General features: G+C 62.4%; 43 protein-coding genes (1 of these 43 cut by a window edge). 23 read left to right on the top strand and 20 right to left on the bottom strand.

Annotation, left to right across the window (positions count from 1 at the left end):
* Positions 1-91: 91 nt before the first annotated feature.
* Positions 92-1492 carry a dihydrolipoyl dehydrogenase gene (gene lpdA / locus B2790_RS02690; RefSeq protein ID WP_286918187.1) on the bottom strand — a complete coding sequence of 467 codons (1401 nt, stop codon included), beginning with the start codon at positions 1490-1492 and terminating at the stop codon, positions 92-94.
* 208 nt (positions 1493-1700) lie between these two features.
* On the opposite strand from lpdA, the gene cfaB reads away from it, so the two are divergent.
* A complete protein-coding gene (gene cfaB / locus B2790_RS02685) occupies positions 1701-2885 on the top strand; it encodes a C17 cyclopropane fatty acid synthase CfaB (RefSeq protein WP_025341157.1) in 1185 nt (394 codons plus the stop codon).
* A gap of 141 nt (positions 2886-3026) precedes the next feature.
* Here the strand turns inward: cfaB and cls are convergent, their stop codons facing one another.
* A complete protein-coding gene (gene cls, locus B2790_RS02680; protein ID WP_286918186.1) occupies positions 3027-4466 on the bottom strand; it encodes a cardiolipin synthase in 1440 nt (479 codons plus the stop codon).
* 131 nt (positions 4467-4597) lie between these two features.
* Here cls and B2790_RS02675 point away from each other — a divergent pair, with 131 nt between their 5' ends.
* Complete coding sequence (locus B2790_RS02675; protein WP_286918185.1) at positions 4598-5125, top strand: DUF3617 domain-containing protein; 528 nt, start codon at positions 4598-4600, stop codon at positions 5123-5125.
* Here B2790_RS02675 and folE2 read toward each other — a convergent pair.
* Positions 5109-6014, bottom strand: coding sequence for a GTP cyclohydrolase FolE2 (gene folE2 / locus B2790_RS02670; protein ID WP_286918184.1), 906 nt, complete (start codon positions 6012-6014; stop codon positions 5109-5111). The two genes, B2790_RS02675 and folE2, sit on opposite strands and share 17 nt — an antisense overlap.
* A gap of 201 nt (positions 6015-6215) precedes the next feature.
* Between folE2 and zigA the strand changes: the two genes are divergently transcribed.
* The 3 genes from zigA to B2790_RS02655 are packed head-to-tail and all read left to right on the top strand — an operon-like array spanning position 6216 to position 9059.
* The gene (gene zigA, locus B2790_RS02665) at positions 6216-7424 is read left to right on the top strand and encodes a zinc metallochaperone GTPase ZigA (protein WP_286918183.1); all 1209 of its coding nucleotides are present in this window, start codon (positions 6216-6218) and stop codon (positions 7422-7424) included.
* On the top strand, positions 7421-8047 hold the full coding sequence (locus B2790_RS02660; RefSeq protein WP_286918182.1) for a DUF1826 domain-containing protein: 627 nt from the start codon (positions 7421-7423) through the stop codon (positions 8045-8047). The genes zigA and B2790_RS02660 overlap by 4 nt, the downstream gene beginning before the upstream one ends.
* A gap of 40 nt (positions 8048-8087) precedes the next feature.
* Entirely contained in the window at positions 8088-9059 is a 972-nt protein-coding gene (locus tag B2790_RS02655) for a CobW family GTP-binding protein (protein ID WP_286918181.1), read from the top strand.
* Here the strand turns inward: B2790_RS02655 and B2790_RS02650 are convergent, their stop codons facing one another.
* The gene (locus B2790_RS02650; RefSeq protein WP_015272369.1) at positions 9060-9452 is read right to left on the bottom strand and encodes a DUF3301 domain-containing protein; all 393 of its coding nucleotides are present in this window, start codon (positions 9450-9452) and stop codon (positions 9060-9062) included. It abuts the gene before it with no gap.
* A 120-nt stretch (positions 9453-9572) separates the two neighbouring features.
* Here B2790_RS02650 and pdxY point away from each other — a divergent pair, with 120 nt between their 5' ends.
* Entirely contained in the window at positions 9573-10445 is an 873-nt protein-coding gene (gene pdxY / locus B2790_RS02645) for a pyridoxal kinase PdxY (RefSeq protein ID WP_085664245.1), read from the top strand.
* Here the strand turns inward: pdxY and B2790_RS02640 are convergent.
* Positions 10442-10927, bottom strand: coding sequence for an acyl-CoA thioesterase (locus tag B2790_RS02640; RefSeq protein WP_003260046.1), 486 nt, complete (start codon positions 10925-10927; stop codon positions 10442-10444). The two genes, pdxY and B2790_RS02640, sit on opposite strands and share 4 nt — an antisense overlap.
* Positions 10928-11270: 343 nt before the next feature.
* Between B2790_RS02640 and B2790_RS02635 the strand changes: the two genes are divergently transcribed.
* Positions 11271-13031 carry a cation:proton antiporter gene (locus B2790_RS02635; protein ID WP_274079281.1) on the top strand — a complete coding sequence of 587 codons (1761 nt, stop codon included), beginning with the start codon at positions 11271-11273 and terminating at the stop codon, positions 13029-13031.
* A gap of 294 nt (positions 13032-13325) precedes the next feature.
* Here B2790_RS02635 and B2790_RS02630 read toward each other — a convergent pair whose 3' ends face one another.
* From B2790_RS02630 to zwf, 5 genes are all read right to left on the bottom strand, one after another.
* Positions 13326-13733 carry an SMI1/KNR4 family protein gene (locus B2790_RS02630; protein ID WP_144169953.1) on the bottom strand — a complete coding sequence of 136 codons (408 nt, stop codon included), beginning with the start codon at positions 13731-13733 and terminating at the stop codon, positions 13326-13328.
* A 114-nt stretch (positions 13734-13847) separates the two neighbouring features.
* Positions 13848-14702 carry a Tim44 domain-containing protein gene (locus B2790_RS02625; protein WP_286918180.1) on the bottom strand — a complete coding sequence of 285 codons (855 nt, stop codon included), beginning with the start codon at positions 14700-14702 and terminating at the stop codon, positions 13848-13850.
* Between the two features lie 287 nt (positions 14703-14989).
* Positions 14990-17176, bottom strand: coding sequence for a DNA helicase II (gene uvrD, locus B2790_RS02620; protein ID WP_075046788.1), 2187 nt, complete (start codon positions 17174-17176; stop codon positions 14990-14992).
* A 130-nt stretch (positions 17177-17306) separates the two neighbouring features.
* A complete protein-coding gene (locus B2790_RS02615; RefSeq protein WP_274119884.1) occupies positions 17307-17621 on the bottom strand; it encodes a hypothetical protein in 315 nt (104 codons plus the stop codon).
* Between the two features lie 88 nt (positions 17622-17709).
* On the bottom strand, positions 17710-19152 hold the full coding sequence (gene zwf, locus B2790_RS02610; RefSeq protein WP_085588862.1) for a glucose-6-phosphate dehydrogenase: 1443 nt from the start codon (positions 19150-19152) through the stop codon (positions 17710-17712).
* 103 nt (positions 19153-19255) lie between these two features.
* Here zwf and hexR point away from each other — a divergent pair, with 103 nt between their 5' ends.
* Both hexR and B2790_RS02600 read left to right on the top strand, forming a co-directional pair.
* Positions 19256-20122, top strand: a complete 867-nt coding sequence (hexR, locus tag B2790_RS02605; protein WP_011536461.1) for a transcriptional regulator HexR — start codon at positions 19256-19258, stop codon at positions 20120-20122.
* A gap of 216 nt (positions 20123-20338) precedes the next feature.
* Positions 20339-20557 (top strand): PA3496 family putative envelope integrity protein, encoded by a 219-nt coding sequence (locus B2790_RS02600; protein ID WP_075046785.1) that lies wholly within the window; start codon positions 20339-20341, stop codon positions 20555-20557.
* On the opposite strand, the gene B2790_RS02595 is transcribed toward B2790_RS02600, so the two are convergent.
* Positions 20499-21461 (bottom strand): LysR family transcriptional regulator, encoded by a 963-nt coding sequence (locus B2790_RS02595; RefSeq protein WP_046615347.1) that lies wholly within the window; start codon positions 21459-21461, stop codon positions 20499-20501. The genes B2790_RS02600 and B2790_RS02595 overlap by 59 nt on opposite strands.
* Positions 21462-21650: 189 nt before the next feature.
* On the opposite strand from B2790_RS02595, the gene B2790_RS02590 reads away from it, so the two are divergent.
* Positions 21651-23066, top strand: a complete 1416-nt coding sequence (locus B2790_RS02590) for an acetyl-CoA carboxylase biotin carboxylase subunit (protein ID WP_286918178.1) — start codon at positions 21651-21653, stop codon at positions 23064-23066.
* Between the two features lie 11 nt (positions 23067-23077).
* Entirely contained in the window at positions 23078-24886 is a 1809-nt protein-coding gene (oadA, locus tag B2790_RS02585; protein WP_025341144.1) for a sodium-extruding oxaloacetate decarboxylase subunit alpha, read from the top strand.
* Positions 24887-25070: 184 nt separating this feature from the next.
* Here the strand turns inward: oadA and B2790_RS02580 are convergent, their stop codons facing one another.
* Genes B2790_RS02580 through B2790_RS02570 form a run of 3 tightly spaced genes read right to left on the bottom strand, consistent with a single transcriptional unit; the run spans position 25071 to position 26837 of the window.
* Positions 25071-25742, bottom strand: a complete 672-nt coding sequence (locus tag B2790_RS02580; RefSeq protein ID WP_286918175.1) for a GNAT family N-acetyltransferase — start codon at positions 25740-25742, stop codon at positions 25071-25073.
* Positions 25743-25749: 7 nt separating this feature from the next.
* On the bottom strand, positions 25750-26196 hold the full coding sequence (locus tag B2790_RS02575; RefSeq protein WP_286918174.1) for a GNAT family N-acetyltransferase: 447 nt from the start codon (positions 26194-26196) through the stop codon (positions 25750-25752).
* Between the two features lie 11 nt (positions 26197-26207).
* Positions 26208-26837: an FMN-binding negative transcriptional regulator gene (locus B2790_RS02570; RefSeq protein WP_286918173.1), complete on the bottom strand. Its 630-nt coding sequence runs from the start codon at positions 26835-26837 to the stop codon at positions 26208-26210.
* A 90-nt stretch (positions 26838-26927) separates the two neighbouring features.
* Here B2790_RS02570 and B2790_RS02565 point away from each other — a divergent pair, with 90 nt between their 5' ends.
* Complete coding sequence (locus B2790_RS02565; RefSeq protein WP_286918172.1) at positions 26928-28472, top strand: PLP-dependent aminotransferase family protein; 1545 nt, start codon at positions 26928-26930, stop codon at positions 28470-28472.
* A gap of 175 nt (positions 28473-28647) precedes the next feature.
* Here B2790_RS02565 and B2790_RS02560 read toward each other — a convergent pair whose 3' ends face one another.
* From B2790_RS02560 to aspA, 4 genes are all read right to left on the bottom strand, one after another.
* A complete protein-coding gene (locus B2790_RS02560) occupies positions 28648-29751 on the bottom strand; it encodes a polyamine ABC transporter substrate-binding protein (protein ID WP_137162679.1) in 1104 nt (367 codons plus the stop codon).
* Entirely contained in the window at positions 29751-30794 is a 1044-nt protein-coding gene (locus tag B2790_RS02555; RefSeq protein WP_286918171.1) for a histone deacetylase family protein, read from the bottom strand. The genes B2790_RS02560 and B2790_RS02555 overlap by 1 nt, the downstream gene beginning before the upstream one ends.
* A 225-nt stretch (positions 30795-31019) precedes the next feature.
* On the bottom strand, positions 31020-32012 hold the full coding sequence (locus B2790_RS02550) for an AraC family transcriptional regulator (RefSeq protein WP_025341135.1): 993 nt from the start codon (positions 32010-32012) through the stop codon (positions 31020-31022).
* A gap of 244 nt (positions 32013-32256) precedes the next feature.
* Positions 32257-33681, bottom strand: coding sequence for an aspartate ammonia-lyase (gene aspA, locus B2790_RS02545; RefSeq protein ID WP_003260072.1), 1425 nt, complete (start codon positions 33679-33681; stop codon positions 32257-32259).
* 182 nt (positions 33682-33863) lie between these two features.
* On the opposite strand from aspA, the gene B2790_RS02540 reads away from it, so the two are divergent.
* The 5 genes from B2790_RS02540 (at position 33864) to B2790_RS02520 (ending at position 37476) form a co-directional block, all read left to right on the top strand.
* A complete protein-coding gene (locus B2790_RS02540; RefSeq protein WP_161797629.1) occupies positions 33864-34796 on the top strand; it encodes a LysR substrate-binding domain-containing protein in 933 nt (310 codons plus the stop codon).
* 171 nt (positions 34797-34967) lie between these two features.
* The gene (gene purE, locus B2790_RS02535) at positions 34968-35459 is read left to right on the top strand and encodes a 5-(carboxyamino)imidazole ribonucleotide mutase (protein WP_003253304.1); all 492 of its coding nucleotides are present in this window, start codon (positions 34968-34970) and stop codon (positions 35457-35459) included.
* Between the two features lie 10 nt (positions 35460-35469).
* The gene (locus B2790_RS02530; RefSeq protein WP_075046776.1) at positions 35470-36552 is read left to right on the top strand and encodes a 5-(carboxyamino)imidazole ribonucleotide synthase; all 1083 of its coding nucleotides are present in this window, start codon (positions 35470-35472) and stop codon (positions 36550-36552) included.
* A gap of 96 nt (positions 36553-36648) precedes the next feature.
* Positions 36649-36894: a GlsB/YeaQ/YmgE family stress response membrane protein gene (locus B2790_RS02525; protein WP_012274863.1), complete on the top strand. Its 246-nt coding sequence runs from the start codon at positions 36649-36651 to the stop codon at positions 36892-36894.
* 48 nt (positions 36895-36942) lie between these two features.
* Positions 36943-37476, top strand: coding sequence for a DUF3299 domain-containing protein (locus tag B2790_RS02520; RefSeq protein WP_161797630.1), 534 nt, complete (start codon positions 36943-36945; stop codon positions 37474-37476).
* 124 nt (positions 37477-37600) lie between these two features.
* Here the strand turns inward: B2790_RS02520 and B2790_RS02515 are convergent, their stop codons facing one another.
* Complete coding sequence (locus tag B2790_RS02515) at positions 37601-38497, bottom strand: D-hexose-6-phosphate mutarotase (RefSeq protein WP_286918170.1); 897 nt, start codon at positions 38495-38497, stop codon at positions 37601-37603.
* A gap of 71 nt (positions 38498-38568) precedes the next feature.
* Positions 38569-38967: an acyl-CoA thioesterase gene (locus tag B2790_RS02510; protein WP_003253317.1), complete on the bottom strand. Its 399-nt coding sequence runs from the start codon at positions 38965-38967 to the stop codon at positions 38569-38571.
* 360 nt (positions 38968-39327) lie between these two features.
* On the opposite strand from B2790_RS02510, the gene B2790_RS02505 reads away from it, so the two are divergent.
* The 6 genes from B2790_RS02505 to phoU form a co-directional block, all read left to right on the top strand.
* Positions 39328-40617 (top strand): MFS transporter, encoded by a 1290-nt coding sequence (locus B2790_RS02505; protein WP_003258167.1) that lies wholly within the window; start codon positions 39328-39330, stop codon positions 40615-40617.
* Between the two features lie 217 nt (positions 40618-40834).
* Entirely contained in the window at positions 40835-41833 is a 999-nt protein-coding gene (locus B2790_RS02500; RefSeq protein WP_013974822.1) for a phosphate ABC transporter substrate-binding protein PstS, read from the top strand.
* Between the two features lie 139 nt (positions 41834-41972).
* On the top strand, positions 41973-44261 hold the full coding sequence (locus tag B2790_RS02495) for an ABC transporter permease subunit (protein ID WP_085588835.1): 2289 nt from the start codon (positions 41973-41975) through the stop codon (positions 44259-44261).
* 71 nt (positions 44262-44332) lie between these two features.
* Entirely contained in the window at positions 44333-45949 is a 1617-nt protein-coding gene (gene pstA / locus B2790_RS02490) for a phosphate ABC transporter permease PstA (RefSeq protein ID WP_170978884.1), read from the top strand.
* 72 nt (positions 45950-46021) lie between these two features.
* Positions 46022-46855 carry a phosphate ABC transporter ATP-binding protein PstB gene (gene pstB / locus B2790_RS02485; protein ID WP_003258171.1) on the top strand — a complete coding sequence of 278 codons (834 nt, stop codon included), beginning with the start codon at positions 46022-46024 and terminating at the stop codon, positions 46853-46855.
* 150 nt (positions 46856-47005) lie between these two features.
* Positions 47006-47551, top strand: the 5' portion of a protein-coding gene (phoU, locus tag B2790_RS02480; RefSeq protein WP_013974818.1) for a phosphate signaling complex protein PhoU. Its footprint extends 225 nt past the window's final position; the window shows 546 of its 771 coding nt (coding positions 1-546); it begins with the start codon at positions 47006-47008; its stop codon lies beyond the right edge, outside the window.

Raw genomic sequence — 47551 nt, 5'->3', positions numbered from 1 at the left:
GGTCAAGACGGTATCTACAGGAGAACTCAATTTCCTGTAGGAGCGGCCTTGTGTCGCGATGGGCTGCAAAGCAGCCCCCGGCTATCTCACATCAAATCTGCATCGCCATCCCGTCAACATTCATCGCTGCCTGGCGCAAGGCCTCGGAGCGGGTCGGGTGGGGGTGGCAGGTGAGGGCGATGTCTTCCGCCGAGGCCGAGAACTCCATGGCCACGCAGAACTCACCGATCATCTCGCTGACACTTGGGCCTACCAGGTGCACACCCAGCACTTCGTCGGTCTCGGCATCGGCGATGACCTTGGCGAAGCCTTCGGTCTCGTGGTTGATCTTGGCCCGGCTGTTGGCCGTGAACGGGAACTTGCCGACTTTATAGGCACGCCCTTCGGCCTTGAGCTGCTCTTCGGTCTTGCCCACGGTAGCCAGCTCCGGGCGGGTGTAGATCACGCCAGGGATAAGGTTGTAGTTGACCTCGTGGGGCTTGCCGGCGATGCGTTCGATGCAGGCCACCGCTTCGTCTTCGGCTTTGTGCGCCAGCATCGGGCCGGAGGTGACGTCGCCAATCACCCAGATACCCGGCACGGAAGTGCGATGGTGGTCGTTGCCGAGCATGCCGCGCTTGTCGGTTTCCAGGCCCACGCTTTCCAGGTTCAGCCCTTTGGTATAGGGGCGGCGGCCAATGGCGACCAGTACGTAGTCGGCCTGCAGCGTTTCTGCGGTGCCACCGGCGGCCGGCTCCAGGGTCAGGCTCACGCCTTCGGCGCTGGCGCTGGCCTGGGTCACCTTGCTGCCCAGCTTGAACACCATGCCTTGCTTGGCTAGGGCCTTCTGCAGGGTCTTGGCGGTTTCTTCGTCGGTGCCCGGGCAGATGCGGTCGAGGTATTCGATGACCGTGACCTGGCTGCCCAGGCGGCGCCATACCGAACCCAGCTCAAGGCCGATCACGCCGGCGCCGATGACGACCAGGTGCTTGGGCACCTGTGGCAGCGACAGCGCGCCGGTCGAGTCGATGATGCGCTGGTTGTCGATGGTCACGCCTGGCAGGGGCGTAGGTTCGGAGCCGGTGGCAATTACAATGTCCTTGGCCTGCAGTGCGGTTTCGCTACCGTCCTCAGCCTTGACCACGACCTTGCCGACGCCGTCCAGGCGGCCCCAGCCCTTGATCCAGTCGACCTTGTTCTTGCGGAACAGGTACTCGATGCCCTTGGTCAGGCCGGTCACGCTCTCGTCCTTCTGTTTCATCATCTGGGCGAGGTTGAGGGTAGGTTTGACTTCGATACCGAGGTGGGCGAACTCGTCACCACTGGCGGCTTCGTACAGCTCGGAAGCATGCAGCAATGCCTTGGAGGGCATGCAGCCCACGTTCAGGCAGGTGCCGCCCAAGGTCTGGCGGCCTTCCACGCAGGCTACGCTCAGGCCCAGTTGGCCGGCGCGGATGGCTGCGTTGTAGCCGCCAGGGCCACCGCCGATGATCACCACGTCATAGGATTTCATGGGTTCAACTCCAGGATGAAGAAGCGCAAGAGGGGCACAAGGTTAAGCTGAGATGCAAGAATTGTATACAATCTGCTGCTTGGATAAGATCAGTTGGTTCTAGACCATGGTCTCGTTTAGAGGAAACATCCCACGAATGAACTACTCTGATCCGGCGACGTTCGAAATATCAGGCGTCGTGGCCAAAATACGGACAGGAGGGTCGTTCATGCTTGCGCAACTTCCACCGGCATTGCAGAGCCTGCATCTGCCGCTGCGGCTGAAACTGTGGGACGGTAACCAGTTCGATCTGGGGCCTAGCCCGCAGGTCACTATCCTGGTCAAGGAGCCACAGCTGATCAGCCAGTTGAGCCACCCGAGCATGGACCAGCTGGGCACAGCTTTCGTCGAAGGCAAGCTGGAGCTGGAGGGCGATATTGGTGAGGCCATCCGCGTATGCGATGAGCTGAGCGAAGCGCTACTGACCGATGAGGACGACGCCCCACCGGAGCGCCGGGCCCATGACAAGAGCACCGACGCCGAAGCCATTTCCTACCATTACGATGTTTCCAACGCGTTCTACCAGCTATGGCTGGATCAGGACATGGCCTACTCGTGCGCCTACTTCCGCGAGCCGGACAACACCCTGGATCAGGCACAGCAGGACAAATTCGATCATCTGTGCCGCAAGCTGCGCCTGGACGCAGGTGAGTACCTGCTCGACGTCGGCTGCGGCTGGGGCGGGCTGGCGCGTTTCGCTGCTCGTGAATATGGCGCCAAGGTGTTTGGTATCACCTTGAGCAAGGAGCAACTCAAGCTCGGTCGCGAGCGGGTGAAGGCTGAGGGGTTGGCCGACAAGGTCGACCTGCAGATTCTCGACTACCGCGACCTGCCTCAGGATGGCCGCTTCGACAAGGTTGTCAGCGTTGGCATGTTCGAGCATGTGGGGCATGCCAACCTGGCGCTGTATAGCCAGAAGCTGTTCGGTGCCGTGAGGGAAGGGGGGCTGGTGATGAATCACGGTATCACCGCCAAGCATGTGGATGGCCGCCCGGTCGGGCGTGGCGCTGGCGAGTTCATCGATCGCTACGTCTTCCCCCATGGCGAGCTGCCGCATCTGTCGATGATCAGTGCCAGCATCTGTGAAGCGGGGCTGGAGGTGGTAGATGTGGAAAGCCTGCGTTTGCACTACGCCAAGACCTTGCACCACTGGAGCGAGAACCTGGAGAATCAGCTGCACAAGGCGGCGGCGCTGGTGCCCGAGAAGACTTTGCGCATCTGGCGCCTGTACCTGGCCGGGTGTGCCTATGCCTTCCAGAAGGGCTGGATCAACCTGCATCAGATTCTGGCCGTGAAGCCGTACGCCGATGGGCACCATGACCTGCCTTGGACGCGTGAAGACCTGTATCGCTAATAACGCAACCGCTGTGGGAGATTCTGTCTGGCTCAGTTTTTGTGGGAGCGGGCGAGCCCGCGAACACCGGCAAAGCCGGTGCCATCTACTGCGCCGCCTGTTTCGCGGGCACGCCCGCTCCCACAGTGACCGCATCCAGCTTCACAGAATCGGCGAAATCAGCCGAGCAATCCGCATCCCCAGTTGCTGCAGCCGATGAGTATCGCGGCTGTCCTCCGCAGTAATTTCCCGTGCCTGTTCAAAGTCATTGTTCAGCATGTTCTCGACCTGGTCAGCGAAGCCGCGGTCGACCGTCAACAGGGTGATTTCGAAGTTCAGGCGGAACGAGCGGTTGTCCAGGTTGGCACTGCCGATCGCGCTGACATCGTCATCCACCAGCACCACCTTCTGATGCAGGAAGCCCGGTTGGTAGCGGAACATGCGCACACCCGCACGTACCGCTTCGAAGGCGAAAAGGCTGGAGGCTGCATAGACGATGCGATGGTCTGGGCGTGACGGAATCAGCACTCGCACATCGACCCCACGCAGTACCGCCAAACGCAACGCGGCGAACACCGCCTCGTCGGGGATGAAGTACGGACTGGTGATCCACACGCGCCGGGTGGCTGAATGGATCGCCTCAAGGAAGAACAGCGAGCAGGTTTCCTGTGGGTCGGCCGGGCCGCTGGCCAAGGCTTGGCACAGCACGCCGTTGTCCGGATAGGTGTCCGGCAGAATCAGCGGCGGTAGCTGGCGCGTGGCCCAGTACCAGTCTTCGGCGAACGATTCCTGCAGGCAGGCCAGCACTGGCCCGCTGACCTGCACATGGGTGTCGCGCCAGGGTGAGAGCTGCGGGTGGCCACCGAGGTACTCATCGCCCACGTTGTGCCCGCCGATGAAACCGAGCAAGCCATCCACCACCACGATCTTGCGGTGGTTACGGAAGTTCACCTGGAAACGGTTGAACCAGCCACGACGGGTTGCGAAGGCATGAATCTGTACACCACCGTCGCGCAGCAACTGGCTGTAGCTTGCTGGCAAGGCATGGCTGCCGACACGGTCATACAGCACGAACACCCGCACCCCCTCGGCGGCCTTGCGCAGCAGCAGTTGCTGCAGCGCTTTGCCAAGGTTGTCGTCATGGATGATGAAGAACTGCACCAACACCACGTCACGGGCGTTTTCGATGGCGGCGAATATTGCATCGAATGTTGCCTTGCCATCGATCAGCAGCTTCACCTCGTTATTGGCAAGGCAGGGCATGCGCCCGAGCTTGGGCATGGCGCGCAACGCCGCATAGCTTTCCGACTCGCGGGCGGTAAGGGCTTCTTCTACCCAAGGCCGCCAATTGAGGTTAGCCATGGCCACATGCATTTCCTGGTTGGCCTGGCGCCGGGCCTTGATGTAGGCATAGAACGAGCGCGCACCGAAGATCAGGTAAGGGATCAGGGTGAGGTAGGGGATGAAGAACAACGGCATGGCCCAGGCGATTGCGCCTTGGGCAGTGCGCACGGTGAATAGTGCGTGTAGTGCGGCGACGATACCCAGCAGGTGAACCAGGCCGAGTAGGTAACCGAAGAAGTAGGGGCTGTGGTAGTCCATATGCATCCTGCTTGCCGAGTACACTTGAGTAACAGAACACGTTCCCGGTCCGCCTTGCAACCTGCAGGTGGATTTGGCGTCTAAGGCTCAGCCCGGCCCGCTTGGCCGGCTTTTTTCAGGAGCGTTCGTCCATGAAGATTCGTCTGCCACTGTTGGCGTTGGCCCTAGGTGTGAGCAGCCCGCTGGTGCATGCTCAGATGCTACAGCCAGGTTTGTGGGAGCTGACCACCAGCAACATGCAGGTCGATGGCAAGCCGTTACCCGACATGGAGTTCATGCTCGGTCAGTTGAAGAACCTGCCGCCAGAGCAGCGCGCGATGATGGAAGGGGTGCTGGCCAAGCAGGGAGTGACTGTTGGGGGTAAGGGGGTGCGCTCTTGCCTGACGCCAGAACAGGTGGCAACCAACGATATCCCACTGCAGGACCCGAAGTCAGGGTGTACCCAGAAGATCACCGACCGCATCGGCAATGTGTGGAAATTTCAGTTCAGCTGCCCCAAAGCGCAGGGCAGTGGCCAGGCGACTTTCCTCAGTGACCGGGAATTCACCACCCAGGTCAACGGTACGTTCAACGCTTCGGGTGTACAGCAGCAAGGCAGCATGAACACCCGTGCCGTGTGGTTGGGTAATGACTGCGGCTCGGTCAGGCCGCGCAGCTGACATCCCATTGCCACTGGCTGGTCGCGACAGCATCGTGGGCATGCAGGCTTTCTGCATGTTCCACGCGCAGCTTGAAGGCCGTGCTCCATTCCATTTGCCGTAGCGCCTTGTGCAGGCGTCGTGCGGCGTCTTCGCAGAACATCAGGTTCTGGCCGTTGGCCAACGCAAAGGCTTGTTCGTCTGCGCGCTTCACTGCGGTCTGCACCGCTGTCCCCAGGCTTGCCTCTATGCGGTCGATCAACTCGGTGATTGGTAGAACCTGCTGATTGCTGCGCAGTCTTACCTGGATTTGCGCGCTACTACGTTGGCTATGGGGCGTTGCTACGATGCCTTCGGCGCTGCCAAGCCACTGCAGCACTGCAGATTTGTCGACCTGCTCGGCGCTGAAATGCGCCTGGAACTGCTGCTGAATCAGCTGCCGTGCAAGTGCAGCCGAGCATGGGCAGGTCGAGGAGTAAGGGACGGAAACGGATAGTTCCACGTGGAACATTTCATTTTCGATCCTTGCATCGACTGTGACGGCATAGCTTTTCCAACCTTCCAGCGGGCTGATCAATGCAGGCCTTTTTAGCAGATGCTCGAAACGCAAACGCAGATAGGCGGCGGAAGAAAGGCCTTCGTGGCTGGTGAGGAAGTCAGCCAGCAGCTGGCGGATGGTGAGCGGCGTCAGAGGCTGATGCTCCAACGACTCCAGGGCGAGATAAAGCCGCGACATATGGATTCCGCGTGAGCTGCCGTCTACCAGGCTAACGCCGGCATCGACAGTGGCAGCTGCTGTGCGCCCCTCGAACTGCACAGGTTGGGCGATCCCGCACATACCCACCCAGTTCAAAGGCAAGGTGTATTCCTGGGTTTGTGCGGCAATGTCGGGGAGCTTGAGCTGAGTCATCGGGTATTCCAAACAAAAGGGAGATCAGCGGCCACCACCGATCAAGCTGCAATGCCGGGAGGGGCACCCTGGCACGTGGCGGGTTCATTTCTCCTCCCGGGGGCACTCGTTCGTTACGAACGGCTTGGCGAAATTGTATTGTTACTTTATAACATTGTGCAATGCATCGTTTCGAATGCGCTCGCCTGAAGAGGTTTCGCCATGTCCAACCGTCTCCCTGTCACCGTGCTGTCCGGCTTCCTTGGCGCCGGCAAGAGCACCTTGCTCAACCATGTGCTGCGTAATCGCGACAACCTGCGGGTTGCGGTCATCGTCAATGACATGAGCGAAATCAACATCGATGCCAGCGAGGTGCAGCGCAACGTAAGCCTCAACCGTGCCGAGGAGAAGCTGGTGGAGATGAGCAATGGCTGCATCTGCTGCACGTTGCGTGAAGACCTGCTCGAGGAAGTGGCGCGGCTGGCCGAAGAAGGGCGTTTCGATTATTTGCTGATCGAGTCCACGGGGATCTCGGAGCCACTGCCGGTGGCCGAGACCTTCACCTTCCGCGACGAACAGGGCCGTAGCCTGTCCGACATGGCGCGCCTGGACACCATGGTCACTGTGGTCGATGGCCTGAACTTCCTGCGTGATTACCAGGCAGCAGACAGCCTGGCCAGCCGTGGCGAAACCCTGGGTGAGGAGGACGAGCGCTCGATCAGTGACTTGCTGATCGAGCAGGTCGAGTTCGCCGATGTACTGTTGCTGAGCAAGATCGACCTGATCAGCCAGCACGAGCGCGAAGAGCTCATGGCCATTCTGCGCAGCCTCAATGCCCGGGCGCAGATCGTGCCCATGGTCATGGGCCAGGTACCGCTGGAACGTATCCTCGACACCGGTCTGTTCGACTTCGACCAGGCCGCTCAGGCACCGGGCTGGCTGCAAGAGTTGCGCGGCGAGCATGTGCCGGAAACCGAAGAGTACGGCATTGCCGCCACTACCTGGCAGGCCCGGCGCCCCCTCCATCCACAGCGCTTTTTCGATTTTATCCACACGCCCTGGAGCAATGGCCGACTGCTGCGTTCGAAAGGCTTTTTCTGGCTGGCCAGCAAATACCAGGAGGCCGGCAGCTGGTCGCAGGCAGGCGGCATGATGCGCCATGGCCTGGCGGGCCGCTGGTGGCGCTTCGTGCCGCGCGAGCAGTGGCCACAGGATGTGGATAACACCGCCGCGATCTTGAAGAACTGGGTTGCCGAGAGCGGTGACTGCCGCCAGGAACTGGTGTTCATCGGGCAGAATATCGACTTCGAAAAATTATCCACAGCACTCGATGCATGTCTTTTGACCGATCAGGAAATGGAATTGAGGCACATGGGCTGGTTGCGCCTGCCCGATCCGTTCGGTCCATGGCATGAGGAGGCGGCAGCATGAAACCTGCACGCAAGCCTGTGGATATTTTTCAGGTATTTGGCGAGACACCGCAGGTGCTGACCGATGTGCTGCAGGATGGCGTGAACCTGGCGGTATGGCGCCGACGCTTGCCGCCACAACTGGAGGACTTTGCCGCGCTGGTGGTCAGCCTCGGCCAGCCCTTGGCAGACCAGCGCGTCATCGATGTGGACGAGCAGCACATGCCGGTATTCACCGAACTCTTGCGCGAAGCGGCCGACTTGCACGGCTATGAGGCATTCGTGGCAGATGTGGCCTGGCTGGTGGCGGCCTATACCTGCCTGGTGGGTGCGCAGCGGGTAGGTTTGCGCCTGCGGGTACTGACAGGCCCCATGTGCCCGCGCTTCCATGTGGATAACGTTCCGCTGCGTCTGCTCACTACCTACGCAGGCCCAGGTAGCGAGTGGTTGAAAGAGGACGCGAGCCCTCGTGGCAACTTACACGCAGCAATACTGCCTGTGGATAACGTTCAGCACCTGCAAGCTGGCGATGTGGCTGTGCTCAAAGGTGAGAAGTGGCAGGGCAACGAAGGGGCGGGCCTGGTGCATCGTTCGCCGTCGGGGCAGCTGGGGCGCCTGCTGCTCAGCCTTGACTGGCTGGCCTGACAGCGCATAGTGAGGCATCACCATTGCCCGAAGCCGCCCCATGCTGCAGAACATTTCCACCCACGTGATTGCCGGCCCGTTGGGGGCCGGCAAGACCACCCTGATCCGTCACCTGCTGGCCCAACGCCCGGCCAATGAGCGTTGGGCAGTATTGATCAACGAATTCGGCATGGTAGGCCTGGATGCGGCCTTGCTCAGCCGTGACGAAGACGGCATCGCCATCGGCGAAGTCGCAGGTGGCTGCCTGTGCTGCGTCAATGGCATGCCGTTCCAGGTGGGCCTGGGCCGACTGCTGCGCAAATCCCGCCCTGACCGGCTGTTCATCGAGCCGTCCGGGCTGGGTCATCCCTTGCAGTTGCTCACTCAGTTGCAAAAAGTCCCTTGGGCTGGAGTGCTGACAATACAGCCATTGCTGATGGTCGTGGACGCGCAGTCGATGGTCCGGAACGAGCAGCTTCCGGAGGCTCAACAGCAGGCGTTCGATGCTGCTGAAAGCGTTGTCTTGAACAAATCAGAGGCTGTGGATGAAAGCACTAAGTTATTAATAAATAATAATTTTTATGGAAAGAAAATATTCTGGACCGTCCAAGGTAGGCTGCCCTTGTCGGACCTTCCGGCTGTACCCCATGGCATTGTCGACAGCTCGCTTGTGGATAACAGGATTGTCGACAATCTTGTAAATCCACCGGCAGCGCTATGGGCAGACCCCGGCCAGCCTATCTGTCTTGCCCAGCAGGGAGAGGGAGGTTGGAGCATCGGCTGGCGCTGGCATCCTGGCCAGCAGTTTTATCCACAGCGGCTGCAGGCGTTCTTGCGGGCTTGGCCGTGGCGGCGCGCGAAGGGGGTTATCCACAGCGTGGAGGGCTGGCAATCGTTCAATGGCCTGAATGGGGACATGCCTTCCTGGCAGCCCAGCGACTGGCGCAGGGATACGCGTATCGAGCTGATTTTCGACCAGCCGCAATCGCAATCCGCGCTGCAGGCCGGGTTGAGCGAATGTCGTGTCAGCTGATCAGTTGCGCCAGCGGTTGTGCTCCTGGCGCCACTGCTGCATCTCGATGACATTGTCGGTGCGCGGTGGGGTCTTGATCTCGAACGGGTAGGGCGCCAGTTCAATCTGTACGCTGTGGGCGCCGAACTGGGTCACGGTACCGGGGTGGCGCTGTTCGCCCGTGACGGTGAACTCGAAGGCATAGACGCGCGCCAGGCGCTTGCGGCCGTTGGCGTCACGGACAAAGGCGATACGCTTGAGTGCGACCGCGTCGTCGAGCAGTTCGAGGTCGAGCTTGGCGCAATGCTGTTTGACCCGTTCCAGGGCTTTCTCGCGCAACCCGTGGTTGTGCCACAACCAGGCGCCTGCCGTGGCGACCAGCATCAGGACGAAGAGGTTTTCCAGGGTCAACATTTGCGTATGCTCCAAACAGGTCGATCCAGCTTAACTGCGTCCCTGGCCTGTCGTACAGGTGGCAATCGAGTTCATACTGCGTTGCGCACAATCCCTGAAACAGCTTTGGAAACCTCCCGCATGAAACGTACCCCGCACCTGCTCGCCATCCAGTCCCACGTGGTGTTCGGCCACGCCGGCAACAGCGCCGCGGTGTTTCCCATGCAGCGTATCGGGGTCAATGTGTGGCCGCTCAATACCGTGCAGTTCTCCAATCACACACAGTATGGCCAGTGGGCGGGTGAAGTGCTTGCCCCCGCGCAAATTCCTGCGTTGGTGGAAGGCATTTCCAACATCGGCGAGCTGGGCCATTGCGACGCGGTGCTGTCCGGTTACCTGGGCAGCGCCGAACAAGGTCGGGCGATTCTGGCCGGCGTCGAGCGGATCAAGGCAGTCAACCCAAAGGCTTTGTACCTTTGCGACCCGGTCATGGGGCACCCTGAGAAGGGCTGCATCGTGCCAGCGGAAGTCAGCGAGTTCCTGCTCGACGAGGCGGCTGCCAGAGCTGACATCCTGTGCCCCAACCAGCTGGAACTGGACAGCTTCTGTGGCCGCCGAGCGCAGTCGCTGGAGGACTGCGTGAACATGGCGCGCAGCCTGTTGCAGCGCGGGCCGCAGGTGGTGCTGGTCAAGCACCTGGCCTACCCCGGGCGCGCCGAGGACCAGTTCGAGATGCTGCTGGTGACCGCCGAGCAAAGCTGGCACCTGCGCCGCCCGCTGCTGGCGTTCCCGCGGCAGCCGGTAGGGGTGGGTGACCTGACTTCAGGCCTGTTCCTGGCCCGCGTGCTGCTCGGCGACAGCTGGGTGCAGGCGTTCGAATTCACCGCTGCGGCCGTACACGAAGTGCTGCTCGAAACCCAGGCCTGCTCCAGCTATGAACTGCAGCTGGTGCGGGCCCAGGACCGCATTGCGCACCCGAGGGTGCGCTTCGAGGCACAGCTGCTGGCGCTTTAAATCGCGTCGGTTTTCAGGTCCTGGTAGCGCTTTTCCAGCTCCTGACGGATCTGTCGGCGCTGCTGGCCCTGCAGGAAGCGGCGCTTTTCTTCACTGCTTTGCGGCTGGCGCGGCGGCACCTGCACCGGGCGACGGTTGTCGTCGACCGCGACCATGGTGAAGAAGCAGCTGTTGGAATGGCGCACCGAGCGCTCGCGGATGTTCTCGGTCACCACCTTGATGCCCACCTCCATCGAGGTGTTGCCGGTGTAATTGACCGACGCCAGGAAGGTCACAAGTTCACCCACGTGCACCGGCTCACGAAAGATCACCTGGTCAACCGACAGGGTGACTACATAGCTGCCGGCATAGCGGCTGGCGCACGCATAGGCCACTTCGTCGAGGTACTTGAGCAGGGTGCCGCCATGTACGTTGCCAGAAAAGTTGGCCATGTCCGGGGTCATCAGGACGGTCATGCTCAGCTGGGCGTTTCCAGGTTCCATAGTGTGCTCACGGTGAGGTTGCGCTGAATCGGGCGAATGGGGGGCATTATCTGCAGACACTTCTGTTCCCCTCTTTTGAATTTGCCTTCCTGGTACGGGACGTTGGCTGACGCTCCATCGTCACGCCGATCATGCCATCAGCGGCGCTTTTCCAGCCGATCTGTTTCTGCATATTGCACCGCCTTTTTGCGGCGGGGTGCGATGTTAACCTGACTACACCCATGCAACATGGGCTTTTCCTGCATTCAAAACAGTATGTACTTGCTGCTCGCTCGGGGTTGCCTTGGCAGAGGAGCGGTCTGCCCAGGCATCCAGCAACGGACGAGAAAAGGAGTATCACGCCATGCATGCCATCAGCTTCATCCAGGACCTGGCAGTCATCATGCTGGTGGCTGGCGTGGTCACCATTCTCTTTCACCGCCTCAAGCAGCCTGTGGTGCTGGGCTACATCGTCGCCGGCTTCATCATCGGCCCGCACACCCCACCGTTCGGCCTGATCCACGACGAAGACACCATCAAGACCCTCGCCGAGCTGGGGGTGATCTTCCTGATGTTCTGCCTGGGGCTCGAATTCAGCTTGCGCAAGCTGTTCAGGGTAGGCGCCACGGCGTTCATCGCGGCGTTCCTGGAAATCGTGCTGATGATCTGGATCGGCTTCGAGATCGGCCGCTGGTTCGGCTGGAACACCATGGATTCGCTGTTCCTCGGCGCCATCCTGGCGATTTCCTCGACCACCATCATCGTCAAGGCGCTCAACGACCTGAAGATGAAGAACGAGCGTTTCGCCCAGCTGATATTCGGCGTGCTGATAGTCGAGGACATCCTCGGTATCGGCATCATCGCCCTGCTGTCGGGCATCGCCGTCAGCGGCACGGTCAGCTCGGGCGAGGTGTTCTCCACTGTCGGCAAGCTGTCGCTGTTCATGATCGTTGCGCTGGTCATCGGCATCCTGCTGGTGCCGCGCCTGCTGGCCTACGTGGCCAGGTTCGAAAGCAACGAGATGCTGCTGATAACCGTATTGGGCCTGTGCTTCGGCTTCTGCCTGCTGGTGGTGAAGCTCGAGTACAGCATGGTGCTTGGCGCCTTCCTGATTGGCGCGATCATGGCCGAATCGCGCCAGTTGCTGAAAATCGAGAGCCTGATCGAACCGGTACGCGACCTGTTCAGCGCCATCTTCTTCGTCGCCATCGGCCTGATGATCGACCCCCAGGTGCTGATCGACTACGCCTGGCCGATCGTGGTCATTACCCTGGCGGTGGTGTTGGGCAAGATGTTGTCGTGTGGCATGGGCGCGTTCATTGCCGGAAATGACGGGCGCACATCGCTGCGGGTGGGCATGGGGCTTTCGCAGATTGGCGAGTTTTCCTTCATCATCGCCGCGCTGGGCATGACCCTGCAGGTGACCAGCGACTTCCTGTACCCGGTGGCTGTGGCGGTATCGGCAATCACCACGCTGCTGACACCCTACCTGATCCGTGCCGCCGACCCGCTGTCGCTCAAGCTGGGCAAGGTGGTGCCCAGCCGCCTGGCGCGGGTGTTGTCGTTGTATGGCGAATGGTTGCGCAGCATCCAGCCGCAGGGCGAGGGCGCCATGCTCGCGGCGATGATCCGGCGCATCCTGTTGCAGGTTGGGGTGAACCTGGCGCTGGTGATCGCCATCTTCTTCAGTGGTGGCTATTTCGCCGGGCGGATCGGCAACTGGCTCAGCGAGTGGGTCAGCGATGCCAGCCAACAGAAAGCGCTGATCTGGGGCGCAGCGCTATTGCTGTCGCTGCCATTCCTGATTGCCGCCTATCGAAAGCTCAAGGCGCTGTCGATGCTGTTGGCAGAGATGGGCGTCAAGCCAGAAACGGCCGGGCGGCATACCCAGCGCGTGCGCCGTGTGATTGCCGAGGTGATCCCGCTGTTGTCGCTGCTGGTGATTTTCCTGCTGCTGTCGGCGCTGTCGGCGAGCATTCTGCCAACCAGCGAACTGCTGCTGGTGATTGCCGTGGTGGCTGCGGTGGTGGTGGCCTTGCTGTGGCGCTGGTTTATCCGCGTGCATACGCGCATGCAGATTGCCTTGCTGGAGACGCTGGAGAACAGCCGCGAGAATACGCACTGAAGGGGCAATGCTCCCTGCGCAAGATTTCACCGTCGTCCGAGGGGATGGAGCGGTAGCGATGTCGCCAGGCGCAGAAAGCCTGGCGATCTTAACTGCATGGATGGCACTAGGCCATAATTCTCTGTCTCAGATCGGAGAACTCAATTCGTAAGCGCGACGCGGCCACTGTGGGAGCGGGCGCGCCCGCGAAGAATTCAGCGCGATGGTTGGCACCGGCTGCGCCGGTGTTCGCGGGCACGCCCGCTCCCACAGGACCCTGCTAAATCAATCAGGGCCTGGGCAATGGAATAGAGATCAGCTCTCCAGCCAGACATCCCGCGCCCAGTGCCACACCGATTCCCAGCTGTCTTCACCGACGATTTCCTCTTCGGCATCCCACAGCACCACGGTCCCATCCTCTTCGACGCAGTAGTAGTTGTCGCCGTCCTGGCACAGTGGAATCAGGTCACGTGGTACGCCGGCATCCCAGGCGTTGGCGGCGACATCGGGCAGGTAGGTATGCGACTGTGGGTCAGTAACGGTCACTGGCTCCAGTGAGCCATACACCACGTCACTGACGGTCAGCAGGAACTCTTTGAACACGAACGGAATGTTGATGAACAGCTCTTCTTCGATCTCGACCAGTTGGTCCTCGTCGGGAAGCTCAAGGGGCACCGGCACTGGCTCGTTGGCTTCACGGAGTTGTTCGATCACTTCTTCCACGGTTCACTTCCTCTGACCTAGATGACAACGCTGCGCGTTATACCCTAGTAGGCCACTCTGGCAAAAGCAAAAACCCCGGGACAGGCCCGGGGTTTTTTGTGCAGCACGCAGCGGTTAGCCGTTTTGACGGATACCGGCCACCAGCCAAGGCTGGTTTTCGCCCTGGGCGCGAACCATGTGCCAGCTTTCGCTGAACACTTCGCCCTGGTCGAAGCGCGAGTTCTTCGACACGCCACGGAAGGTCAGGGTGGCGTCGGTACGGTCGGCGCGGTCGTCGACACCGTCCAGCTGTACCTCGAGGTTGTCGATGTAGGTGGACTGGAAGCCATCACCCAGTTCGGCGCGCTCGCGCTTGAGGAACTCGAGCATCTGCGGGGTGACGAACTCGGCGATCTTGTCCATCTCGTTGGCGTCCCAGTGCTGCTGCAGCGCCTGGAAGTGGTTACGGGCAGCAGCCAGGAAGTTCTGCTCGTTGAACCAGGCAGGGGCGTTGATCACCGGGGCGGCTGCGGCAGCAGGTGCGGCCGAACCACCGAAGATCGACGGCTGGGCAGGCTGCGCGTGAGATTCACGCTGCATCGACGCATGGCCCGGCATGGCCATTTGCGGCTGCTGCTGGCGACGGCGCGCGGCGATGAAGCGGAACACCAGGAAGGCGATGAGCGCCACGATCAGGAAGTCCATGATCTGGAAGCCTTCGAAACCGTCGCCCATGAACATGGAAGCCAGCAGGCCACCGGCGGCGAGGCCGGCCAGAGGGCCCAACCAGCGCGAAGCACCGCTGGCGGCCGGGGCGGCACGGCCAGGTGCGGTCGGCGCGGCGGCAGGCGTGGTTGGCGTGGCCTGGCGGGTCTGGTGAATAGGCGCGGAGCCCGAGCTCTTGCCGCCGCCAAAACGCTTGGCGTTGGCGTCCAGGCTCAGCGTCAGGCCGACGCAGAGCGCCAGAGCGATGCTAAGAAAACGTTGCATAAGTGGGATATCCCCTGTTGTGGATTGCACGCGCGTCATGGTGCACAGGTTCCCGGGCACATGACCAGCGACATAATGTTTCGAGCTTTTGCCTGAATGTTACAAACCCGGCACGACCTGGCCTCGGAATGCTGGCGCAATACCTGTAGGAGCGGGCATGCCCGCGAACACCGGCGAAGCCGGTGCCATACACTGAGTTGCCGGCTTCGCGGGCATGCCCGCTCCCACAGGTATTGCGCAGGCTTTGAAAACTTCGAGCAAGCCTCCACCAAGGCCGGTGCAGGCTTTTAGATGGCCTCGAGCTTGGCATACCCCAGCATCAGCCACTTGCTGCCTTCGGCAAAATTCACCTGCACCCGCGCCTGGGCGCCGGAGCCTTCGAAATTGAGGATCACACCCTCGCCAAACACCGCATGTTGAACACGCTGGCCCAGGTTGAACGCGGTCTGCGGAATGCTGGCATTGGCGAACAGGTTGCTGTTCGTGGCCGTCTTGGCCCCGCCGAACGGGCGGCTGACGCTGTTGGACAGGCGCACTTCCTGAACCAGGCCTGCCGGAATTTCGCGTACGAAACGTGACACCTTGTTGTAGGTCTCGCTGCCATACAGGCGACGCGTTTCGGCGTAGGTCATGACCAGCTGGCGCATGGCGCGGGTGATGCCCACGTAAGCCAGGCGGCGTTCCTCTTCCAGGCGGCCAGGCTCTTCCAGGCTCATCTTGTGCGGGAACAGGCCTTCTTCCATGCCTACCAGGAACACATACGGGAACTCCAAGCCCTTGGCGCTGTGCAAGGTCATCAGCTGGACGCTGTCTTCATGCTCGTCGGCCTGGGCATCGCCTGCCTCGAGCGAAGCGTGGCCGAGGAACGCCGAGAGTGGCGAGAGGTCGGCGTCTTCTTCGGTGGACTCGAAGTTGCGCGCTGCGCTGACCAGTTCCTCAAGGTTTTCTACCCGTGCCTGGCCCTTCTCACCCTTTTCTTCCTGGTGATAGATGATCAGCCCGGACTGCTCGATGGTTGTCTGGGTCATGGTATGCAGTGGCATGTCCAAGACCTTTGTCGCCAACCCCTCGATCAGCTCGATGAACGCACCCAGGGCACTGGCCGCGCGGCCTTTCAGGGCTTTGGCAGCGAGCAGCTGGCACATGGCCTCCCACATCGACAGCTGGCTGTGGCGGGCGTGCTCGCGGATGGCTTCGACGGTTTTTTCGCCAATGCCACGTGGCGGCACGTTGATCACCCGCTCCAGGGCTGCATCGTTGCCACGACCTTCGATCAGCCGCAGGTAAGCCATGGCATTCTTGATTTCGGCGCGCTCGAAGAAGCGCTGGCCACCGTAGATGCGGTAGGGGATGCGTTCGCGCAGCAGGGCTTCTTCCAGCACCCGCGACTGGGCGTTGGAGCGGTACAGAATGGCGATCTCGTTGCGCGCATTGCCCTGCTTGACCAGGCTCTCGATGGTTTCCACCACGTAGCGGGCTTCGTCGTGCTCGTTGTAGGCCGCATACAGGGTCAGCGGTTCGCCTTCGCCCATGTCGGTCCACAGCTCCTTGCCCAGGCGCCCGCTGTTGTTGGCGATCAGCGCGTTGGCCGCCTTGAGGATGCCGCCGGTGGAGCGGTAGTTCTGCTCCAGGCGGATCATCTCGGCGTCGGGGAAGTCGGCAGTGTACTGGTGAATGTTCTCGATCTTGGCACCGCGCCAGCCGTAGATCGACTGGTCGTCATCGCCCACCGCCATCAGGCTGTCACCGCCGCGCGCCAGCAGGCGCAGCCAGGCGTACTGCACGGCGTTGGTATCCTGGAACTCGTCCACCAGCACGTGGCGGAAGCGCCGCTGGTAGTGCTCCAGCAGGCCCGGGTGGTCGCGCCACAGGTCCAGGGCGCGCAGCAGCAGCTCGGAGAAGTCGATGACCCCGGCGCGCTCGCAGGCCTGCTCATAGGCGGTATAGACGTCGCGCATGGTCGACAGGAACAGGTCGCCCCCGGCCTGGATATGCTGTGGGCGCAGGCCTTCGTCCTTCTGCCCGTTGATGAACCACTGGGCCTGGCGTGCCGGCCATTTCTGCTCGTCCAGGCCCAGCTCGCGCATCACCCGCTTGATCAGGCGCTGCTGGTCGTCGCTGTCGAGGATCTGGAAGTTCTGCACCAGCCGTGCTTCCTGCCAGTGGGCCCGCAGCAGGCGATGGGCCAGGCCGTGGAAGGTGCCGACCCACATGCCCGCCGGGTTGATGCCCAGCAGTTGCTCGATCCGCTGGCGCATTTCTGCCGCGGCCTTGTTGGTGAAAGTCACCGACAGGATCGAGTGCGGCGATGCCTGCTCCACCTGGATCAGCCAGGCAATGCGGTGCACCAGCACGCGGGTTTTACCGGAACCGGCGCCAGCAAGCACCAGTTGACGCCCGAGCGTGGCCGCTACGGCCTGGCGTTGGGCATCGTTGAGGGAATTCAGCAGGAGGGAGAGGTCGTCTGTGCGCATCGGGCCATTCTAGGGCGCGGCAGGAAATGGGGCAAACCTCTACTGTATAAATATTCACCTGCCGCATGCCCGTTCATCGAGCCGATGGCAGGTGCCAGGCCACCGCTCGGGCGGCCTGGCAGGTAGCTGTTCAGTCAATCGCCTCGATGGTGCGAATTTCGCAGCGCTGCGAACCGCCGGCATGGATGATCTCCACTGTTTTCCAGCCAGTGCCGCCTGCACGTTCGAAAACCACGGTTTTTTCGGTCAGCACCTGCGGGGTGATTGCGCCGCTATCCAGCAGCTGAAGCTCCAGCACTTCCCAGCCACCCCGGTGGCGCAGCTTGGGTTCGACCAGCACCGGTTCGATGGCCGGGGAGGCGACCGTAACAGTGCCGTGAACCCTGAAAACCTGATTGCCGTGAGCGATGTCGTTGATTGCAACGAGGTTGGTGATAGTAGCCATTGTCTGCTCCTGTCTCGGGTTGAAAGTAGCGCCAGCGCGCCGGGGCTACTTTCTGCCCTTTCGCCTGCCGCAGGAGCAGGGCAGTGCTTCAGCTATGCCAGTGCCTGCCGTGCCTGGCCAGCAGGCTGTTGGCTTGCTCCGGCCCGTTACTGCCTGCCGGGTACGGTCGCGGTGCCTGGAAGTGCTCTTCACAGCCCTTGATGATCGGGTCGATCCAGGCCCAGGCCGCTTCCACTTCATCGCGGCGCATGAACAGCGTCGAGTCGCCCTCCAGCACATCCAGCAGCAGGCGCTCGTAGGCGTCCCAGCGGCGGGTCTGGCTGAACACCTGGGCCAGGTTCAGGTCCAGGTCCACAGGTTCCAGGCGCATGCCCTTGCCCGGGCTCTTGGTCATCATGCGCAGGCTGATACGTTCGTCCGGTTGCAGCTGGATCAGCAGCTGGTTGACCTGGCCGCCATTGAAAAGCTCGTGGGGCACCGGCTTGAACTGGATGACGATCTGCGATGAGCGCCGTGCCATGCGCTTGCCGGTACGCAGGTAGAAGGGCACGCCCGCCCAGCGCCAATTGTCGATGTGCGCCTCGATGGCGATGAAGGTTTCGGTATCGCTGTCGTTGTCGACGTCCTTTTCGAAGTAATAGGCCGGCACTTCCTGGCCGCCGATGCGCCCGGCGCCATACTGGCCACGTACGGTCTTGTCCTGCACGTCCTGGCCAGTGATGGGCTTGAGGGCTCGCAAGATCTTCACCTTCTCGTCACGCACCGCTTCGGCCTCGAACTGCGCGGGGGGCTCCATGGCCACCAGGCATAGCAGCTGTAGCAGGTGGTTCTGCAACATGTCGCGGGTCGCCCCGGCGCGGTCGTAGTAGGCGCCTCGATTCTCTACACCCAGGGTCTCGCAAACGCTGATCTGCACGTGGTCGACCTGGTTGTTGCGCCACACCGGCTCCAGCAGGGCGTTGGCAAAACGCAGGGCCATCAGGTTCTGCACGGTTTCCTTGCCCAGGTAGTGGTCGATGCGAAATACCTGGTTTTCCTCCAGCACTGCGCCAATCGCTTCGTTGATGGCGGTAGCCGATTCCAGCGAGTGGCCGATCGGCTTTTCCAGCACGATGCGCGCTTCGGCGTCGGCCAGGCCGGCGTTATGCAGGTGCTTGGCAATCGGCACGAACAGGTTGGGGGCGGTAGCCAGGTAGAAGATGCGCGTCAAGCCGCCGGGTTCGCCCAGGTAGCGCGCCAGGCGGCCGAAGTCGGCGCTTTGCGAAGCATCCATGGCGAAATAGTCGACCCGCGCGGAAAACCGCTGCCAGACCTCTTCGTCGAAGTCGTTGCGGGCAATTTGTGCCCGGCAATGGCGCTCGGCGAGCTTGAGATAATCGTTACGTGGCAAGTTGCGTCGTGCCAGCGCGATGATGCGCACGGCGTTGTTCAGGCGGGCCTCGCGAAACAGGTGGTAGAGCGCCGGAAGCAGTTTGTGCAGGGCCAGATCGCCGGTGCCGCCGAAGACCAGAATGTCGCAAGGAATAGTCAAACCACCACTCTCCACGTTCGTTTAACTGGGCGGGTTGGCGTCCATGTAGTATAACTACAAGATAGCTACAACCCGGCCAGCCGATCATAACCGAGTCCAGCCTGTGAATCTGTTGCAACATATCGCCCAATCGCGCCACCTGCTGCGCAAATCGGAACTCAAAGTAGCCGACCACGTGCTACTCGACCCGGCTGCCGTCATGCACAGCTCCATGGCCGACCTGGCGCACAGCGTGGGTATCAGCGAACCGACCATCGTGCGTTTCTGCCGCGCGATCGGTTGCTCGGGCTTCCAGGACCTGAAGCTGAAGCTGGCGCAGAGCCTGGCTGCGGGGGCCAGTTTCGGCCAGTTCGCCATCCATGAAGACGACTCGGTCGCCGACTACAGCCTGAAGATCTTCGACACCACGCTGCACACCCTGATGGAAGTGCGTGAGCACCTCGACCCGCAGGCGCTGCAGCAGGCGGTGACCGCCATGGCCCAGGCGCAGCGTGTGGAGTTCTATGGCTTTGGCGCCTCCGGTGCGGTGGCGGCCGACGCCCAGCACAAGTTCTTCCGCCTGCTGCTCAGCGCGGCAGCCTATTCCGACCCGCACATGCAGGCGATGTCTGCGGTGACCCTGAAGCCGGGTGATGTGGCGGTATGCATTTCCCAGTCGGGCCGTTCCAAGGACCTGCTGATCACCGCCAACCTGGTCCGTGAGAGCGGCGCCAACCTGATTACCCTGTGCCCCAGCCAGACACCACTGGCGGAGCTGTCGACGGTCAACCTGGCGATCGACGTGCATGAAGACACCGAAATCTACACCCCGCTGACCTCGCGTATCGCTCACCTGGTGGTGATCGACGTGCTGGCCATGGGCGTGGCCATGGCGCGCGGGCCGAGCCTGGTCAACCACCTGAAGAGCGTGAAGCGCAGCTTGCGCAGCCTGCGCTTGTCGCCCAAGTCGATCAAGGCTACCGACGACTGATCTGCATTGCCTGTGCTGGCCCTATCGCCGGCAAGCCGGGCTCCCACACAGTCACCACAGGCCTCGAGTCCTGTGGAGTACCTGTGGGAGCCCGGCTTGCCGGCGATAGGGCCAGCACAGGCAGCAAAAATTCACTGTTTTGTCACCATTCCACAGCCAAACCGTAAACCACTCGAGCCAGTCTGAAACTCCCGCATCCTATCTGGGAGACAGGCAATGGCTCGTGACTTCGACGGTACGTACCAACCCAGCGCCAAGGCTCGCAAGCAGCAGGAAAAGGATCAGCGCCGCATGGAATACCGCCGCGCGATCGAGAGCTATTGCGACCAACGTCAACTGCTCCGCGAACTAGTGGACTACCCCGAGCTGCAAGAGCTCACGGTCTGGCAGGCGTCGGCAGCAGCTTCCCCGAAAAACGCTCAACCAGTGCGCTGATCAGCGCACGTTCGCTGCGGATGAACGCCAGGAAAGCCAAGGCCACCGGCGACTGCCGTTTGGCCTTGGACTGCACCACGCACCAACTGCGGTACAGGGGTAGTTCCTCCACGGGCAGCTCCCTCAGCACACCGGTGGCCAGCTCCAGGTTGACCGCATGGCGGGTAAGCATGGCAATGCCCAGGCCGGCGATCACGCACTCGCGCTGGGCGTCGGCCGAGGCCACCTCCAGGGTCTGGGTGAAATGCACGCGCTTGTCCTTGAAGTATTCCTCGCAAGCCTTGCGCGTGCCCGAACCCTGTTCGCGGACCAGCAGGGTATGAGGCTCCAGGTCCTGCAGACGCAGTTGCTCCAGCTTGCACAGCGGGTGCTCGGGCGGCGCCACCGCGACGATCGGGTTGTTGAGAAACGGCAGAAACTCCAGGCCCATGTCCTGCGGCACCATGGACATGATGATCAGGTCGTCGCGGTTGTCCGACAGGCGGCGGATGGCCTGGGCGCGATTGACCACCGTCAGGGTCAGGTTGACCTCCGGGTGACGCTGCTTGAAGGCCGCGAACAGGTGTGGCACGAAGTACTTGGCACTGGACTCGATCGCCAGTTTCAACTGCCCCTGCAATGAGCCCTGCATGTCCGAAAGCTGCATGTCCAGGCTCTCCAGGCGCCCGAAGATGTCGCGGCTGGCGCGTTGCAGGGCCTCGGCAGCTTCGGTCAGGTAGAGCTTCTTGCCCACGTACTCGAACAGCGGCTGGCCGATCAGCTCTTCGAGCTGGCGGATCTGTAGACTAACGGCGGGTTGCGTCAGCGCCATCTCTTCCGCCGCACGGCTGTACGAACGCAAATCGCATACCTCGTTGAAGATCTGCAATTGACGCAAAGTCATACGCATCAAGGACTTACGCATTTTTATCCGCCCTTCGGCAACACCTTGTTACCGCACTATAAGCTTTTGCTAATACAGCCCCTAACAAATATTGATTTTTGTTTATCAATCTACAGCGCTAGGGTGAATGTGCGACTGGCCAGCAACGTCTGGTCACGCGCCGACCGGGAGAACCGGCTCGACTGTTCCTACGGCTTTGGGAAGACTCCAGTGATAAAAAAAATCCTGATCGCCAACCGAGGTGAAATTGCAGTTCGGATCGTGCGTGCCTGCGCCGAGATGGGCATTCGCTCGGTGGCGATCTATTCCGATGCCGACCGCCACGCGTTGCACGTCAAGCGCGCCGACGAAGCCCACAGCATTGGTGCCGAGCCGCTGGCCGGTTACCTGAACCCGCGCAAGCTGGTGAACCTGGCTGTGGAAACCGGCTGTGATGCCCTGCACCCGGGCTATGGTTTCCTGTCGGAAAACGCTGAACTGGCAGAGATCTGCGCCGAGCGCGGGATCAAGTTCATCGGCCCGGCCGCCGAGGTCATTCGCCGCATGGGCGACAAGACCGAAGCACGCCGCACCATGATCGCCGCCGGTGTACCGGTAACCCCGGGTACCGAAGGCAACGTTGCCGATATTCACGAAGCCCTGAGTGAAGGTGACCGCATCGGTTACCCGGTCATGCTCAAGGCCACCTCTGGTGGTGGCGGCCGTGGTATTCGCCGTTGCAACAGCCGTGAAGAACTGGAACAGAACTTCCCCCGCGTCATCTCCGAGGCTACCAAGGCCTTTGGTTCCGCGGAAGTGTTCCTGGAAAAGTGCATCGTCAACCCCAAGCACATCGAGGCGCAGATCCTCGGTGACAGCTTTGGCAACGTCGTGCACCTGTTCGAGCGCGACTGCTCGATCCAGCGCCGCAACCAGAAGCTCATCGAAATCGCCCCGAGCCCACAGCTCACCCCCGAACAGCGCGCCTACATCGGCGACCTGGCGGTGCGTGCGGCCAAGGCGGTGAACTACGAGAACGCCGGTACCGTGGAGTTCCTGCTCGCCGATGGCGAGGTGTACTTCATGGAAATGAACACCCGGGTGCAGGTGGAACACACCATCACCGAGGAAATCACCGGTATCGACATCGTCCGTGAGCAGATCCGCATTGCCTCGGGCCTGCCGCTGTCGGTCAAGCAGGAAGACATCCAGCATCGCGGTTACGCGCTGCAGTTCCGCATCAACGCCGAAGACCCGAAGAACAACTTCCTGCCCAGCTTCGGCAAGATCACCCGTTACTACGCCCCCGGCGGCCCGGGCGTGCGTACCGACACGGCGATCTACACCGGCTACACCATTCCGCCGTTCTACGACTCCATGTGCCTGAAACTGGTGGTGTGGGCGTTGACCTGGGAAGAAGCCATGGACCGCGGCCTGCGGGCTCTGGACGACATGCGCGTGCAAGGGGTGAAGACCACCTCCGCGTACTACCAGGAAATCCTGCGCAATCCCGAATTCCGTAGCGGCCAGTTCAACACCAGCTTCGTCGAAAGCCACCCGGAACTGACCAACTACTCGATCAAGCGCAAACCCGAAGAGCTGGCCCTGGCCATCGCCGCTGCCATCGCCGCCCACGCAGGCCTGTGAGGAACCCCATAATGTCCAAGAAAATTCACGTAACCGACACGATCCTGCGCGACGCCCACCAGTCCCTGCTGGCCACCCGCATGCGTACCGAAGACATGCTGCCGATCTGCGACAAGCTCGACAAGGTCGGCTACTGGTCGCTGGAAGTCTGGGGTGGCGCCACCTTCGACGCCTGCGTGCGCTTCCTCAAGGAAGACCCGTGGGAGCGCCTGCGCAAGCTGCGCGCGGCGCTGCCCAACACCCGCCTGCAAATGCTGCTGCGCGGCCAGAACCTGCTGGGCTACCGCCACTACAGCGACGATGTGGTCAAGGCGTTCGTCGCCAAGGCAGCGGTCAACGGTATCGACGTGTTCCGCATCTTCGATGCGATGAACGACGTGCGTAACCTGCGCGTGGCCATCGAAGCGGTCAAGGCTGCCGGCAAGCACGCCCAGGGCACCATCGCCTACACCACCAGCCCGGTACACACCATCGAAGCCTTCGTGAAGCAGGCCAAGCAGATGGAAGCCATGGGTTGCGACTCGGTCGCGATCAAGGACATGGCCGGCCTGCTGACCCCGTTCGCCACCGGCGAACTGGTCAAGGCGTTGAAGGCCGAGCAGTCGCTGCCGGTGTTCATCCACTCCCACGACACTGCCGGCCTGGCCGCAATGTGCCAGCTGAAGGCTGTGGAAAACGGCGCCGATCACATCGACACCGCCATCTCCAGCTTCGCCTGGGGCACCAGCCACCCGGGTACCGAGTCGATGGTTGCCGCGCTCAAGGGCAGCGAATTCGATACCGGCCTGGACCTGGAGCTGCTGCAGGAAATCGGCCTGTACTTCTATGCCGTGCGCAAGAAGTACCACCAGTTCGAAAGCGAGTTCACCGCCGTGGACACTCGCGTGCAAGTCAACCAGGTACCGGGCGGCATGATTTCCAACCTGGCCAACCAGCTCAAGGAGCAGGGCGCCCTCAACCGCATGAACGAAGTGCTGGCTGAGATCCCGCGCGTGCGTGAAGACCTCGGCTTCCCACCGCTGGTAACCCCGACCTCGCAGATCGTCGGTACCCAGGCGTTCTTCAACGTGCTGGCCGGCGAGCGCTACAAGACCATCACCAACGAGGTGAAGCTGTACCTGCAAGGCGGTTACGGCAAGGCTCCGGGCGTGGTCAACGAGCAGCTGCGCCGTCAGGCGATCGGCAGTGAAGAAGTGATCGACGTGCGCCCGGCCGACCTGCTGAAGCCGGAAATGGCCAAGCTGCGTGCCGATATCGGCGCCCTGGCCCGTTGCGAAGAAGACGTGCTGACTTTCGCCATGTTCCCCGACATTGGCCGCAAGTTCCTCGAAGAACGCGAAGCCGGCACCCTGACCCCTGAAGTCCTGCTGCCAATTCCTGAAGCGGGCGCAGTGGCGTCTCATAGCGGTGAAGGCGTACCGACCGAGTTCGTCATCGACGTGCACGGCGAAACCTACCGCGTCGACATCACCGGTGTGGGCGTGAAGGCCGAAGGCAAGCGCCACTTCTACCTGTCGATCGACGGCATGCCGGAAGAAGTGGTGTTCGAGCCGCTCAACGAATTCGTCGGTGGCGGCAGCAGCAAGCGCAAGCAGGCCAGTGCCCCGGGCCACGTCAGCACCACCATGCCAGGCAACATCGTCGATGTGCTGGTCAAGGAAGGCGACATGGTCAAGACCGGCCAGGCCGTGCTGATCACCGAAGCCATGAAGATGGAGACCGAAGTGCAGGCGGGTATCGCTGGCAAGGTCGTGGCCATCCACGTGGCCAAGGGCGACCGCGTGACACCGGGCGAGATCCTGATCGAGATCGAAGGCTGAGATAAGCCCTCATCTACAAGCGGTTTACCTCTGGGGAGCGGATGCTCCCCTTTTTTTGCGTTGAATCTGCCGGCCTCTTCGCGGGCTTGCCCGCTCCCACAGGTCCTCCTCCAGTCTCGAGACCTGTGGAAAACCTGTAGGAGCGGGCAAGCCCGCGAAGTGGCCGGTTGGCCCAGTGCAATTCTCAACCCTTGCGGCACGCCTCCAAGGTCTGCACCTGTCCCTCGGGCTTCTGGTTTTCCTCGCTCAACCAACGCTCGAACCCGGCAGCCACCGCCGGCCACTCATCATCGGTGATCGAATACCACGCCGTATCCCGATTGTGGTCCTTCACCACCAGGTGCTTGCGGAACACTCCTTCATAAACAAAGCCAAACCGCTCCGCCGCACGCTTGGAGCGTGCGTTGGCGTTGTTGCACTTCCACTCCAGCCGGCGGTTGCCCAGCTCGAAGCCCAGCTTACCCAGCCGGTACACCGCTTCGGTGCCCTTGGGCGTACGCTGCATGGCAGCGCCGAAGGCGATGTGGCCGATTTCGATGCGGCCGTGGTCGGGCACGATCGACATCAGGCTCAGGATTCCCTGGGCCTGGCCGCTGGCGCGGTCGATGACGGTGTAGAACAGCGGGTCGCGGCCAGCGGCGTTGCCTTCCAGCCAACGGTCGAAGGCGGCACGTTCGGTGAACGGGCCATAGGGCAGGTAGTCCCACAGCGCCGGGTCGGCCGCCGGGCCTTGCAGCACCTCCCAGAGGTCGTCGCCATGGCGCGCCGGGTCGAGCTTTTCCAGGCGGATGAAGCGGCCGTCGATGGGCTCGGCCTGGGGGGCTGCGGCGGGTTTCCAGTTCAATGCGTCGGTCATGTTCGGCTTAGAACTCTTTGCGGAATTGGATGAAGCCCGAGCGCTCGGCGACCTGTTGGTACAGGCTGATGGCGGTGGCGTTGGTCTCATGGGTCAGCCAGTGCACCTTGGCGCAGTTGTCGGCCTTGGCTTTGGCGTAGACGTGCTCGATCAGCTGACGGCCGATGCCCAGGCCGCGCTGCGCGTTGTCCACATACAGGTCCTGCAGGTAGCAGGCGTTTCCGATGCTCCAGTTGGAACGATGGTAGATGAAGTTGACCATGCCCACTGCCTTGCCATCGACCCAGGCAAGGGCCGAATGAGTCGGTTCGTTCGGGTCGAGCAGGCGTTGCCAGGTGCTGAGGCTGACCTCTTCGGTCAATTCGGACTCATAGAAGTGCAAGTAGGCCTGCCACAGGGCGAGCCAGGCAGCATGGTCTTGGTTGGTGACAGGACGCAGGGTAACGCTGGACATGGGCTATTCCTTCAGAGTTGGCGCATGTGCGCCGCGAGTTGGTTATCCAGGTAATCGGGGCTGGCGCTCAGGCCTTCACGCACGCCGGCAATGTCTTGCTCAGAGCGGTTCTGGCTGAGCTTGCGCGCGCCCTGCAGGCGGGCGATGGGCAGGCGGATGCCGACGATGGCGCGGAGCATGCCATCGAGGTAGTCACGCGGGGCATCGGTGACGTTCCACGGTTCGCCGCGGCCTTGTTCGTGGTGCTCGGTCAGGCGGCTGACAATGGCCAGCAATGGCTCGGCTTCTTGAATCACTTGGGCCGGGCCATAGGCGTGCACGGCCAGGTAGTTCCAGGTTGGCACCACCTTGGGGTTGTCGGCTTTGCTCGGGTAGTAACCGGGGCTGACATAGGCATCGGCGCCGGGGAACACCAGCAGGGCTTCGCCACCTTGCTTCAGGTCGTGCCACTGGGGGTTGGCCCGCGCCAGGTGGGCATAGACGGTGCCGAATTCGCCTTCGGCGATATCGACCAGCACGGGCAGGTGCGTGGCCAGCAGGCCTTGTTCGCCCTTGCTGACCAGGATGGCCAGGCGGGTGTCGAGCATGTGCTGGTGCAGGCGCCCGAGGTCGTGTTCCTGATGGGGTTTGCTGTTGTACATGCTCGGTTTCCTTGTGCGATGGCTCCATCCTAGGCAGGCTATTGGTTCATAGTAAGAGCCATTAACAGCTGTTTTTATAGGTCCAATACCGTGAGCGAGCGCACCCTAGTGTTGCCTTTCGACCCTGCCGGAATCGCCCTCGATCGCCGCCGAGGGCTCAGCCAGCAGCTGTATCAGGCGCTACGTGCGCGGGTGCTGGACGGGCGCCTGAGCAGTGGCACGCGGCTACCGGCCACTCGTGATCTGGCCGCCATGCTGGCGCTGTCACGCAACAGCGTGGTGCGGGCCTATGACCAGCTATATGCCGAGGGCTACATCGAAAGCCGGGTAGGCGACGGCACCTATGTCAGCCAGTTACCGAAACTCTCCACTGCAAAACTATCCACACAAGTATCCACAGGGTTATCCCGGGGGTTATCAACAGACTTATCCACATTTTCCTCAGAAAATACTGAGGATTTATCCAGCAAATGCTGTTCCAGCGAGCCTTTGCAGCGCCTGAAAAGTAACCATCTGCCGCCCCCAAGAAGCGGTGCACCGCGTGCTTTTCGCGTCGGTATTCCGGCGTTCGACCTGTTCCCGTTCGACGTCTGGGCCAAGCTGCAGGCGGGTTTCTGGCGCAACCCGGCTCCGGCGCAGTTGGGTTATGGTGACCCGGCAGGCGAGCCACTGCTGCGCGAACTGATCGCGGCCTACCTGCGTCGCTCCCGTGGGCTGAGTTGTACTGCTGAACAAATTGTGATCACCAGTGGTGCGCAGCAGGCCATCAGCCTTTGTGCACAGTTGCTGTTGCAGCCGGGCGACGGTGTGGCTGTGGAAAACCCGGGTTACCGCGCAGCCGGGCATGCCTTTGCGCTGGCCGGTGGCAGGTTGTGTGGTGTGCCGGTGGACGAGGACGGCATGGACTGTCGCCGGCTCGGGCAGCTGACGGAATGCCGGCTGGCCTATGTCACGCCAGCCCACCAGTACCCGACCGGGGTGACCATGAGCCTGGCGCGACGCCTGGAACTGCTGGCCTGGGCCGAGCGCAGCGAAGGCTGGATCATCGAAGACGACTACGACGGCGAGTACCGCTACAGCGGTGCGCCCTTGGCCCCGCTAGCGGCGCTCGACCGGCACGGGCGGGTACTGTACGTCGGTACCTTCGGCAAGATCGCCTTTCCGGCGTTGCGCCTGGGCTACCTGGTATTGCCGCCACAAATGGCGCAGGCGTTCAGCCAGGGCAGGGCGCTGGCGGTGCGGCATTCGGAGGTCAGTAGCCAGTGCGTGATGGCCGAGTTCATGGCCCGGGGGCACTTCCAGCGGCATATCCGGCGCATGCGCAAGGCGGCGTTGAGCCGGCGCAATGTGCTGAAGGCTGGCTGGCCTGTGGATATTCCGGGTTTGGGCGGCATGCCGGAGGTGTCGGCCGGGCTGCATGTGAAGGTCGATGTGGATAACTTTGCGCGGGAGCAGGAGCTGGTGGCCAAGGCTGAAGCGTTGGGGGTGGAGGTGACGCCGCTGAGCAATTTCTGGCTGGCGGACAGTGAGGTACCTGTGGATAAAAGGGCAGGGCTGGTGCTGGGGTTTGCAGCGGTGCCGGAGGGGGAGATTGCCGAGGCTTTGATGCGCTTGCGCAAGGCCTGGAGAAAGTGAATGGGGCCGCTGTGCGGCCCTTCGCGGGCACGCCCGCTCCCACAGGGACTGCACCAGTCTTGAGAGCTGTGCGGCCCTGGGGAGCAACTGCTTGCTCTAAATCCTCAAGCTTGCGCGATCCCTGTGGGAGCTGGCTTGCCGGCGATTGGGCTGCAAAGCAGCCCCCGGCTCTGAATCAGGTGCCGGATTTGATTCGCGTCCAAGCCCTGGTCCGAGCCCGCTCGGCATCCCGCGCCAGGGGCTTGAGGGTATACAGCTTGGCCATCGCCTCCGCCGTCGGATACAGGTTGGGGTTGTTGCGAATCGCCGGGCTCACCTTGTCGGTCGCATCCTTGTTCGGGTTCGGGTACCCGACAAAGTCGCTGATCGGCGCAATCACTTCGGGCCGCAGCAGGTAGTTGATGAACGCGTGGGCATCTTCCGGGTTGGCCGCGTTCTTCGGAATCGCCAGCATGTCGAACCAGATCGGTGCACCTTCCTTGGGCAGGCGCATGTCCACCACTACGCCATTCTTCGCCTCGACAGCGCGGTTGGCGGCCTGCGAGAAGCTGCCGCTGTAGCCCACTGCCACGCAGATATCGCCGTTGGCGATGTCGGCCATGTATTTCGAGGAATGGAAGTAGGTGATGTGCGGGCGAATCTTCAGCATCAGCGCTTCGGCTTTCTTGTAATCAGCCGGTTTGTCGCTGTTCGGTGGCAAGCCCAGGTACTGCAACGCCAGCGGCATGATCTCCGACGGCGAGTCGAGCAGGGCCACGCCGCACTGCTTGAGCTTGGCGATGTTCTCTTCCTTGAAGATCAGGTCCCAGCTGTCCACCGGGGCGTTGTCGCCGAGCGCAGCCTTGACCTTGGCCGGGTTGAAGCCGATCAGCACGGTGCCGTACATGTAGGGCACGGCAAATTTGTTGCCGGGGTCGTTGGCCTCGATCAGCTTCATCAGCGCCGGGTCCAGGTGCTGCCAGTTCGGCAGCTTGCTGCGGTCCAGCGGCTGGAACACCCCCGCTTCGATCTGCTTGGCGAGGAACACGTTGGACGGCACTACCACGTCATACCCGGAGTTGCCGGTCAGCAGCTTGGCTTCCAGCGCCTCGTTGGTGTCGAAGATGTCGTAGACCAGCTTCACCCCGCTGTCTTTCTGGAACTCGGTGAGGGTTTGCGGGGTGATGTAGTCGAACCAGTTGTACACCCGCAGGGTGCGCTGTTCGGCCTGGGCATGCAGGGCACCGGTGAACAGGGTAGCGGCGATGAACGGGGCGAGCAGACGCTTGAGTCGGACCATTACCGGGCTCCTGGCTGGGCGCGCTGGAAGCCTTCCAGCACATTGACCGCGTTGATACCGATTTCTTCCACAGCGTAGCCGCCTTCCATCACGAACAGGGTCGGCTTGCCGAGTTGAGCGATGCGCTTGCCCATTTCCAGGTAGTCCGGGCTGTCCAGCTTGAACTGCGAGATCGGGTCGTCCTTGAAGGTATCCACGCCCAGCGAGATCACCAGCACATCGGCGTCATAGGCGGCGATGCGCTGGCAGGCGTCCTCCAGGGCAGCGCTCCAGGCGGCCCAGTCGCTGCCGGCCGGCAGTGGGTAGTTGATGTTGCAGCCTTCACCGGCACCCTCGCCGGTTTCATCGGCATAGCCGAGGAAGAACGGGAACTCGTCGCGCGGGTCGCCATGGATCGAGGCGAAGAACACATCGTTGCGGTTGTAGAAGATGTCCTGGGTGCCGTTGCCGTGGTGGTAGTCGACGTCGAGGATGGCGACCTTGCGCCGGCCCTGGTCGAGGAAGGCCTGTGCGGCGATCGCGGCGTTGTTCAGGTAGCAATAGCCACCCATGACTTCGCCGGCGGCATGGTGCCCTGGCGGGCGGCACAGGGCGAAGGCGGAATGGGCACCTTGCTGGATAGCCGCCTGGGCGGTGAGGGCGACCTGGGCGGCGCTGTAGGCGGCCTGCCAGGTACCGGCGGTGATCGGTGCGCCGGCATCGAAGCTGTAGTAGCCCAACTCACCGTGCAGGCCGATGGGTTTTACCTGGCGCAGGGTGCGTGCGGGCCAGGTGAACGGCAGCAAGTCGCCTTCCTGGCCCAGTGCGGCCCAGCGCGCCCAGGCGCCTTCGAAGAAGTCCAGGTAGCCGGCGCTGTGGATGCGCAGCAACGGTGCGCGACCGAAGTCGGTGGGGCCCTGGATGTCGCCAAGATTGCGCTTTTTGACCTGGTCGAGCACATGGTCGGCGCGTGACGGCATTTCGAAACAGGGCATCAGCTTGCCGTCGATCAGCTCGCAGCGGCCGTGGTGCAGGCGGTGGTCATCGGAATAGATCGTCAGCATTGTTGTTCTCCGGTGGGTACTGGCGTGGGCCCATTCTCATGGGCGGGCCAGTGGGGGAGAACGACGCAAGTGGCCAAAAGGGGATCGATATGGCCAAGCTCTTTGGCCCGCTTCTCCTGTACCGGCCTCTTCGCGGGCTTGCCCGCTCCCACAGGTATCCCGCAACACTGGAGAGTTGTGCAGAACCTGTGGGAGCGGGCAAGCCCGCGAAGAGGCCGGTACAGGTCAACCGCGGAAGTGACTGGGCGCGACGCCACTCCAACGCTGGAAGGCATGCCGAAAACTGGCGGTCTCGCTGAACCCCAGGCACTCGGCAATCCGATAGATCGGCATCTGCTCATCAGCCAGCATCTGTTTGGCCCGCTCGAACCTCAGTTCATCCAGCAGCTGTTGATAACTGCTGCCCAACGCCTGCAAATGCCGGCGCAGGGTGCGCGATGAACAGTTCATCTGCCGCGCCAGCCCTTCCAGCCCGGGCGCTGCATCCAGTTGCTGCGCCAGCAGTTGGCGAATCCGCCCCAGCCAGGCCTGGCGGCCGGTGAATTCCAGGTTCAGGCGCCGGCAGCGTTCGCTCATGGCCTTGTGGGTAATCGGGTCGGCCAGCGGCAGTGGCGTGTCCAGCCAGCGCTGTTCGAAGGCAAAGGCATTGTCCTCGGCGTCAAAACCGACCGGGCACTGGAATGCCCCGGCATAGAGTGCGTGGTAACCGGGCCGTGGGTGTTCGAAACGGGCTGCCAGCAGGGGCAGCGGGCGGCCGAGCAGGTCGTCGCAGATGACCTTGAGCGACACCAGGCAGAACTCGGCGTTGAAGGCGGTCAGCGTCGGGCTGTCGTGGTAGTCGCTGGCGCTGAACCAGACGCGCTGGCCGTCGTCGAGCAAACGCAGCTTGAAGACTGTTCCCAGCAGTGCCGGATACTGCAGCGCCAGGCGCAAGGCGTCACCCAAAGTGGCACTGGAGAGCAGGGCGTAACCGAGCATGCCGTAGCATGACACATGCATGCGCCGGCCCAGTTCCAGGCCGATATCCTCGCGCCGGGCAACGGCGTTGGCGCACACCTGCAGTTCCTGCTGGGTGGTGATGCGCGCATCGGCATGGCCCAGGTCTGCCGGGCCGATGCCGCTGCCGGCCAGCAGCGCCGACGCGTCGCAACCGTCTGCCTGGAAGACGTTGAGGATCAGCGAAACCGCGTTGAGGGTGGTCAGGTGGCTGTGCAGCATGCTGGGTAATCCCGTTGGGCTGGGACGCATTATGGAGCAAGTTGTGTGCCGATGTTCGGGGGCCGCTCCCACATTGGCCGGTGTACGCAGGGCTCTTGCAGGAGCGGCCTTGCGTCGCGATGGGCTGCAAAGCAGCCCCAAATCCTTCAGGCAAAAAAAAAGGCCCGAAGCATAGGCTCGGGCCTTGGAAAGGTTGAGAGGTGTCTAGTCCCTCGACCTGGTGAGACTGTTTACAGCGGCCTGGTTACGCCTTCAGCGGAACCAGACGGGGAGCGATCATGTTTTCCGGACGCAGGATGTCGTCGAGCATCGCGTCGTCCAGCAGCTTCTCTTCGCGCACCAGTTCCAGTACGCCGCGGCCGGTTTCCAGGGCAACGCGGGCGATACGGGTGGCGTTTTCGTAGCCGATGTACGGGTTCAGGGCGGTGACCAGGCCGATCGAGTGCTCGACCAGTTCACGGCAGCGCTGTTCGTTGGCGGTGATGCCGACGATGCAGTGCTCGCGCAGCATGTCCATGGCGCGTTGCAGCAGGCGGATCGAGTCGAAGATCTTGTAGGCGATCAGCGGCTCCATAACGTTCAGCTGCAGCTGGCCACCTTCGGCGGCGACGGTCAGGGCCAGGTCGTTGCCCATGATGGCGAAGGCCACCTGGTTGACGGCTTCCGGGATAACCGGGTTGACCTTGCCTGGCATGATCGAGCTGCCTGGCTGACGCGCTGGCAGGTTGATCTCGTTGATGCCGGTGCGCGGGCCGCTGGACAGCAGGCGCAGGTCGTTGCAGATCTTCGACAGCTTGACGGCGGTACGCTTGAGCATGCCGGAGAACAGCACGAAGGCGCCCATGTCCGAGGTGGCTTCGATCAGGTCGGCAGCCGGTACCAGTGGCTGGCCGCTAATGGCAGCCAGGCGCTGTACGGCCAGGGCCTGGTAGCCAGGGTCGGCGTTGATGCCGGTGCCGATGGCGGTACCGCCCAGGTTGATTTCGGTCAGCAGTTCCGGGGCCAGCGAGCGCAGGCGCTGCAGGTCTTCGGTCATGGTGGTGGCGAAGGCGCGGAATTCCTGGCCCAGGGTCATCGGTACGGCGTCCTGCAGCTGGGTACGGCCCATCTTCAGTACGTGGTCGAACTCTTTACCCTTGGCAGCGAAGGCCTGGATCAGGCTGTCGAGGCTGGCCAGCAGGGCGTCGTGGCCCAGCAGCAGGCCCAGACGGATGGCGGTCGGGTAGGCGTCGTTGGTCGACTGCGCCATGTTCACATCGTTGTTCGGGTGCAGGTACTGGTACTCACCCTTCTGGTGGCCCATGGCCTCCAGCGCGACGTTGGCGATGACTTCGTTGGCGTTCATGTTGGTAGAAGTACCAGCACCGCCCTGGATCATGTCCACCACGAACTGGTCGTGGTAATCGCCTTTGATCAGGCGGGCGCAGGCTGCGGTGATGGCAGCGTGCTTGGCATCGCTCAGGTGACCCAGCTCACGGTTGGCGTCGGCAGCAGCCTGCTTGACCATGGCCAGGGCCACGACCAGTTTCGGGTAGTGCGACAGCGGAACACCGGAGAGGTGGAAGTTGTTGGCAGCGCGCAGGGTCTGGATGCCGTAGTAGGCATCTGCAGGAACTTCAAGGGTACCCAACAAATCTTTTTCGACGCGGAACGATGCAGCGGAGGACATGATGTATATCATCTCGATTTTGACCCGGCACATGCCGGAATGGCGCCAATCCTAGGCCTGAAGGTGATTTTGCGGCCAATGCTGTTGCACGCTAACCTATGCACAAACGGCATAGTGTTTCATGTGACGCCAATTGACATTCGAGCGTGTTCCATTTTGGTGCACGCCAGGAGATGTGCTTCGTGAACCTTGAAAGCAAATGGCTGGAAGACTTCAGCGCGCTGGCCGCCACCCGCAGTTTTTCCCAGGCGGCAGAGCGGCGTTTCGTCACCCAACCGGCCTTCAGCCGGCGCATTCGCAGCCTGGAAGCAGCCTTGGGCCTGCAATTGGTGAATCGTTCCCGCACGCCGATCGAGCTGACAGAGGCCGGCCAGCTGTTTCTCGTCACTGCGCGTACTGTTGTCGACCAGTTGAGCGAAATTCTCCGCCACTTGCATCATCTGGAAGGCGGGCAGGGTGAGGTGGTGCAGGTAGCCGCGGCACACTCCCTGGCATCGGGCTTTTTCCCGCGTTGGGTGGCCCAGTTGCGCAACGACGGGTTGAACATCGCCACCCGCCTGGTTGCGACCAACGTCGGAGATGCCGTGCATGCATTACGCGAAGGTGGCTGCGACCTGATGCTGGCCTTCTATGACCCGGATGCCGCCCTGCAGATGGATGCCGAGATCTTCCCGTCGCTGCACATGGGCACCACTGAAATGTTGCCGGTATGCGCCGTGGACGCCGACGGCAAGCCGTTGTTCGACCTGGAAGGCGAGGGCAGCGTGCCGCTACTGGCCTATACCGCCGGCGCCTTCCTCGGTCGCTCGGTCAATCTGCTGCTGCGTCAGCGCAACCTGCGCTATACCACCGTCTATGAAACCGCCATGGCCGACAGTCTGAAGAGCATGGCGCTGGAAGGCATGGGCATCGCCTGGGTGCCGCGCCTGTCGATGCGTGGCGAACTGGAACGGGGTGAACTGGCGATCTGCGGCGGCAGCCAGTGGCACGTGCCGCTGGAAATCCGCCTTTACCGCTGCGCCCTGGTGCGCAAGGCCAATGTAAGGCTGTTGTGGCGCAAGCTCGAGGGGGCGGCGATGGTTGACCCAAAAGTCAGTCAAAGCCCCGAAAAATAAGGGGCGACAGTTGGTCGCCGGGGTGCCTTAAACGCACCACCTTACGGTATACTGCGCGGCCTTTCGACCGGATGCGTCCGGTCCTGATCAGCAAACAAGCCACGCCGGTCGTCCCGCGTGGCTTGTTGTTTTTTGACGCGCCCAAGGGCGCACAAGCGAAGAGGCTCGACGATGAGTGCACTGGTTGGCGTGATCATGGGCTCCAAGTCCGATTGGTCCACCCTTAGCCACACCGCCGATATGCTGGAAAAACTCGGCATTCCCTACGAGGTGAAGGTGGTTTCCGCCCACCGTACCCCGGATCTGCTGTTCCAGTATGCCGAGGAGGCTGAGGGCCGTGGCATCGAGGTGATCATCGCCGGTGCCGGTGGCGCAGCCCACCTGCCAGGCATGTGTGCCGCCAAGACCCACCTGCCGGTGCTGGGCGTGCCTGTGCAATCGTCGATGCTGTCGGGTGTCGATTCGCTGCTGTCGATCGTACAGATGCCAGCCGGCGTGCCGGTTGCCACCCTGGCCATCGGTCGTGCCGGTGCGGTCAACGCCGCGCTGCTGTCGGCCAGCATCCTCGGCGCCAAGTACCCGCAGTACCACGCGGCGCTCAAGCAGTTCCGCACGGAACAGACCGACACCGTGCTGGACAACCCAGACCCGCGCCAGGCTTGAGGCTCAACCCATGAAGATCGGTGTAATCGGTGGCGGCCAGCTGGGCCGCATGCTGGCCCTGGCGGGTACCCCGCTGGGCATGAACTTCGCCTTCCTCGACCCGGCGCCGGACGCCTGCGCTGCGCCGCTGGGCGAGCACCTGCGTGCCGACTACGGCGACCAGGACCACCTGCGCCAGCTGGCCGACGAAGTCGACCTGGTCACCTTCGAGTTCGAAAGCGTCCCGGCCGAGACCGTGGCCTTCCTCTCGCAGTTCGTGCCGGTGTACCCCAGCGCCGAAGCGCTGCGCATCGCCCGTGACCGCCTGTTCGAGAAGAGCATGTTCCGCGACCTGGGTATCCCTACCCCGGCCTTCGCCGACATCCTCTCGCAGGCCGACCTGGACGCCGCGGTGGCCAACATCGGCCTGCCGGCCGTGCTGAAAACCCGCACCCTGGGTTACGACGGCAAGGGCCAGAAGGTGCTGCGCACGCCTGAGGACGTGGTCGGTACCTTTGCCGAGCTGGGCAGCGTACCTTGCCTGCTGGAAGGCTTCGTGCCATTCACCGGCGAAGTGTCGCTGGTGGCCGTGCGTGCCCGTGATGGCGAAACCCGCTTCTACCCGCTGGTGCACAACACCCACGAAAGCGGCATCCTGCGCCTGTCGGTCGCCAGCCAGGCGCACCCGCTGCAGGCCCTGGCCGAAGACTACGTGGGCCGTGTGCTCAAGCAACTGGACTATGTGGGCGTGATGGCCTTCGAGTTCTTCGAAGTCGACGGTGGCCTGAAGGCCAACGAAATCGCCCCGCGCGTGCACAACTCCGGGCACTGGACCATCGAAGGCGCCGAGTGCAGTCAGTTCGAGAACCACCTGCGTGCCGTCGCCGGCCTGCCGCTGGGCTCGACCGCCAAGGTCGGCGAGAGCGCGATGCTCAACTTCATCGGTGAAGTGCCGGCGGTGGACAAGGTGGTTGCCATCGGTGACTGCCACCTGCACCACTACGGCAAGGCCTTCAAGGTTGGTCGCAAGGTTGGCCACGCCACCCTGCGCTGCCACGACATGGCCACCCTCGAGCGCAAGATTGCCGAAGTAGAAGCCCTGATCGGCAACTGATCGAACTTCTACCAGCGGCTTGCCCTCTGAAATGGCAACAAGCCAAAGCGCTGTCTAGGCTTTGGCTTGTTCCATCTTCACTGCAGAGGGATTGCCATGGGTATCATTGGAACCATCTTCATCGGCCTTATCGTCGGCCTGCTGGCCCGCTTCATCAAGCCGGGCGACGACAGTATGGGCTGGATCATGACTATTCTGCTGGGGATTGCCGGCTCGCTGCTGGCCACCTACGGCGGCCAGGCGCTGGGTATCTACCAGGCCGGGCAGGCTGCCGGTTTCCTTGGCGCGCTGATCGGTGCGGTGATCCTGCTGGTGATCTACGGATTCATCAAGAAACGTTGAATACTGGTTAGAATGCCCGGCAATTCATTCGAGTTGCCGAGCATTTTGATGCGTGCCTTTTTTCTCGCCCCACTGCTGTTGGCCAGCGCCCTGGCCCATGCCGAACTGCCTGAAACCGACTGGCTGGAGCTGATGCCCAAGTCGGACCAGCAGGCACTCGAGCAAATGCCCGATATCGACCACAATTCGCCGGAAGCCATGGGCACCTTTACCGACAAGGGCGGCCTGAAGCAGAGCAAGGGCCTGCCGGCGGTGATGTACTCGACCAAGACCGTGGCGGCCATGAACGGCAAGGATATTCGCCTGGGCGGCTACCCGGTGCCGCTGGAGAGCGACGCCAAGGGCAACAGCACGTTGTTCTTCCTGGTGCCGTACCCGGGCGCGTGCATCCATGTACCGCCACCACCACCGAACCAGCTGGTGCTGGTGCGCTACCCGAAAGGCCTGAAGATCGATGATATCTACACACCGCTGTGGGTCAGCGGCAAGCTGAAGGTGGAGAAGGTCAGCAATGACCTGGCCGATGCGGCCTATGCGCTGGATGCGGGGAAGGTGAGGGTGGTGGAGGATGCAGACCTCTGATTGCCTGCACCGGTCTCTTCGCGGGCTTGCCCGCTCCCACAGGTACTCCACAATTTTCAGGGCTTGTGGAGTACCTGTGGGAGCGGGCAAGCCCGCGAAGAGGCCCGCATAGGCACTGCAAGACTCAGATCATTTCACAGCCAATCCTGACCCCCAGCGAGCTGCTGCCCCCAGGCTTCAATTCCACCAGGTCATCCCACACATTCGCCGTCTCGATGCACAGCATCCGCTGCCACCCATCATCAGCCATGTCCGGCAGATCCCTGGCCCGTTCAGTCCAAGGGTTCCAGATCACCGCCGAGCGCGACCCGCTGCTGGTCAAGGTAATGCGCCGCTTCCAGTGCGGGTCGACGATGCTCAGGGTTTGCGGGGTCGCCAGGTAGATCCGGTCAGTCTCCCCGGCAAACGCCAGCGGCCCCTGCTGCTGGCGCTGCTCCCAGTCAGCCAGGGTCTCGATATAGCTCAGCCCCTCCACCCCTTCGACCCGCGCCTGGCGCACATCACTGACCGCGAAGTAGCTGTGCAGGGCCTGGCTGATGGTGATGGGGGTATTGCCCATGTTGCGGCTGGTCAGGTTCAGCTGCAGGTCCTTGCCCAGCTCCACTACCAGCTTCAGCTCGACGTCATGAGGCCAGCCAGGCAGGTCACCCTGCGCTTCCGGCAGTTCGAATTCGATGCGCAGGCCTTTGCCCGCTTCCTCGATAGCCAGCAATTGCCAGTCGCGCGCGCGCGCCAGGCCGTGCGCGGGTGCCTGTTCGCCGTGGTACATGGCCTGCACGGCCTGGGGGTTGCGCTGCAGGTTGCCGAACCACGGCCAGCACACCGGCACACCGGCGCGTACCGACTTGCCCTGGCGGAAGATGGCCTGGTCGCTCAGCCACAGCAGCGGTGGCTCGCCAACGCGCTGGTAGCTGAGGATCTGCGCGCCCTGCTGGGCTATCAGTAGTTCGGCTTGGTCGCTGCTGATACGCCAGCAGTTGAGTTCGCCATGTTGCTCGGTTACGACCTGGAAGGTAGCCATTGCATTCATCTCATTGATTGCCAGTGGGCCTTGGACCCGGGCACATGCAATGAGTTTACCGCCGGCGTGGCTCAGCGACGAGGTACGGAGCGGGTGCGGCCACTGCCGTCGATGGCGACGAAGACGAAGACTGCTTCGGTGACCTTGCGCCATTCGCTGGACAGCGGGTCGTCGCTCCATACTTCGACCATCATCTGGATCGAGCTGCGGCCGATTTCCAGGGTCTGGGTATAGAACGACAGCTGCGCGCCGACGGCGACCGGGACCAGAAAGGCCATGCGGTCGATGGCTACGGTGGCCACGCGGCCGCCGGCGACACGGCTGGCCATGGCGGTGCCGGCCAGGTCCATCTGGGCGACCAGCCAGCCGCCGAAGATGTCGCCAAACCCGTTGGTCTCGCGCGGCAGTGCGGTGATCTGCAAGGCCAGGTCACCTTGCGGGATAGGATCTTCTTGTTCGAGCTCAATCATGCGATGGGGCCTCTGACCCGTGACGCTTTTCGTTGGTGTGGCGCAAAGGCCGGGTAAACGATTCAGCTTGAAACATACTACGCCGATTTCGTTTCACTGAGCGGCCGTAGGGAAACTCTGCGAAACCGCCTGACATAAAGACCGGCGTTTTCGCACAACATCCCACGCTAGCAGCAACCTTTTCCTACGAACTGCCAGTATATAGAGCATAACGGCCAGCGACGACCGTGCATTCATGAATATGTGTAGGGATTTTGTATCGCTTCCGGCGCAGCTCAGCAATTTGCTATCTTCGCCTGTCTCCCACTCCAGAAGCCGCGTGCCAAGCGGCCTGCATGCCTACAAAGAGAACAATCAGCGATGACTTCCGTGCCGAGCAGTATCGAGCAGCCCTCGCGGCCGCTGACCCGCAGTGACTACAAGACTCTCTCACTGTCCGCCCTGGGCGGCGCGCTGGAGTTCTACGACTTCATCATCTTCGTGTTCTTCGCCACGGTGGTCGGCAAGCTGTTCTTCCCCGCCGACATGCCCGAATGGCTGCGCCTGATGCAAACCTTCGGCATTTTTGCCGCCGGCTACCTGGCGCGGCCGCTGGGCGGCATCATCATGGCCCACTTCGGTGACCTGCTCGGGCGCAAGAAGATGTTCACTCTGAGCATCTTCATGATGGCCCTGCCAACGCTGATCATGGGCCTGCTGCCCACCTATGCACAGATCGGCATGTGGGCGCCAATCCTGTTGCTGCTGATGCGCGTGATCCAGGGGGCGGCTATTGGCGGGGAGGTGCCGGGCGCCTGGGTATTCGTGTCCGAGCACGTGCCAGAGCGAAACACCGGCTACGCCTGCGGCACCCTCACCGCAGGGCTGACCGCGGGTATCCTGCTTGGCTCGCTGGTGGCGACTCTGATCAACAGCGTCTACAGCGCACAGGAAGTGGCCGATTACGCCTGGCGTATCCCGTTCCTGCTTGGCGGTGTATTTGGCCTGTTCTCTGTGTACCTGCGCCGTTGGCTGCACGAAACCCCGGTGTTCGCCGAGATGCAGCAGCGCAAGGCGCTGGCCGAGGAACTGCCGTTGCGCGCGGTGCTGCGTGACCATCGCGGTGCGATCATCCTGTCGATGCTGCTGACCTGGATGCTGTCGGCCGCCATCGTGGTACTCATCCTGATGACTCCGGCGCTGCTGCAGAGCATCTACCACATCAGCCCCACCGACTCGCTCAAGGCCAACAGCCTGGCCATCGTGCTGCTCAGCTTCGGCTGCATCGGCGCTGGCAGCCTGGCTGATCGTTTTGGCGCGGGCCGGGTGTTCGTGATCGGCAGCCTGTTGCTGCTGGCGACCTCCTGGACCTTCTACCACAGCCTGCCTACGCGTCCCGAGCTGCTGTTCCCGCTGTATGCAGTGACCGGCCTGTGCGTGGGCGTGATCGGTGCGGTGCCTTATGTGATGGTCAAGGCGTTCCCGGCGGTGGTGCGCTTCAGCGGGCTGTCGTTCTCGTACAACGTGGCCTACGCAATCTTTGGCGGGCTGACGCCGATGGTGGTGACTGCGCTGCTGAAAGTGAGCCCGATGGCGCCGGCCTACTATGTGGCGGGGCTGTGTGCCGTTGGTCTGGTTGTGGGCCTGTACCTGCTCGCCAACAAGCGCTGATCTACGCCAGGGCTACTGGCCTTTTCGCGGGCACGCCCGCTCCCACAAGGGTCACACAGTCCCTGTGGGAGCGGGCGTGCCCGCGAAGAGGCCAGACCTGCTTTTGATGATGGCCTTTCATCCAATTGTCATATTCAAGTCATATCGTATTCATGCGGCCTGCAGATACTTGGGCCCGTTCCATCCAACACCCCAATATTCCTGCTAGGAGCAAGGCATGAAACTGAAGCGTTTGATGGCGGCCCTCACCTTTGCCGCCGCTGGCGTTGCAACCGCCAACGCGGTAGCCGCTGTCGATCCTGCGATCCCGACCTACACCAAGACCACCGGTGTTTCGGGCAACCTCTCCAGCGTCGGTTCGGACACCCTCGCCAACCTGATGACTCTGTGGGCCGAGGCCTACAAGAAGGAATATCCGAACGTAAACATCCAGATCCAGGCTGCCGGCTCCTCCACCGCGCCACCCGCGCTGACCGAAGGCACCGCCAACCTCGGCCCGATGAGCCGCAAGATGAAGGACGTCGAGCTGCAGGCCTTCGAGCAGAAGTACGGCTACAAACCGACCGCCATCCCGGTCGCCGTAGACGCCCTGGCTGTGTTCGTGCACAAGGACAACCCGATCAAAGGCCTGACCATGGCCCAGGTCGACGCCATCTTCTCTTCCACCCGCCTGTGCGGTGGCAAAGCCGACGTCAAGACCTGGGGTGACCTGGGCGTGACCGGCGACCTGGCCAACAAGCCAGTACAGCTGTTCGGCCGTAACTCGGTATCGGGCACCTACGGCTACTTCAAGGAAGAAGCCCTGTGCAAAGGCGACTTCAAGCCTAACGTCAACGAACAGCCTGGCTCGGCCTCGGTCGTGCAGTCGATCAGCTCCTCGCTGAACGGCATCGGCTACTCGGGCATCGGCTACAAGACCGCCAGCGTCAAGACCGTGGCCCTGGCCAAGAAGGAAGGCGGCGAGTTCGTTGAAGACAACGAAGCCAACGCCCTGAACGGCACCTACCCGCTGTCGCGCTTCCTGTACGTCTACGTCAACAAGGCCCCGAACAAGCCTCTGGCCCCGCTGGAAGCCGAGTTCGTCAAGCTGGTGCTGTCGCAAGCTGGCCAGCAGGTCGTGGTGAAGGATGGCTACATCCCGCTGCCGGCCAAAGTCGTCGACAAGACCTTGGCTGACTTGGGCCTGTCCCACGCAGGTAACGTCGCAAAAAAGTAAGTAATTGAAGGGGAGGCCGGCGCTGATGCCCGGCCTCTTCCACGAAATTCCAGTCCGAAGCCAGGTTTCCTGTGCGGCGGGCTTTCGTGCGTCACCACTTTGTAATGTTTTTGTCACACGGGACCGCTAGGGTGTGCGCATGAATGATCTGGCCAACTCCAACATGACCCAAAACTCCCAGCCCGTGCGGATTGATTTCAATACGCCGGAGTTGCAACGCAAGCGCCGCATGCGCGCGCTCAAGGACCGCCTGACCCGCTGGTATGTACTGGTGGGCGGGCTTGCCGTATTGGCGGCGATCACCCTGATCTTCTTCTATCTGGCCTATGTGGTGCTGCCGCTGTTCCAGGGCGCCGAGCTGACCAGTAAGAAAGCCCTGGAGCCGACCTGGCTGCAACAGGATGCCGGCAAGCCGCTGATGATCGCGCTTGAAGAGCAGAACCTGGTGGGCATGCGCGTTTCGGACAAGGGCCAGGCACTGTTCTTCGATACCAAGACCGGTAACGAGCTCAAGCGTTTCGACCTGCCAGTGCCGGCAGGCACCCAGGTCACTTCGATCAGTGCCGACCAGCCGGGCAGTCCGCTGGTGGTGCTGGGCTTGTCCAATGGCCAGGCGCTGGTGTTCCACCACACCTACAAGATCACCTACCCGGACAACAAGAAAACCATCGCCCCCGGCATCGACTACCCGTACGGCGAGCAACCGTTCGTGCTCGACGAGCAGGGCCGTGCGCTGGAGCATGTCAGTGTCAACGTCAATGGCGACACCCTGCTGATGGCCGGTTCCACCGGCGCGCACCTGCAGGTGGTCGAGCTGACCCGCACCGAAAACATGATGACCGAAGAGGTCACCACCGAGCAGAACCGCATCGAATTGCCGCAGATGACCGAAACGGTGAAGAACATCTTCATCGACCCGCGTCAGCAGTGGCTGTACGTGATCAACGGCCGCGCCACCGCAGACGTGTTCAACCTGCGCGACAAGAGCCTCAACGGCCGCTACAAGCTGTCTGAAAGCGCCGACACCGAAATTACCGCCACCGCCCAGCTGGTCGGCGGCATCTCGCTGATCATCGGCGACTCCAAGGGCGGCCTGGCCCAGTGGTTCATGGCCCGTGACCCGGATGGCGAATCCCGTTTCAAGCTGATCCGCACCTTCCAGATGGGCAAGGCCGCAGTCGTACAGATCGACGCCGAAGAGCGCCGCAAGGGCTTCGTCGCCCTCGACGCCGCAGGCGAGCTGGGCGTGTTCCACAGCACCGCGCACCGTACCCTGCTGGTCGAGCCTGCCGCCGAAGGCCCTGGCATCCTGGCCCTTTCGCCACGTGCCAACCGCATCATCATCGAAGAAGGCGGCAAGCTGCTGCCACTGAGCCTGCGCAACCCGCACCCGGAAATTTCCTTCAGCGCGCTGTGGGGCAAGGTGTGGTACGAGAACTACGACGAGCCGAAATATGTCTGGCAATCGACCGCCTCGAACACCGACTTCGAGCCCAAGCTGAGCCTGTCGCCGCTGACCTTCGGTACCCTGAAGGCCGCGTTCTACGCCATGATCCTGGCGGCCCCGCTGGCGATTGCCGCGGCCATCTACACCGCCTACTTCATGGCCCCTGGCATGCGCCGCAAGGTCAAGCCGGTGATCGAACTGATGGAAGCGATGCCGACCGTGATCCTCGGCTTCTTCGCCGGCCTGTTCCTCGCCCCGTACCTGGAAGGCCACCTGCCGGGCGTGTTCAGCCTGTTCCTGCTGATGCCGCTCGGTATCCTGCTGGCCGGCTTTGCCTGGACCCGCCTGCCCGAGTCGATCCGCCTGCGTATCCCGGATGGCTGGGAAGCGGCGATCCTGATCCCGGTCATCCTGTTCACCGGCTGGTTCGCCCTGACCATGAGCCCGCACCTCGAGAACTGGTTCTTTGGCGGCGACATGCGCCTGTGGATCACCAACGACCTGGGGATAACCTACGACCAGCGCAACGCCCTGGTCGTGGGTATCGCCATGGGCTTCGCGGTCATCCCGAACATCTACTCCATCGCCGAAGACGCCGTGTTCAGCGTGCCGCGCAGCCTGACCCTGGGCTCCCTGGCCCTGGGAGCGACGCCATGGCAGACCCTGACTCGCGTGGTCATCCTCACCGCCAGCCCGGGTATCTTCTCGGCGCTGATGATCGGCATGGGCCGTGCGGTGGGCGAGACCATGATCGTGCTGATGGCCACCGGCAACACCCCGGTGATGGAGCTGAACCTGTTCGAGGGCATGCGCACCCTGGCCGCCAACGTGGCCGTGGAAATGCCGGAGTCGGAAGTCGGCGGCAGCCACTACCGCGTGCTGTTCCTGGCCGCGCTGGTGCTGCTGATGTTCACCTTCATCATGAACACCTTGGCCGAGCTGATTCGCCAGCGTCTGCGCAAGAAATACTCGTCGCTTTGATAGAAAGGTAGCGATCCGTGAAAAAGGATTCCCTCAAAGGCTGGTTCAAGAGCGGCGCCCCAGGCGTCTGGATGAGCGGCGGCGCGGTGGCCATGGCAGTGATCATGACCGTTGGCCTGCTGGCGGTGATTGCCGTGCGCGGCCTGGGCCACTTCTGGCCGGCCGACCTTGTCCAGGCCACCTACAAGGTGCCGGGCCAGGCCGACCACGTCGTCATTGGCGAAGTGGTGCAAAAGGAAGAAGTACCCCGTGCCCGCCTGAAGGGCGCCGGCCTGCCAGTGCCTGACCAAGGCCCGGAGTTCATGACCCGTGAGCTGATCAAGGTGGGCAACCGCGATCTCAACGGCAGCGACTTCACCTGGGTGGTCGGCGACTGGCTGGTCGACGAAAAGCGCCCGACCGACCTGATCGCCCTGGAGCGTCGCGAGTGGGGCAACTTCTACGGCTACCTGGTCAGCGTCAAGGAAGAAGGCCGCGTGGTCGCCGAAGGTGCTGCCGCCTGGGCCGAGCTGCAGGCCCGCCTCAAGCGCGCCAACCAGCTCAACAGCGAACTGCAAAGCCTCGAGAAGAAAGACATCGGTGCCATCAACCATGGCCTCGAGCGCCTGCGTCTGCAGGCGCGCAAGCTGGAGCTGGACGGCAAGCTGGACGCCGCCGCCCAGGCCGACATGGACGCCGAGCGCGCCGAGCTGAACAGCCGCTACAAGGCCATCGAAGACCGCCTGACCGGCCTGCACCAGGCCTTCGCTCGCGACAGCCTGGTGGCCCGCGATGGCAACGGCCGTGAAGTGGAAATCAACCTAAGCAAGGTGGTGCACGCCATCCAGCCGAACGCCATGTCGGGGTTCACCAAGCTGGGCACCTACTTCACCAAGGTCTGGGAGTTCCTCAGCGACGACCCGCGTGAAGCCAACACCGAGGGCGGTATCTTCCCGGCCATCTTCGGTACCGTGATGATGACCCTGATCATGGCCGTGATCGTCACCCCGTTCGGTGTGCTGGCTGCCGTGTACCTGCGCGAATACGCCAGACAGGGCCCGGTGACCCGCCTGATCCGCATCGCAGTGAACAACCTGGCCGGTGTACCGGCGATCGTCTACGGCGTGTTCGGCCTGGGCTTCTTCGTCTATGTGCTGGGTGGCTCGATCGACCGCCTGTTCTTCCCCGAAGCACTGCCGGCGCCAACCCTGGGTACCCCGGGCCTGCTGTGGGCGTCTTTAACCTTGGCGCTGCTGGCCGTGCCGGTGGTGATCGTGGCCACCGAGGAAGGCCTGGCGCGTATTCCGCGTACCGTGCGTGAGGGCTCGCTGGCCCTGGGCGCGACCAAGGCCGAAACCCTGTGGAAGATCGTCCTGCCAATGGCCAGCCCGGCGATGATGACCGGCATGATCCTCGCCGTGGCCCGCGCCGCCGGTGAAGTGGCACCGCTGATGCTGGTAGGTGTGGTGAAGCTGGCCCCGTCGCTGCCGGTGGACGGGAACTACCCGTACCTGCACCTGGACCAGAAAATCATGCACCTGGGCTTCCACATTTATGACGTCGGCTTCCAGAGCCCCAACGTTGAGGCCGCGCGGCCGCTGGTGTACGCCACGGCGTTGCTGCTGGTGCTGGTGATCGCGGCCCTTAACCTCTCGGCCGTGTGGATCCGTAACCACCTGCGCGAGAAGTACAAGGCCCTCGACAGCTGATCCTGATTGCAAGCGTGCCGCCCGTGAGCCGGGCGGCCCTTTGAAACGAATTGTTAGCGTATGGAGTTGACCATGCAGCAAGAATCCCATACCCACGGCATCGACATGTCTGCCCTGGGCCGCGACAAGCAGAGCCTGCGCCTGGCCGAAGAAACCGTAGCCATCGAAGTGCCGGGCCTGAGCCTGTTCTACGGCGACAAACAAGCGCTGTTCGACGTGCAGATGAACATCCCCAAGCAGCGCGTGACCGCCTTCATCGGCCCGTCCGGCTGCGGCAAGTCGACCCTGTTGCGCACCTTCAACCGCATGAACGACCTGGTTGACGGCTGCCGCGTGGAAGGCGCCATCAACCTGTACGGCAACAACATCTACCGCAAGGGCGAAGACGTGGCCGAGCTGCGCCGCCGTGTGGGCATGGTGTTCCAGAAGCCCAACCCGTTCCCCAAGACCATCTACGAAAACGTGGTCTACGGCCTGCGCATCCAGGGCATCAACAAGAAGCGCGTGCTCGACGAAGCGGTCGAGTGGGCGCTGAAGGGCGCGGCCCTGTGGGACGAGGTCAAGGACCGCCTGCACGATTCGGCACTGGGCCTGTCCGGTGGCCAGCAGCAGCGTCTGGTCATCGCCCGTACCATCGCCGTGGAGCCGGAAGTGCTGCTGCTCGACGAACCGTGCTCGGCACTGGACCCGATCTCGACGCTGAAAGTCGAGGAACTGATCTACGAATTGAAATCCAAGTACACCATCGTCATCGTGACCCACAACATGCAGCAGGCGGCCCGTGTTTCGGACTACACCGCGTTCATGTACATGGGCAAACTGGTCGAATTCGGGGATACCGACACCCTGTTCACCAACCCGGCGAAGAAGCAGACCGAAGACTACATCACCGGTCGCTACGGCTAGCAGCCGCGCGGCCCCTGTGGGAGCGGGCGTGCCCGCGAAGCAGGCGCCGCGGTGTGTGGCACCGGCTTCGCCGGTGTTCGCGGGCACGCCCGCTCCCACAGGGAATGACATGAACTACCTGAAGCTTGCAGCTTCTTCGCGGAGCGAACGATGATCAACAAAGAAAGCCTTACGCATCACATTTCCCAGCAGTTCAACGCCGAGCTCGAAGAGGTGCGTAGCCACCTGCTGGCCATGGGCGGGCTGGTCGAAAAGCAGGTCAACGACGCAGTCACTGCGCTGATCGAAGCCGACTCGGGCCTGGCCCAGCAAGTGCGCGAAGTCGACGAGCAGATCAACCAGATGGAGCGCAACATCGACGAGGAGTGCCTGCGCATCCTCGCCCGTCGTCAGCCGGCGGCCTCCGACCTGCGCCTGATCATCAGCATCTCCAAGTCGGTGATCGACCTGGAGCGCATCGGTGACGAGTCGACCAAGATCGCCCGCCGCGCCATCCAGCTGTGCGAGGAAGGCGAGTCGCCGCGCGGCTATGTCGAAGTGCGCCACATCGGCGACCAGGTACGCAACATGGTCCGCGACGCGCTGGACGCCTTTGCCCGCTTCGACGCCGACCTGGCGCTGTCGGTGGCCCAGTACGACAAGACCATCGACCGTGAATACAAGACCGCCCTGCGTGAGCTGGTGACCTACATGATG

Origin of the sequence: Pseudomonas sp. UBA6753 (assembly GCF_002453565.1) — a bacterium.
Classification (GTDB): Bacteria; Pseudomonadota; Gammaproteobacteria; order Pseudomonadales; family Pseudomonadaceae; genus Aquipseudomonas; species Aquipseudomonas putida_Z.
The sequence above is the reverse complement of the archived record's forward strand: the minus strand, read 5'-3'. Positions and strand labels throughout refer to the sequence as shown.

Excerpts from the sequence above, each read along its gene's own strand:
- lpdA (WP_286918187.1), bottom strand. The coding sequence starts at position 1,492 with ATGAAATCCTATGACGTGGTGATCATCGGCGGTGGCCCTGGCGGCTAC.
- cfaB (WP_025341157.1), top strand. The coding sequence starts at position 1,701 with ATGCTTGCGCAACTTCCACCGGCATTGCAGAGCCTGCATCTGCCGCTG.
- cls (WP_286918186.1), bottom strand. The coding sequence starts at position 4,466 with ATGGACTACCACAGCCCCTACTTCTTCGGTTACCTACTCGGCCTGGTT.
- B2790_RS02675 (WP_286918185.1), top strand. The coding sequence starts at position 4,598 with ATGAAGATTCGTCTGCCACTGTTGGCGTTGGCCCTAGGTGTGAGCAGC.
- folE2 (WP_286918184.1), bottom strand. The coding sequence starts at position 6,014 with ATGACTCAGCTCAAGCTCCCCGACATTGCCGCACAAACCCAGGAATAC.
- zigA (WP_286918183.1), top strand. The coding sequence starts at position 6,216 with ATGTCCAACCGTCTCCCTGTCACCGTGCTGTCCGGCTTCCTTGGCGCC.
- B2790_RS02660 (WP_286918182.1), top strand. The coding sequence starts at position 7,421 with ATGAAACCTGCACGCAAGCCTGTGGATATTTTTCAGGTATTTGGCGAG.
- B2790_RS02655 (WP_286918181.1), top strand. The coding sequence starts at position 8,088 with ATGCTGCAGAACATTTCCACCCACGTGATTGCCGGCCCGTTGGGGGCC.
- B2790_RS02650 (WP_015272369.1), bottom strand. The coding sequence starts at position 9,452 with ATGTTGACCCTGGAAAACCTCTTCGTCCTGATGCTGGTCGCCACGGCA.
- pdxY (WP_085664245.1), top strand. The coding sequence starts at position 9,573 with ATGAAACGTACCCCGCACCTGCTCGCCATCCAGTCCCACGTGGTGTTC.
- B2790_RS02640 (WP_003260046.1), bottom strand. The coding sequence starts at position 10,927 with ATGGAACCTGGAAACGCCCAGCTGAGCATGACCGTCCTGATGACCCCG.
- B2790_RS02635 (WP_274079281.1), top strand. The coding sequence starts at position 11,271 with ATGCATGCCATCAGCTTCATCCAGGACCTGGCAGTCATCATGCTGGTG.
- B2790_RS02625 (WP_286918180.1), bottom strand. The coding sequence starts at position 14,702 with ATGCAACGTTTTCTTAGCATCGCTCTGGCGCTCTGCGTCGGCCTGACG.
- uvrD (WP_075046788.1), bottom strand. The coding sequence starts at position 17,176 with ATGCGCACAGACGACCTCTCCCTCCTGCTGAATTCCCTCAACGATGCC.
- B2790_RS02615 (WP_274119884.1), bottom strand. The coding sequence starts at position 17,621 with ATGGCTACTATCACCAACCTCGTTGCAATCAACGACATCGCTCACGGC.
- B2790_RS02600 (WP_075046785.1), top strand. The coding sequence starts at position 20,339 with ATGGCTCGTGACTTCGACGGTACGTACCAACCCAGCGCCAAGGCTCGC.
- B2790_RS02595 (WP_046615347.1), bottom strand. The coding sequence starts at position 21,461 with ATGCGTAAGTCCTTGATGCGTATGACTTTGCGTCAATTGCAGATCTTC.
- oadA (WP_025341144.1), top strand. The coding sequence starts at position 23,078 with ATGTCCAAGAAAATTCACGTAACCGACACGATCCTGCGCGACGCCCAC.
- B2790_RS02580 (WP_286918175.1), bottom strand. The coding sequence starts at position 25,742 with ATGACCGACGCATTGAACTGGAAACCCGCCGCAGCCCCCCAGGCCGAG.
- B2790_RS02575 (WP_286918174.1), bottom strand. The coding sequence starts at position 26,196 with ATGTCCAGCGTTACCCTGCGTCCTGTCACCAACCAAGACCATGCTGCC.
- B2790_RS02570 (WP_286918173.1), bottom strand. The coding sequence starts at position 26,837 with ATGTACAACAGCAAACCCCATCAGGAACACGACCTCGGGCGCCTGCAC.
- B2790_RS02560 (WP_137162679.1), bottom strand. The coding sequence starts at position 29,751 with ATGGTCCGACTCAAGCGTCTGCTCGCCCCGTTCATCGCCGCTACCCTG.
- B2790_RS02555 (WP_286918171.1), bottom strand. The coding sequence starts at position 30,794 with ATGCTGACGATCTATTCCGATGACCACCGCCTGCACCACGGCCGCTGC.
- B2790_RS02550 (WP_025341135.1), bottom strand. The coding sequence starts at position 32,012 with ATGCTGCACAGCCACCTGACCACCCTCAACGCGGTTTCGCTGATCCTC.
- aspA (WP_003260072.1), bottom strand. The coding sequence starts at position 33,681 with ATGTCCTCCGCTGCATCGTTCCGCGTCGAAAAAGATTTGTTGGGTACC.
- purE (WP_003253304.1), top strand. The coding sequence starts at position 34,968 with ATGAGTGCACTGGTTGGCGTGATCATGGGCTCCAAGTCCGATTGGTCC.
- B2790_RS02530 (WP_075046776.1), top strand. The coding sequence starts at position 35,470 with ATGAAGATCGGTGTAATCGGTGGCGGCCAGCTGGGCCGCATGCTGGCC.
- B2790_RS02525 (WP_012274863.1), top strand. The coding sequence starts at position 36,649 with ATGGGTATCATTGGAACCATCTTCATCGGCCTTATCGTCGGCCTGCTG.
- B2790_RS02520 (WP_161797630.1), top strand. The coding sequence starts at position 36,943 with ATGCGTGCCTTTTTTCTCGCCCCACTGCTGTTGGCCAGCGCCCTGGCC.
- B2790_RS02515 (WP_286918170.1), bottom strand. The coding sequence starts at position 38,497 with ATGGCTACCTTCCAGGTCGTAACCGAGCAACATGGCGAACTCAACTGC.
- B2790_RS02510 (WP_003253317.1), bottom strand. The coding sequence starts at position 38,967 with ATGATTGAGCTCGAACAAGAAGATCCTATCCCGCAAGGTGACCTGGCC.
- B2790_RS02505 (WP_003258167.1), top strand. The coding sequence starts at position 39,328 with ATGACTTCCGTGCCGAGCAGTATCGAGCAGCCCTCGCGGCCGCTGACC.
- B2790_RS02500 (WP_013974822.1), top strand. The coding sequence starts at position 40,835 with ATGAAACTGAAGCGTTTGATGGCGGCCCTCACCTTTGCCGCCGCTGGC.
- B2790_RS02495 (WP_085588835.1), top strand. The coding sequence starts at position 41,973 with ATGAATGATCTGGCCAACTCCAACATGACCCAAAACTCCCAGCCCGTG.
- pstA (WP_170978884.1), top strand. The coding sequence starts at position 44,333 with ATGAGCGGCGGCGCGGTGGCCATGGCAGTGATCATGACCGTTGGCCTG.
- pstB (WP_003258171.1), top strand. The coding sequence starts at position 46,022 with ATGCAGCAAGAATCCCATACCCACGGCATCGACATGTCTGCCCTGGGC.